General features: G+C 60.5%; 58 protein-coding genes and 1 tRNA gene (2 of these 59 only partly in view). 34 read left to right on the top strand and 25 right to left on the bottom strand.

The window, feature by feature from the left end:
- The 3 genes from secA to OPU96_RS07635 form a co-directional block, all read left to right on the top strand.
- On the top strand, positions 1-1732 hold the 3' portion of the coding sequence (gene secA, locus OPU96_RS07645; RefSeq protein WP_192299439.1) for a preprotein translocase subunit SecA. 1004 nt of this gene lie to the left of the window's left edge; the window shows 1732 of its 2736 coding nt (coding positions 1005-2736); its start codon lies off the left edge, out of view; its stop codon occupies positions 1730-1732.
- 124 nt (positions 1733-1856) lie between these two features.
- On the top strand, positions 1857-3074 hold the full coding sequence (argJ, locus tag OPU96_RS07640; RefSeq protein WP_192299438.1) for a bifunctional glutamate N-acetyltransferase/amino-acid acetyltransferase ArgJ: 1218 nt from the start codon (positions 1857-1859) through the stop codon (positions 3072-3074).
- A gap of 20 nt (positions 3075-3094) precedes the next feature.
- Positions 3095-4039 carry a Nudix family hydrolase gene (locus OPU96_RS07635; RefSeq protein WP_192299437.1) on the top strand — a complete coding sequence of 315 codons (945 nt, stop codon included), beginning with the start codon at positions 3095-3097 and terminating at the stop codon, positions 4037-4039.
- A 125-nt stretch (positions 4040-4164) separates the two neighbouring features.
- On the opposite strand, the gene OPU96_RS07630 is transcribed toward OPU96_RS07635, so the two are convergent.
- From OPU96_RS07630 to OPU96_RS07620, 3 genes are read right to left on the bottom strand one after another with little or no spacing between them, the layout of a single operon-like run.
- Entirely contained in the window at positions 4165-4743 is a 579-nt protein-coding gene (locus OPU96_RS07630; RefSeq protein WP_226456257.1) for a cob(I)yrinic acid a,c-diamide adenosyltransferase, read from the bottom strand.
- Positions 4744-4745: 2 nt separating this feature from the next.
- Complete coding sequence (locus OPU96_RS07625) at positions 4746-6782, bottom strand: sensor histidine kinase (RefSeq protein ID WP_192299435.1); 2037 nt, start codon at positions 6780-6782, stop codon at positions 4746-4748.
- Positions 6783-6828: 46 nt separating this feature from the next.
- Positions 6829-7746 (bottom strand): putative 2-dehydropantoate 2-reductase, encoded by a 918-nt coding sequence (locus tag OPU96_RS07620; protein WP_305391447.1) that lies wholly within the window; start codon positions 7744-7746, stop codon positions 6829-6831.
- 123 nt (positions 7747-7869) lie between these two features.
- Here OPU96_RS07620 and OPU96_RS07615 point away from each other — a divergent pair, with 123 nt between their 5' ends.
- Both OPU96_RS07615 and OPU96_RS07610 read left to right on the top strand, forming a co-directional pair.
- Positions 7870-8355, top strand: a complete 486-nt coding sequence (locus OPU96_RS07615; protein WP_003175814.1) for a YajQ family cyclic di-GMP-binding protein — start codon at positions 7870-7872, stop codon at positions 8353-8355.
- 136 nt (positions 8356-8491) lie between these two features.
- Positions 8492-9334, top strand: a complete 843-nt coding sequence (locus OPU96_RS07610; RefSeq protein WP_305391446.1) for a mechanosensitive ion channel family protein — start codon at positions 8492-8494, stop codon at positions 9332-9334.
- A gap of 192 nt (positions 9335-9526) precedes the next feature.
- On the opposite strand, the gene OPU96_RS07605 is transcribed toward OPU96_RS07610, so the two are convergent.
- Positions 9527-10816, bottom strand: a complete 1290-nt coding sequence (locus OPU96_RS07605; RefSeq protein ID WP_192299432.1) for an OprD family porin — start codon at positions 10814-10816, stop codon at positions 9527-9529.
- 732 nt (positions 10817-11548) lie between these two features.
- Between OPU96_RS07605 and OPU96_RS07600 the strand changes: the two genes are divergently transcribed.
- Together OPU96_RS07600 and OPU96_RS07595 are read left to right on the top strand one after the other, a co-directional pair.
- Positions 11549-11974 carry an HIT domain-containing protein gene (locus OPU96_RS07600; RefSeq protein ID WP_192299431.1) on the top strand — a complete coding sequence of 142 codons (426 nt, stop codon included), beginning with the start codon at positions 11549-11551 and terminating at the stop codon, positions 11972-11974.
- Positions 11975-11977: 3 nt separating this feature from the next.
- Positions 11978-12184: a SlyX family protein gene (locus OPU96_RS07595; protein ID WP_010208093.1), complete on the top strand. Its 207-nt coding sequence runs from the start codon at positions 11978-11980 to the stop codon at positions 12182-12184.
- Positions 12185-12255: 71 nt separating this feature from the next.
- Here OPU96_RS07595 and OPU96_RS07590 read toward each other — a convergent pair whose 3' ends face one another.
- Complete coding sequence (locus OPU96_RS07590) at positions 12256-12858, bottom strand: cold-shock protein (protein ID WP_191956007.1); 603 nt, start codon at positions 12856-12858, stop codon at positions 12256-12258.
- A gap of 428 nt (positions 12859-13286) precedes the next feature.
- On the opposite strand from OPU96_RS07590, the gene OPU96_RS07585 reads away from it, so the two are divergent.
- The 19 genes from OPU96_RS07585 (at position 13287) to OPU96_RS07495 (ending at position 28037) form a co-directional block, all read left to right on the top strand.
- Positions 13287-13760, top strand: coding sequence for a Dps family protein (locus OPU96_RS07585; protein ID WP_122720393.1), 474 nt, complete (start codon positions 13287-13289; stop codon positions 13758-13760).
- A gap of 181 nt (positions 13761-13941) precedes the next feature.
- Positions 13942-14283, top strand: a complete 342-nt coding sequence (locus OPU96_RS07580) for a ribbon-helix-helix domain-containing protein (RefSeq protein WP_305391445.1) — start codon at positions 13942-13944, stop codon at positions 14281-14283.
- A 171-nt stretch (positions 14284-14454) separates the two neighbouring features.
- On the top strand, positions 14455-14676 hold the full coding sequence (locus tag OPU96_RS07575) for an FmdB family zinc ribbon protein (RefSeq protein ID WP_010208103.1): 222 nt from the start codon (positions 14455-14457) through the stop codon (positions 14674-14676).
- Between the two features lie 107 nt (positions 14677-14783).
- Positions 14784-16559 (top strand): aspartate--tRNA ligase, encoded by a 1776-nt coding sequence (gene aspS, locus OPU96_RS07570; RefSeq protein ID WP_192299429.1) that lies wholly within the window; start codon positions 14784-14786, stop codon positions 16557-16559.
- Positions 16560-16695: 136 nt separating this feature from the next.
- Positions 16696-17442 carry a YebC/PmpR family DNA-binding transcriptional regulator gene (locus OPU96_RS07565; RefSeq protein WP_226456251.1) on the top strand — a complete coding sequence of 249 codons (747 nt, stop codon included), beginning with the start codon at positions 16696-16698 and terminating at the stop codon, positions 17440-17442.
- 156 nt (positions 17443-17598) lie between these two features.
- A complete protein-coding gene (gene ruvC, locus OPU96_RS07560; RefSeq protein WP_065908840.1) occupies positions 17599-18123 on the top strand; it encodes a crossover junction endodeoxyribonuclease RuvC in 525 nt (174 codons plus the stop codon).
- 68 nt (positions 18124-18191) lie between these two features.
- Positions 18192-18803 (top strand): Holliday junction branch migration protein RuvA, encoded by a 612-nt coding sequence (ruvA, locus tag OPU96_RS07555; RefSeq protein WP_003193868.1) that lies wholly within the window; start codon positions 18192-18194, stop codon positions 18801-18803.
- Entirely contained in the window at positions 18804-19862 is a 1059-nt protein-coding gene (gene ruvB, locus OPU96_RS07550; protein WP_015885611.1) for a Holliday junction branch migration DNA helicase RuvB, read from the top strand. It abuts the gene before it with no gap.
- A 138-nt stretch (positions 19863-20000) separates the two neighbouring features.
- Entirely contained in the window at positions 20001-20456 is a 456-nt protein-coding gene (gene ybgC / locus OPU96_RS07545) for a tol-pal system-associated acyl-CoA thioesterase (protein ID WP_015885610.1), read from the top strand.
- A 1-nt stretch (position 20457) separates the two neighbouring features.
- The gene (gene tolQ, locus OPU96_RS07540) at positions 20458-21153 is read left to right on the top strand and encodes a protein TolQ (RefSeq protein ID WP_010208111.1); all 696 of its coding nucleotides are present in this window, start codon (positions 20458-20460) and stop codon (positions 21151-21153) included.
- A gap of 23 nt (positions 21154-21176) precedes the next feature.
- Positions 21177-21629, top strand: a complete 453-nt coding sequence (tolR, locus tag OPU96_RS07535) for a protein TolR (protein ID WP_161549410.1) — start codon at positions 21177-21179, stop codon at positions 21627-21629.
- Positions 21629-22702 (top strand): cell envelope integrity protein TolA, encoded by a 1074-nt coding sequence (gene tolA, locus OPU96_RS07530; RefSeq protein WP_017738026.1) that lies wholly within the window; start codon positions 21629-21631, stop codon positions 22700-22702. The genes tolR and tolA overlap by 1 nt, the downstream gene beginning before the upstream one ends.
- Before the next feature lie 17 nt (positions 22703-22719).
- The gene (gene tolB, locus OPU96_RS07525) at positions 22720-24000 is read left to right on the top strand and encodes a Tol-Pal system beta propeller repeat protein TolB (RefSeq protein WP_192299426.1); all 1281 of its coding nucleotides are present in this window, start codon (positions 22720-22722) and stop codon (positions 23998-24000) included.
- 52 nt (positions 24001-24052) lie between these two features.
- Positions 24053-24553: a peptidoglycan-associated lipoprotein Pal gene (gene pal / locus OPU96_RS07520; protein WP_003209827.1), complete on the top strand. Its 501-nt coding sequence runs from the start codon at positions 24053-24055 to the stop codon at positions 24551-24553.
- 6 nt (positions 24554-24559) lie between these two features.
- Positions 24560-25393 (top strand): tol-pal system protein YbgF, encoded by an 834-nt coding sequence (ybgF, locus tag OPU96_RS07515; RefSeq protein ID WP_226456250.1) that lies wholly within the window; start codon positions 24560-24562, stop codon positions 25391-25393.
- Between the two features lie 164 nt (positions 25394-25557).
- Positions 25558-26205 carry a 7-carboxy-7-deazaguanine synthase QueE gene (gene queE / locus OPU96_RS07510; RefSeq protein WP_159955528.1) on the top strand — a complete coding sequence of 216 codons (648 nt, stop codon included), beginning with the start codon at positions 25558-25560 and terminating at the stop codon, positions 26203-26205.
- A 1-nt stretch (position 26206) separates the two neighbouring features.
- Positions 26207-26896, top strand: a complete 690-nt coding sequence (gene queC / locus OPU96_RS07505; RefSeq protein WP_192299424.1) for a 7-cyano-7-deazaguanine synthase QueC — start codon at positions 26207-26209, stop codon at positions 26894-26896.
- Positions 26897-26958: 62 nt separating this feature from the next.
- Positions 26959-27034: transfer RNA gene (locus OPU96_RS07500), tRNA-Lys, on the top strand.
- Positions 27035-27167: 133 nt separating this feature from the next.
- Positions 27168-28037 (top strand): phosphotransferase, encoded by an 870-nt coding sequence (locus OPU96_RS07495; protein WP_498558927.1) that lies wholly within the window; start codon positions 27168-27170, stop codon positions 28035-28037.
- A gap of 5 nt (positions 28038-28042) precedes the next feature.
- Here OPU96_RS07495 and OPU96_RS07490 read toward each other — a convergent pair whose 3' ends face one another.
- Entirely contained in the window at positions 28043-28606 is a 564-nt protein-coding gene (locus OPU96_RS07490; RefSeq protein WP_498558926.1) for a helix-turn-helix domain-containing protein, read from the bottom strand.
- A gap of 88 nt (positions 28607-28694) precedes the next feature.
- Here OPU96_RS07490 and OPU96_RS07485 point away from each other — a divergent pair, with 88 nt between their 5' ends.
- Together OPU96_RS07485 and nadA are read left to right on the top strand one after the other, a co-directional pair.
- The gene (locus tag OPU96_RS07485; RefSeq protein WP_498558925.1) at positions 28695-28859 is read left to right on the top strand and encodes a hypothetical protein; all 165 of its coding nucleotides are present in this window, start codon (positions 28695-28697) and stop codon (positions 28857-28859) included.
- A 260-nt stretch (positions 28860-29119) separates the two neighbouring features.
- The gene (gene nadA, locus OPU96_RS07480; protein WP_032890946.1) at positions 29120-30178 is read left to right on the top strand and encodes a quinolinate synthase NadA; all 1059 of its coding nucleotides are present in this window, start codon (positions 29120-29122) and stop codon (positions 30176-30178) included.
- 136 nt (positions 30179-30314) lie between these two features.
- Here the strand turns inward: nadA and OPU96_RS07475 are convergent, their stop codons facing one another.
- The 12 genes from OPU96_RS07475 to arcD (OPU96_RS07420) form a co-directional block, all read right to left on the bottom strand.
- Complete coding sequence (locus tag OPU96_RS07475; RefSeq protein WP_226456243.1) at positions 30315-30803, bottom strand: RDD family protein; 489 nt, start codon at positions 30801-30803, stop codon at positions 30315-30317.
- Positions 30804-30897: 94 nt separating this feature from the next.
- Positions 30898-31116 (bottom strand): cold-shock protein, encoded by a 219-nt coding sequence (locus tag OPU96_RS07470; protein ID WP_226456242.1) that lies wholly within the window; start codon positions 31114-31116, stop codon positions 30898-30900.
- A gap of 392 nt (positions 31117-31508) precedes the next feature.
- Positions 31509-32633, bottom strand: a complete 1125-nt coding sequence (gcvT, locus tag OPU96_RS07465; protein WP_192299419.1) for a glycine cleavage system aminomethyltransferase GcvT — start codon at positions 32631-32633, stop codon at positions 31509-31511.
- Positions 32634-32672: 39 nt separating this feature from the next.
- Positions 32673-34049 (bottom strand): L-serine ammonia-lyase, encoded by a 1377-nt coding sequence (locus OPU96_RS07460; RefSeq protein WP_498558924.1) that lies wholly within the window; start codon positions 34047-34049, stop codon positions 32673-32675.
- Between the two features lie 161 nt (positions 34050-34210).
- Positions 34211-37051, bottom strand: a complete 2841-nt coding sequence (gene gcvP, locus OPU96_RS07455; RefSeq protein WP_192299417.1) for an aminomethyl-transferring glycine dehydrogenase — start codon at positions 37049-37051, stop codon at positions 34211-34213.
- 10 nt (positions 37052-37061) lie between these two features.
- The gene (gene gcvH, locus OPU96_RS07450; protein WP_192299416.1) at positions 37062-37445 is read right to left on the bottom strand and encodes a glycine cleavage system protein GcvH; all 384 of its coding nucleotides are present in this window, start codon (positions 37443-37445) and stop codon (positions 37062-37064) included.
- Between the two features lie 333 nt (positions 37446-37778).
- The gene (gcsR, locus tag OPU96_RS07445) at positions 37779-39287 is read right to left on the bottom strand and encodes a transcriptional regulator GcsR (RefSeq protein WP_192299415.1); all 1509 of its coding nucleotides are present in this window, start codon (positions 39285-39287) and stop codon (positions 37779-37781) included.
- Positions 39288-39484: 197 nt separating this feature from the next.
- Positions 39485-39847: a DUF5064 family protein gene (locus OPU96_RS07440; protein WP_305391440.1), complete on the bottom strand. Its 363-nt coding sequence runs from the start codon at positions 39845-39847 to the stop codon at positions 39485-39487.
- 18 nt (positions 39848-39865) lie between these two features.
- Positions 39866-40795, bottom strand: coding sequence for a carbamate kinase (gene arcC / locus OPU96_RS07435; protein ID WP_498558923.1), 930 nt, complete (start codon positions 40793-40795; stop codon positions 39866-39868).
- Between the two features lie 90 nt (positions 40796-40885).
- Positions 40886-41896 carry an ornithine carbamoyltransferase gene (locus tag OPU96_RS07430; RefSeq protein WP_226456238.1) on the bottom strand — a complete coding sequence of 337 codons (1011 nt, stop codon included), beginning with the start codon at positions 41894-41896 and terminating at the stop codon, positions 40886-40888.
- A gap of 69 nt (positions 41897-41965) precedes the next feature.
- Positions 41966-43222 (bottom strand): arginine deiminase, encoded by a 1257-nt coding sequence (gene arcA, locus OPU96_RS07425; RefSeq protein WP_226456237.1) that lies wholly within the window; start codon positions 43220-43222, stop codon positions 41966-41968.
- A gap of 24 nt (positions 43223-43246) precedes the next feature.
- Positions 43247-44674, bottom strand: a complete 1428-nt coding sequence (gene arcD / locus OPU96_RS07420; RefSeq protein WP_192299410.1) for an arginine-ornithine antiporter — start codon at positions 44672-44674, stop codon at positions 43247-43249.
- A 447-nt stretch (positions 44675-45121) separates the two neighbouring features.
- On the opposite strand from arcD (OPU96_RS07420), the gene arcD (OPU96_RS07415) reads away from it, so the two are divergent.
- Positions 45122-46549 (top strand): arginine-ornithine antiporter, encoded by a 1428-nt coding sequence (arcD, locus tag OPU96_RS07415; RefSeq protein ID WP_192299409.1) that lies wholly within the window; start codon positions 45122-45124, stop codon positions 46547-46549.
- A gap of 105 nt (positions 46550-46654) precedes the next feature.
- Here the strand turns inward: arcD (OPU96_RS07415) and OPU96_RS07410 are convergent, their stop codons facing one another.
- The 7 genes from OPU96_RS07410 to OPU96_RS07380 all read right to left on the bottom strand — a co-directional run bounded on the left by OPU96_RS07410 (position 46655) and on the right by OPU96_RS07380 (position 52201).
- Positions 46655-48004, bottom strand: a complete 1350-nt coding sequence (locus OPU96_RS07410) for a CoA transferase (RefSeq protein WP_498558922.1) — start codon at positions 48002-48004, stop codon at positions 46655-46657.
- A gap of 40 nt (positions 48005-48044) precedes the next feature.
- Positions 48045-49388 carry a sensor histidine kinase gene (locus tag OPU96_RS07405; RefSeq protein ID WP_226456235.1) on the bottom strand — a complete coding sequence of 448 codons (1344 nt, stop codon included), beginning with the start codon at positions 49386-49388 and terminating at the stop codon, positions 48045-48047.
- 68 nt (positions 49389-49456) lie between these two features.
- Entirely contained in the window at positions 49457-49921 is a 465-nt protein-coding gene (locus tag OPU96_RS07400) for an LTXXQ domain protein (RefSeq protein ID WP_305391436.1), read from the bottom strand.
- A gap of 182 nt (positions 49922-50103) precedes the next feature.
- Complete coding sequence (locus tag OPU96_RS07395) at positions 50104-50781, bottom strand: response regulator transcription factor (RefSeq protein ID WP_226456234.1); 678 nt, start codon at positions 50779-50781, stop codon at positions 50104-50106.
- Between the two features lie 7 nt (positions 50782-50788).
- Positions 50789-51196 (bottom strand): SH3 domain-containing protein, encoded by a 408-nt coding sequence (locus tag OPU96_RS07390; protein WP_192299404.1) that lies wholly within the window; start codon positions 51194-51196, stop codon positions 50789-50791.
- 107 nt (positions 51197-51303) lie between these two features.
- Entirely contained in the window at positions 51304-51603 is a 300-nt protein-coding gene (locus tag OPU96_RS07385; protein ID WP_010208140.1) for a YciI family protein, read from the bottom strand.
- Position 51604: 1 nt separating this feature from the next.
- Positions 51605-52201 (bottom strand): septation protein A, encoded by a 597-nt coding sequence (locus tag OPU96_RS07380; protein ID WP_192299403.1) that lies wholly within the window; start codon positions 52199-52201, stop codon positions 51605-51607.
- Between the two features lie 87 nt (positions 52202-52288).
- Here OPU96_RS07380 and OPU96_RS07375 point away from each other — a divergent pair, with 87 nt between their 5' ends.
- From OPU96_RS07375 to rluB, 5 genes are all read left to right on the top strand, one after another.
- On the top strand, positions 52289-53152 hold the full coding sequence (locus tag OPU96_RS07375; protein WP_192299402.1) for a PHP domain-containing protein: 864 nt from the start codon (positions 52289-52291) through the stop codon (positions 53150-53152).
- 13 nt (positions 53153-53165) lie between these two features.
- Positions 53166-53795, top strand: a complete 630-nt coding sequence (locus tag OPU96_RS07370; protein WP_192299401.1) for an L-threonylcarbamoyladenylate synthase — start codon at positions 53166-53168, stop codon at positions 53793-53795.
- Positions 53796-54614, top strand: a complete 819-nt coding sequence (locus OPU96_RS07365) for a segregation and condensation protein A (protein WP_124524903.1) — start codon at positions 53796-53798, stop codon at positions 54612-54614.
- 12 nt (positions 54615-54626) lie between these two features.
- Positions 54627-55559, top strand: coding sequence for an SMC-Scp complex subunit ScpB (scpB, locus tag OPU96_RS07360; protein WP_498558921.1), 933 nt, complete (start codon positions 54627-54629; stop codon positions 55557-55559).
- Between the two features lie 320 nt (positions 55560-55879).
- Positions 55880-56201: the 5' portion of a 23S rRNA pseudouridine(2605) synthase RluB gene (rluB, locus tag OPU96_RS07355; protein ID WP_192299399.1), read on the top strand. The gene runs 890 nt beyond the window's last position; the window shows 322 of its 1212 coding nt (coding positions 1-322); the start codon lies at positions 55880-55882; its stop codon lies off the right edge, out of view.

Below are 56201 nucleotides of genomic sequence, written 5' to 3'. Positions count from 1 at the left end.
GGTCGACGAGCACACCGGCCGTACCATGCCGGGCCGCCGTCTGTCCGAAGGCCTGCACCAGGCCATCGAAGCGAAGGAACACCTCAACATCCAGGCTGAAAGCCAGACGTTGGCGTCCACCACCTTCCAGAACTACTTCCGTCTGTACAACAAACTGTCCGGCATGACCGGTACGGCCGACACCGAAGCGTTCGAATTCCACCAGATCTACGGTCTGTCGGTGGTGGTTATCCCGCCGAACAAGCCACTGGCGCGTAAGGACTACAACGACCTGGTGTTCCTGACCGCCGAAGAGAAGTACGCGGCGATCATCAACGACATCAAGGACGGCATGGCCAAGGGCCGTCCAATCCTGGTGGGTACCGCCACCATCGAGACTTCCGAGCATGTGTCCAACCTGCTCAACAAGGAAGGCATCGAGCACAAGGTCCTCAACGCCAAGTTCCACGAAAAAGAAGCCGAGATCATCGCCCAGGCCGGTCGCCCAGGCGCACTGACCATCGCCACCAACATGGCGGGTCGTGGTACCGACATCCTGTTGGGCGGCAACTGGGAAGTGGAAGTCGCGGCCCTGGACAACCCGAGCCCCGAGCAGATCGCCCAGATCAAGGCCGACTGGCAGAAGCGCCACCAGGCCGTGCTGGAATCCGGTGGCTTGCAGGTGATCGCTTCCGAGCGTCACGAATCGCGCCGTATCGACAACCAGCTGCGTGGCCGTGCCGGTCGCCAGGGTGACGCCGGCTCCAGCCGCTTCTACCTGTCCCTGGAAGACAGCCTGATGCGCATCTTCGCCTCGGACCGCGTGAAGAACTTCATGAAGGCCCTGGGCATGCAGTCCGGTGAAGCGATCGAGCACCGTATGGTGACCAACGCCATCGAGAAGGCGCAGCGCAAGGTTGAAGGGCGCAACTTCGACATTCGTAAGCAACTGCTCGAGTTCGATGACGTCAACAACGAACAGCGTAAAGTGATCTATCACATGCGTAACACGTTGCTGGCCGCCGACAACATTGGCGAGACCATCGCCGATTTCCGTCAGGACGTGCTCAACGCCACTGTCAGCGCGCACATTCCGCCACAGTCGCTGCCTGAGCAGTGGGATGTGGCCGGTCTGGAAGCAGCGTTGAAGAGCGATTTCGGCGTGGATCTGCCAGTTCAGCAATGGCTGGACGAAGACGACCACCTGTACGAAGAAACCCTGCGCGAAAAACTGATGGCCGAATTGCTGGCCGCGTACAACGAGAAAGAAGAGCAGGCGAGTGCCGAAGCACTGCGCACCTTCGAGAAGCAAATCGTACTGCGCGTGCTGGACGACCTGTGGAAAGACCACCTGTCGACCATGGACCACTTGCGTCACGGCATCCACCTGCGCGGCTACGCCCAGAAGAACCCGAAGCAGGAGTACAAGCGCGAGTCGTTCACGCTGTTCTCCGAACTGTTGGATTCGATCAAGCGCGATTCGATTCGCGTGCTGTCCCACGTTCAGGTGCGTCGCGAAGACCCGATCGAGGAAGAAGCTCGCCTGCGCCAGGAAGCCGAGGCACTGGCTGCGCGCATGCAGTTCCAGCACGACGAAGCGCCGGGCCTGGACGCCCCAGAGGTGTTGGGCGAAGAGGTCGATGTGGCCTTGGCTCAAACCCCGGTTCGCAACGACCAGAAACTGGGCCGCAACGAGCTGTGCTACTGCGGTTCGGGCAAGAAGTTCAAACACTGCCACGGCCAGATCGAATAAGATTTCGCCCTGACGCTGCAACACCTTGCGCCGCGACCGGCCTGTGCCGTCGCGGCGTTTTGCCATTAATTTCACCGTCGCTTACGACGGCACAGACATCACCTATTTTTTAAGGAGCGCATTCATGGCTGTTGGTCTTGGTCCTTTGCCCACTTTGCACCCGGTTGCCGGTTTTGAACTCGGTATCGCTTCGGCCGGCATCAAACGCCCAGGGCGCAAGGATGTGGTGGTGATGCGCTGTGCCGAAGGCTCGACCGTCGCCGGTGTGTTCACCCTCAACGCGTTCTGCGCTGCGCCGGTGATCCTGGCCAAGCAGCGTGTTGCCGGGACTATCCGTTACCTGCTGACCAACACTGGCAACGCCAACGCCGGCACCGGCGAGCCTGGCCTGGTAGCGGCTGCGCGTACCTGCGCCAAGCTGGCCCAACTGACTGGCGTGGACGCCAGCCAAGTGCTGCCGTACTCCACCGGCGTGATCGGCGAGCCGCTGCCCGTCGAGAAGATCGAAGGCGCACTGCAAGCCGCGCTGGACGACCTGTCTGTGGATAACTGGGCCGCCGCCGCCACCGGCATCATGACCACCGATACCCTGCCAAAAGGCGCCAGCCGCCAGTTCGTGCATGATGGCGTGACCGTCACCGTGACCGGCATCAGCAAGGGCGCGGGCATGATCCGTCCGAACATGGCCACCATGCTCGGCTACATCGCCACCGACGCCAAAGTCTCCCGCGACGTGTTGCATAGCCTGATCCTCGACGGCGCTAACAAGTCGTTCAACCGCATCACCATCGATGGCGACACCTCGACCAACGACTGCTGCATGCTGATCGCCACCGGCCAGGCCAACCTGCCGGAGATCACCGAGGCCAGCGGCCCGCTGTTCGCGGCGTTGAAGCAGGCGGTGTTCGAAGTGTGCATGGACGTGGCCCAGGCCATCGTGCGTGACGGCGAAGGCGCAACCAAGTTTGTCACCGTAGAAGTCAACGGCGGCGGCAATCACCAGGAATGCCTGGACGTGGGCTACACCGTGGCGCACTCGCCGCTGATCAAGACCGCACTGTTTGCTTCCGACCCGAACTGGGGCCGTATCCTTGCGGCCGTCGGTCGTGCCGGCGTGCCAGACCTGGACGTGAGCAAGATCGACGTGTTCCTCGGTGACGTCTGCATCGCCAGCCGTGGCGCGCGTGCCGAAACCTACACCGAAGCCCAGGGCTCGGCCGTGATGCAGCAGGAAGAAATCACCATCCGCATCGAGCTGGGTCGCGGCGATTGCAGCGAAACCATCTGGACCACTGACCTGTCCCACGAGTACGTGAAGATCAACGCGGAATACCGCACCTGATCGCAGAGAGGATGAACGCGGTGAAACGAGTGCATGTAGCAGCAGCGGTGATCCGCGGTGTCGATGGCAGGATTTTGCTGGCGCGCCGCGCAGACACTCAGCATCAGGGCGGCCTCTGGGAGTTTCCCGGTGGCAAGGTGGAGGCCGATGAGTCGGTCGCCACCGCGCTGTCCCGCGAATTGCAGGAAGAACTGGGTATCCAGGTCACCACGGCGCGGCCACTGATCCAGGTGCAGCATGACTACCCGGACAAGCAGGTGTTGCTGGATGTCTGGGAAGTCTCGGCCTTTACCGGCGAGCCCCATGGTGTGGAAGGGCAACCGCTGGAATGGGTGGCGCCCCGGGACCTGCCGAACTATGAGTTCCCGGCGGCCAATGCGCCGATTGTGGCTGCGGCGCGTTTGCCTGCCGAGTACCTGATCACTCCTGGTGAGCTGGAAACACCGACGCTGTTGCGTGGTCTTCAGAAAGCCATTGCCGGCGGCATCAAGCTGGTTCAACTGCGTGCGCCCAACGGCTACGACCCCAAGTATCGTGACCTGGCGGTGGATGCGGTTGGCCTGTGTGCCGGCAAGGCGCAATTGATGCTCAAGGGCCCGTTCGAATGGTTGGGGGATTTTCCTTCAGCCGGCTGGCACATGACCTCGGCGCAATTGCGTAAATACGCCAGCAAAGGTCGACCGCTGCCTAAAGATCGTTGGTTGGCGGCGTCGTGCCACAACGCTGAAGAGCTGGCGCTGGCCGAATTGATGGATGTGGATTTTGTCACGCTGTCGCCGGTGCAACCGACCCAGACTCATCCTGACGCGCAGCCGTTGGGTTGGGAGCAGGCCGCGCAGTTGATCAGCGGCTTCAGCAAGCCGGTGTTTCTGCTGGGTGGGGTTGGGCCGGCCGAGCGGGAAAAGGCTTGGGGCGCTGGGGCTCAGGGTGTGGCCGGGATCCGGGCATTCTGGCCTGAGGTTTGATGCTGTTCTGACTGGCCTCTTCGCGAGCAAGCCCGCTCCCACACTTGACCGAGTTCCGACATGAGAATGCGGTCGAATGTGGGAGCGGGCTTGCTCGCGAAGGCGTCAGATCCGGCACTGATTAATCAATGGGGTTTAGCGGCTGCCTGCCACAAAACCTCAGCAACACCCTGGCGTTTGGCAATAATCCGCGCCGCCACGAACAACAAATCCGACAACCGATTGATATACGCCAACCCCACGCCATCCAGTGGCTCAATCCCATTCAACTGCTGACACCGCCGCTCCGCACTACGCGCCAGGCTGCGGCACACGTGTGCCTGGGCGATCAACGCCGAGCCACCGGGCAGGATGAAGTTTTCCAGCGGCCCGACCTCCTCGTTCCAACGATCAATCGCCGCTTCCAATCGGTCCACTTCCGCCGCATTCAGCGCCTTGTACACCGGCATGGCCAGTTCACCGCCAAGGTCAAACAAGCGATGCTGGCACGGCGTAAGCACTTCGATCACATCTTTGAGTTGTGGGTGTTTGCCGCTCTGTTCTTCCAGATTGGCCAGCAATAGCCCCAGTTGACTATTGAGCGTATCCACCTCGCCAATCGCCTCCACGCGCGGGTGGTCCTTGGGCACGCGGCGGCCGTCACCGAGGCCGGTTTCGCCCTTGTCGCCGGTGCGGGTGTAGATCTTCGACAGGCGAAAGCCCATGGTCATTGCTCCAGTTGGGTGAGTTCGTAAGGCGGCAGTTGGCTGCCCGCCAGGGGTAGGCGCAAGGTGAAGCAAGTGCCTTGGCCGAGGGTCGATTGCACTTCCATCTGGCCCTTGTGGTTGTTGGTGATGATGAAGTACGACACCGATAGCCCAAGCCCGGTGCCCTGGCCGATTTCCTTGGTGGTGAAGAACGGCTCGAACGTGCGTTTGCGCACGTTTTCGCTCATGCCGATGCCGTTGTCTTCCACCTGGATCTCCGCCCACGGTGGGTTGAGGCGCGTGCGCAGGATGATGCGTCCGGGCTCGCGGTCGTCTTCACGCAGGTGAATGGCCTGGGCGGCGTTCTTGAGCAGGTTGAGCAACACTTGCTCAAGCTCGTTGGCGGTGCCGGGCACGGGGCCCAGTTGCGGGTCGAACTGGCGGACGATGGCCTGGCCCTTGAAGTCGAAGCCGATGGTCAGGTCGAAATCATTGCCAGCGATTTCCACGGCTTGATCGATCAGCGCGGGCAGGTCGCAGGGCGCCATCTGCCGGTTGCTGCGGCGACTGAAACTGAGCATGTGGGTCACGATTTTCGCTGCGCGCGCGCCGGCCTGCTGGATGCCGTCGAGTAGTTGCGGCACTTCACGGCTTTGCAGGTAGCGGTTCACCGTGTCCAACTCGACGCCGACCTGTTCGGCGTGTTCGAGGTTCTTGGGCAGGTCCGGTGACAAGCGGCGGCGGATGTTCTGCACGTTATGCAGGATCGCCCCCAGTGGGTTGTTGATCTCATGGGCCATGCCGGCGGCCAGCCCGCCGACCGAAAGCATTTTCTCCGACTGCACCATCATTTCTTCCAGGGACAGGCGCTGGGTGATGTCGTCGATGCGGATCACCACCCCGCGCCCGGCGCCGCCCATCAGCGGGTAGAAGGTCAGGGCGTAGTGTTTGGGCTCGTCGTCCTTGATCCAGGTAACGCGCTCGATGCGTTCCACGGTGTGCTGTTCCACTGTGGCCTTGATCTGCGGCAGGTATGGCTTGAGCGGCTGGAACGCAAGGAAGATCGGTTGGTTCAGCGCTTCATCCAGGCGTGTGCCGGAGAGCGCGCTGGCCTCCTGGTTCCACTGGGTGACGTAGAGCTGTTCGTCGAGGGCGATCAGGGCCGACGGCATGGAGTCGATGATGCTGTTGAGGTAGTTCTGGAAACCCGTGAGCTTTTTCTCGATCTTGCTGCGCACCTGTACTTCGAGTTCCAGCTTGCGGTTGGTGTGGCGGGTTTCTTCGGCCAGGCCCTGGGCTTGGGCGTAGGCTTCCTGGGAGTCGTCCCGCGCGCGCTTGAGCTGCTGCTCGCGTGCTTCGATGCGCGACAGCATGGTGTTGAAGGCTTCGGCCAGGCTGCCGATTTCATCGTGGTTGCCGCGCCCGGCACGCAAGGCGTAGTTCTCTTCGCGGGTAACCTGGCGCGACAGTTCTTCCAACTCATGGATCGGCCGGGTGATCAGGCGTTTGATCTGCCGGGCGATGACCAACCACAACAGCACACTGAAAATCAGGATGCCCAGGCTCGCGGTCAAGGTGCCGGTATAGAACGCTACCGGCAGCTCGCTGCTGGCGACCAGCAGCAAATGCCCGGATGGCTGGCCCGGACGGGGCAGGGTGATGACCTGGTTGCTGCGAAACTCGGTGGCGCGCCAGGCCTCGATATGCCGGTAGTTGTCCGGCAGGTGCAGGCGGTCGCCATGTTGCAATTGCGCCAGGCGGTTGCCTTCGCTGTCATACAGGGCGGCGGCGCGCAGCGGTGAGTAGCTGGTCAGCTCGTTGAGCAGGGCGTCGGCTTTGGCCGGGGATTCCAGGGCTTCGGCGGCCAGGGCCGGGTTGGAGACCAACCGACCGATGGCTTGGAGTGCCTGGGGGGCCATGCTCTCCTGGGAGATCCAGTAGGCGGCGCTGATAAACGTGAGGTTGGCCACCAGCAATACAGTGGTCAGCAGCACCAGCAGGGCGGCGAGCAGTTTCTGCCCGACCGGTAGATTTTCAAGACGCTGGCGCAGCGGCATCAGGGTTTTCCCAGGTAATAGACAGGCGGGCAGGGTAGCGCGTGGTTCAGTCGCGGGGCAATCCGCGTGCATGCAACTGCTCGACCAGGCGCATTTGCACTTGTTGCAGGTGCGGCAGATTCAATTGGTGACGGGCCGCCGCCTGGCAAGCATAGCCCAACAGGTAGCTGATTTCGGTGCGCCGGGCGTTGGCCACGTCTTGGTACATCGAGGAGTAATTGGCTGCAGTCGCCTGGATCACCCGTACCACTTCGCTGTGCAGGTCTTGTGCGGCGACGGGCTGGCCGCAGCATTCGAGCAACTCGCTCAATTCCGCGCAGAGGGTCGCGACCTCACAGGCGTGGGCCTGCAAGCCGCCGTTGCGGCATTGGTAAAGCACCGTCAGCGGATTTATCGCACAGTTGAGTGCGAGCTTGCGCCACAGGCGGGTGAGGATGTCGGTGCTCCATTCGTGAGGGATTCCTGCGGCCTGTAGGTCTTCCAGCCACAGCGGCGGGGTGGGATGCCTGGCGTCACCCAGCCAGGTGTAGCCGTGGCCGGCGAACACCACGCGCCAGTCGCCGTCGCGAAACGCGCCTTCGGTGCTGGAGGCATAGATGCAGCGGGCCTGGGGTAACTGGGTGGCAACGGCGTCCTGGCTGCCGAGGCCGTTCTGCAGCAGGATCAGTTCGGCGTCTGGCGCTAGCCGATGTTGCAGCTGTGCGACGGCGCTTTGCGCATCGTAGGCTTTGCACGCCACCAGCAGGCGACGGATTGGCTCTGGGCTGTCGGGCGTTTCGGCGATCACCGGGTAGGTGTGTGCCACATCATGCTCCACCAGGGTCAGACCAGGCGTCGCCTGATAGCTGGCCAGGCGTGCCGCATCGCGCAGGATCAACCGCACGGGCACGCCCGCACGGGCCAGCCGCGTGGCCCAGAGGGTGCCAAGGCTGCCGGCGCCGAGAATATGCCAGGTGGTCGACATCAGATTTTGCTCCGTAGGGTCGCCCGCAGTGAACGAGGCGAAAGAACCGCTATAATGCTCCGGCATTTTAGCTCGGGCGCGCTCCATCTCTACTGAGCCCGCCCCTTATATTGGAGAAATGACATGCCTTCGTTCGACGTGGTATCCGAACTGGACAAACACGAAGTCACCAACGCCGTCGAGAACGCCGTCAAGGAACTGGACCGTCGCTATGACTTGAAAGGCAAGGGCAGCTTCGAATTCAAGGAAAAGGAACTGACCGTCAACCTGACCGCTGAAGCCGATTTCCAGCTGGAAGCGATGATCGAGATCCTCAAGCTGTCGCTGGTCAAGCGCAAGATCGATGCGCAGTGCCTTGAAATCAAGGACGCCTACGCCTCCGGCAAGCTGATGAAACAGGAAGCCGTGCTCAAGGAAGGCATCGACAAGGAGCTGGCGAAGAAGATCGTCGCTCATATCAAGGATGCCAAGCTCAAGGTCCAGGCTGCCATCCAGGGCGAGCAGGTGCGTGTCACCGGCAAGAAGCGTGACGACCTGCAAGAGGCCATCGCGGCCCTGCGCGCCAAGACCTTCGACATGCCGCTGCAGTTCAATAACTTCCGCGACTGATGGCACATCGCGGAACCTGGGGGCGTTTTTGACGTCCCACGCCCCAGAATCCGTGCCTACACTTGAGCCCTACGGGGCTCATTTGCGTTTTTAGGCAGTCAATAAAGCCGCACATCCGCCACACAGGAGAAGCTACATGGATTTGAACGCTGAAATGGATCACTTGATCAAGACCTCGCAGTCGTGGGTCCCGATGATCATGGAATACGGCAGCCGGGTGCTGCTGGCCGTCCTCACCCTGGCCATCGGCTGGTGGCTGATCAACATGTTGACCCACCGTGTGGGGCGCCTGCTGGCCCTGCGCAATGCGGACCTGGCCCTGCAACATTTCATCACCAACCTGGCCAACATCGCGCTGAAAGTCATGCTGATGGTCAACGTGGCGTCGATGATCGGCGTGGCAACCACCTCGTTCGTCGCCGCGATTGGTGCCGCGACCCTGGCCATCGGTCTGGCATTGCAGGGCAGCCTGGCGAACTTCGCCGGCGGCGTGCTGATTCTGCTGTTCCGCCCGTTCCGCATTGGTGACTGGATTGAAGCCCAGGGTACTTCGGGTACGGTCGACAGCATCCAGATCTTCCACACCGTGCTGCGCACCGGCGACAACAAGACGGTGATCATCCCGAACGGCAGCCTGTCCAACGGCATCATCACCAACACCAACCGTCAGCCGACCCGCAAGGTAGTGTTTGATGTGGGTGTGGATTATGACGCCGACCTGCAGAAGGCCCGTGAGGTACTGCTGGAACTGGCGAAAGACCCGCGCGTGCTGGCAGACCCGGCCGCGGTGGCGGTGGTTTCGACCTTGGGCGACAGCTCTATCACTGTGTCCCTGCGTTGCTGGACCAAGACCGCGGACTATTGGGATGTGATGTTCATGTTCAATGAACTTGCCCGTGACCGTTTGAAAGCGGCGGGGATTGATATTCCGTTTCCACAACGGGTTATTCGTGTGATGCAGGAAACTGCAGCTAAATAATGCCAGGCCAATTGCGCCGAACTTGGCTGAAAGGTCAGGTTCGAAGCTGCGAGTTTAATCTCGTTAGTTAGCTTGCTAGTTATTTATTCGCTGAAACAATACTGCAATAAAAAAGCCGCTCCCTTGTTTGCAGGGGAGCGGCTTTTTATTTAAGGCCGAAGCCTTACGTCATCGTTGTAATCAAGCAATCAATTACAGGATGTTCAGCGGGTATTGCGCGATCAGACGCAGTTCGTCGAGCGAACCCGAGTAAACCTGATCAGACGAACGATAGGTCGCTTGACGTACGCGCAGGCTCAGGTCTTTGGCTGGACCGCTCTGGATCACGTACTTGGCTTCGATGTCGCGTTCCCACTCTTTACCGTTGCTGGTGCTGGCGATGTTGGCGCCGGTACCTTTCACGTAACGGGTCATGAAGCTCAGGCCAGGGATACCGAAGGTAGCCATGTTGAGGTCATAACGAGCCTGGTAGGACTTCTCGCCTTCGGCGTTGAAGTCGGAACGGGCGATGGAGTTGGCCAGGAAGATCGTGCCGCCGCCGTCTACGCCGTAGGCGTATTGGCCGTCGCCGGTGACTTTCTGGGCTGCCAGGGTGAAGGTGTGAGCGCCGAGGGTGTAAGCACCCTGCAAGCTGAACGCACGGTTGTCGAGCTTGCTGCCGTCCTTGTCGGAACGTACCAGGCCAGCACCTTCGCTCTTGGTGTCGTAGATGTTGAAGTCTACGGCTACGGATTGGTCATCGCTCAGGGCGTGGGTCCAGTTCACGTTGGCGTAGATCTTCTTCCAGTAATCTTCCACTTTCGAGTAGTAGAGGCTGGTAGTGAACTCTGGGGTCCAGGAGTAAACGCCGCCGACGAAGTTGGCATCACGCAGGCCACGCTTGGAGCCAGGCTCGGAGCTGCTGATACTGTCCTTGTAGGTCTGGTCCTGGGCAACGATCGAGGTGAAGTGACCGGCTTCCAGTTTCAGATCTTTGATGTCGGTGCTGGTGATGGAAACGCCTTGCGGCAGTTCCGGCAGCAAGCGGCTGTCATCGGAGGCGAATACTGGAGCGGTGGTGTATTGATCGCCGACCTTCAGGACCGTGTTGGAGATACGGAACTTAACGGCAGCGCCGCCTTTGGAATAGTCGTCTTCCGAACGGCCGTCGGAGCCTTGAGGGAACAGGCCGGTACCGGCGCGACCCTTGCCGCTGTCGAGTTTGACGCCCAGCAGGCCGATCACGTCTACACCGACACCGATGGTGCCTTGGGTGTAACCCGAGCTGAACAGGCCGTGGAAACCAAGACCGGTTTCTTCGATACGGCTTTGAGTCGCATCGTGGTTACGGCGGTCACGGCTGAAGTACAGGGCGCGGGTCAGAATGCTGGCCGTGCTGTCTTCGATAAAGCCCTTGGAGTCGTCCTGGGCGGACGCCATTGCGAACTGCGAGGTGCCTGCTGAAACAGCCAGGGCGATCATGCTCCACTTCATCACGCGCATCGTGATTTGCTCCTTTGGTTTTTAGGAAGAGTACTGCCGTCCCACCTGTATTTTTGTCTGGGCGGCTCTTTCTTTTTGTGTCGGCGCAAAGTTATATCACGCTGACAATACTTGGCGATACTTGCCTATCTTTCCTTTCAGCTTCTTTACGAGGCTGTCGCAAATTGCTAGATCCATGTCGCAAATTCACAGTCCTGAATGTAGCGGGACTGACAACTTCAATGCTGTTTCCAAGCTTTTTAAAAGTTTGGATTCTTCCTGGTTAAACATTGAAACGCTGCTGTTCTTATCGCGTAACACCTGCTTCCAGGCGGGTGTCGTTGTCGACGATGTGAGGTTGAATGCAACAAGCGTGCACAAACCGGTAACCGAATGTCATTTTTTCGTGAAAGCCGTTATCTCAATGTAAAAACCGCATAAGCACGGGGTTTTTACGCCGTTTGGTTTGGGCTTGACGCCGGGCCATTACACCTGAACGGGGCCGCGCAAAACTTGCTCCAGAGCAAAACGTTACCGGTTCACCCCGCGAGTGGGTAAACGGCGGATCGCTTTGAGGCACAAGTGGGTCATTTTGGTGCGTCCCGCTGAGGCCCGTCTTAGCGTAGTTGAAATATCCGCCTGCATCGAAAAGGTGCAGTTGTTTTTCTCGGGTTGCATCGCACCTTCTGCATGGCGGGCCATTCGAAGGTATGCTGGGCGCCTGAACTGACCTGCCAATACGGAGTGCCCGCGGTGTTCGCCTTAGACCAACGCCTGCAACAAGATACGCTGACCCTCGGGGATTTCCCCTTGTGCCGCCTGCTGCTGTCCAATGATTCGAATTACCCGTGGTTCATTCTTGTGCCGCGTATCAACGGTATCAGTGAAGTGTTTCAACTGGGTGTCGCCGATCAGCAGACGCTGTGGCAAGAGACCACAGCCCTGGCGCAACTTCTCAATGAAGGCCTGGCGGCGGACAAGATGAATATCGGCGCCCTTGGTAACGTGGTCAGTCAGCTGCACGTGCATGTGATCGTGCGCAAGCGCGATGACGCTGCCTGGCCTGCGCCGGTGTGGGGCAAACACCCCGCCGTGCCATATACCGCGGAGCAGGTTGCGGCCATTCGCGCCAGGTTGCGCACGCTGTTGCCTGCCGACTTCATCTTTACCCAGGGCTGAACCATGGATCTGCAAGACCGCGTCAACGACCTGGAAAGCCGCCTGGCCTTTCAGGACGATACTATCGAAACCCTCAATGACATCCTTGTCACCCAGCAACGGGCGGTCGAGCGTTTGCAATTGCAGATGACGGCACTGCTCAAGCGCCAGGAAGAAATGGGCGGCCAGTTCGAGACCTCCGAAGAAGAAGCGCCGCCGCCTCATTACTAAACAGGCGCGCAATAAAAAACCGCGATCCAGTCTGCACTGGATCGCGGTTTTTTTTGCTGCGAAGGCGTGGATCAGCGACGCGGCAGGGCCGCAATCACGTCTTCGGCTTGCAGGCCTTTGTCGCGGTTCATCACGGAGAACTCCACGCGCTGGCCTTCCACCAGGACACGATGGCCTTCGCCGCGAATGGCCCGGAAGTGGACGAAGATGTCGTCGCCCGAATCACGAGAAATAAAGCCGAAGCCCTTGGACGTGTTGAACCACTTGACCGTCCCGGTATCGCGGTTGGTCATGTCGTAGTTTTGCGAAGCGGCTGCAGGCGACGAACGGTAGAAACTGATTGCCAGGTGCAGAACGATGGCAACCACGGCAATTACCAGGCTGAGCAGGATGGCCGGGTGGCCACCGACTTCAGGCATGGGTGCCAGCAGGGTGAGGGTTTGTACGACAACGGTCAGTACCAGCAGTGCGCTGACCAGGTTTTGCAGTTGATGACGTGTGCCTTTGTTCCAGTAAGGGATCACCGGTGCCAGCGTCAGGTTAAGAAGGCCGAACAAGGCCAGGTACAGAGCGTCATATTGTTGCAGGTAGGGCAGGCTTTCAGGCTGCAGGCTCGGGATAAAGGACAGCAGCAAAGCTGCAACGCCCGTTAGCAGGTGGACGATTTTCAACATTTTGATTAACTCACGTTAAGACGGATCACAAGGAAGAGCTGACTGGCACGGTTCGCTTCTGAACAATGGGAGGCGTTGAGCACGTGCGCGGGTATCAGCCTATGTAACGTGCCGCAAACATTAACGGCAGCCACACGCCGCCTATTTAACAGCAAAGGCTGTGCCTACTCAAATCAAGCATTTGCGGGTGTTGCGGGAGACGCGGCGTTTATGCGGCAAACGCTTGTCCTAGACAGGTTTGGGTGTTTTGAGGGGTATTTCAAGAGTCTGCCTGAGCGCTGTAGCGCTTGCCCCACGCGGCCTGGCGAGCGGCAGAGGGGCGATTTGCCGCAGGTCACCGGGGTGTGTCGGGCTGCACAACACCGGGTCTCTTGCTAGAGTGGTCCTGCACCTGATCAATGAACGCTCGTCAATTGAAGGGGAAAAACATGGCAATCGATATTGGTATCAGTGAAGCAGACCGTAAATCCATCGTCGATGGGCTTTCGCGTCTGCTGTCCGATACCTACGTACTGTATCTGAAGACCCACAACTTCCACTGGAACGTCACGGGCCCCATGTTTCGTACGCTGCACTTGATGTTTGAGGAGCAGTACAACGAACTGGCGCTGGCGGTGGATTCCATTGCCGAACGTATCCGTGCCCTGGGTTTCCCGGCGCCGGGTGCCTATTCGATCTATGCTCGCCTGTCTTCCATCAAGGAGGAGGAAGGCGTGCCCAGCGCTGAAGAGATGATCAAGCAGCTGGTGGCGGGCCAGGAGGCGGTCACTCGTACCGCGCGTGGCATTTTTCCATTGCTCGACAAGGTCAGCGATGAGCCGACTGCCGACCTGCTGACCCAGCGCATGCAGGTCCACGAGAAGACCGCGTGGATGTTGCGTTCCCTGCTCGAAAACCAGTAGATACCTGCTTCGAGCGGCGCCACCCTGGCGCCGCTCGCTTGTTTCCCTGCGCTTCCTGGCGTTGTCCTACGACTATCAACTCCGCGTCTTCTGGCCGCTCCGCTCGTCCTGCTGTTTTATAGGCCCACTGTCCAACGGGAGTACCCCGTGGGCTGTTGTTTGGCAATGGAGTGTCAGGTGTATGTCACGCGGAGTGGGTAATGGAGTGATGGAGGCCTGTGGTTTCCATAAGATAAAGGTCGATCCCTTTGCAAAGGGGTTCGACATGGGGCTGTCCAAGCCCTTGTCCCGATCGGTCAGGCTCAATGGGTTTTCCACGTGCCTGCGGCTTGAGCAGATCTATTGGAATATCCTCACGGAAATTGCCAGGATCAATGCCTGTTCGGTCAGTGCGTTGCTGTCGTATGTCGATCGGGAAGTGCATTTGCGTTACGGGGGGGTGAAGAACTTCAGTGGTCTGGTCCGTGTGGTGTGTGTGGTTCACGCATTGAAGGGCCAGGTTGTGCCGCCGAACCCCGAGTAGCACGGCGGCCCCGAGGACGACCCGCTGCCCTGGCGGGCCGTGCTTAGGGCAGAAAGCCGGCTGCGCTGCCTTGATTTACCATATATAATCCCGCGCTTTGCTGCGCAGGCCGGGGCTGTTCTCCAAGGGCCAGGCGTGGCGCAGTAATGATCTGATCGCCGAGACATCGCCATGCCCATGTACGACTATCAATGTGCTTCCTGTGGTCATCAGTTGGAAGCCATTCAGAAGATCAGCGCAGCACCGTTGGTCGATTGCCCAGCCTGCCAGGCGCCGGAACTCAAGAAGATGTTGTCCATGCCGGGCTTTCGCCTGAGTGGCAGCGGCTGGTACGAGACCGATTTCAAGACCGGCTCGAAGAAGAATCTGGCGGGCGGCGACAAAGCAGACTGAGTTGAACTCTACGCGCAGGCTCCTGCATTATCCGTCCCCTGCTTTAATGTACGGTGACGAGGCAGGCCTCCACCGAATTTCGAATTACGAGAAGTGAAACCACTACCATGATGCGCAGCCACTATTGCGGCCAACTGAACGAGACCCTGGATGGTCAGGAAATCACCCTTTGCGGATGGGTTCACCGTCGCCGCGACCACGGCGGGGTGATCTTCCTCGATATCCGTGATCGTGATGGTCTGGCCCAGGTGGTGTTCGACCCGGACCGCGCCGAAAGCTTCGCCGCCGCCGACCGCGTGCGCAGCGAATACGTCGTGAAGATCACCGGCAAGGTTCGCCTGCGTCCGGCCGGTGCCGTGAACGCGAACATGGCCTCCGGTGCGATTGAAGTGCTGGGCTATGAACTGGAAGTGCTGAACGAGTCGGAAACCCCGCCGTTCCCACTCAACGAATACTCCGACGTGGGCGAAGAAACCCGCCTGCGCTACCGCTTCCTGGACCTGCGTCGTCCGGAAATGGCCGAGAAGCTGCGCCTGCGTTCGCGCATGACCACCAGCATCCGCCGTTTCCTCGACGAGAACGGCTTCCTGGACGTGGAAACGCCGATCCTGACCCGGGCCACCCCGGAAGGCGCGCGCGACTACCTGGTGCCGAGCCGTACCCATGCCGGTTCGTTCTTCGCCCTGCCGCAATCGCCACAGCTGTTCAAGCAACTGCTGATGGTCGCTGGCTTCGACCGTTACTACCAGATCGCCAAGTGCTTCCGCGACGAAGACCTGCGCGCCGATCGCCAGCCCGAATTCACCCAGATCGACATCGAGACCAGCTTCCTCGATGAAAACGAGATCATGGGCCTGACCGAAAAAATGATCCGCAACCTGTTCAAGGAAGTGCTGGATCTGGAGTTCGGCGATTTCCCGCACATGACCTTCGAAGAAGCCATGCGCCGCTACGGTTCCGACAAGCCAGACCTGCGCAACCCGCTGGAACTGGTAGACGTGGCCGACCAACTGAAGGAAGTCGACTTCAAGGTGTTCAGCGGCCCGGCCAATGACCCTAAATGCCGTATCGCCGCCCTGCGCGTACCTGGCGGCGCAAGCATGCCGCGCAAGCAGATCGACGACTACACCAAGTTTGTCGGCATCTACGGTGCCAAGGGCCTGGCTTACATCAAGGTCAACGAGCGTGCTAACGGTGTTGACGGTCTGCAATCGCCGATCGTGAAGAACATCCCGTTGGACAACCTGAACGCGATCCTCGATCGCGTTGGTGCAGTCGATGGCGACATCGTGTTCTTCGGCGCCGACAAGGCCAAGATCGTCAGCGAAGCCCTGGGCGCGCTGCGGATCAAGCTGGGTCACGACCTGAACCTGCTGACTTGCGAGTGGGCCCCGATGTGGGTCGTTGACTTCCCGATGTTCGAAGAGAACGACGACGGCAGCTTCAGCGCCTTGCACCACCCGTTCACCGCGCCGAAGTGCTCGCCGGCCGAGCTGGAAGCCAACCCGGCTGGCGCACTGTCCCGCGCCTACGACATGGTTCTGAACGGTACTGAGCTGGGTGGCGGTTCGATCCGTATCCACCGCAAGGAGATGCAGCAAGCGGTGTTCCGCCTGTTGGGCATCAACGAAGCGGAACAGGAAGAGAAGTTCGGCTTCCTGCTCGACGCCCTGAAATACGGTGCGCCGCCCCACGGTGGCCTGGCGTTCGGCCTGGACCGTCTGGTGATGCTGATGACCGGCGCCCAGTCGATCCGTGAAGTGATCGCCTTCCCGAAAACCCAGAGCGCTGCGGACGTCATGACCCAGGCTCCGGGTGTGGTGGATGCCAAGGCACTGCGCGAACTGCACATCCGCCTGCGTGAGACACCGAAGGCTGAGTAAGGCTGCGGCGTGAAAGCGCGTTGAGTTCTACGCAGTCTAAAAAAGGCGCATCTTCGGATGCGCCTTTGCGTTACAAGGGTTGCATCCTGCCTGGGGCAGGGTTGACAAGGTTTCTACAGAATTTCGGAGTTGTGTTATGGCTGGCCATTCCAAGTGGGCGAACATCAAGCACCGCAAAGAGCGTCAGGATGCCAAGAAAGGCAAGATTTTCACCAAGTGGATTCGCGAGCTGACTGTCGCTGCCCGCCAGGGCGGTGGTGACCCGGGCTCCAACCCGCGCCTGCGCCTCGCGCTGGACAAGGCCCTCGGCGCCAACATGAGCCGCGACATTATCGACCGCGCCGTGGCCCGTGGTGCCGGCGCTGCCGATACCGACGACATGGTCGAGCTGACCTACGAAGGCTACGGCCCGGGCGGCGTGGCGGTGATGGTCGAGTGCATGACCGACAACCGCAACCGCACTGCGGCGGCCGTGCGCCATGCGTTCAGCAAGTGCGGCGGCAACCTGGGCACCGATGGTTCAGTGGCTTACCTGTTCGAGCGTAAAGGGCAGATCACGTTCGCGCCGGGTACGGATGAAGACGCGCTGATGGAAGCGGCGATGGAAGCGGATGCCGACGACGTGGTCACCAACGACGATGGTTCTATCGACGTGTTCACCTCGTTTGCCAGTTTCTACGCCGTGCGTAACGCCCTGGAAACCGCCGGTTTCAAAGGTACCGACGCGGAAATCGTGATGCTGCCGACCACCAGCGCCGAACTGGACCTGGATGGCGCACAAAAAGTGCTGAAGCTGCTGGATATGCTCGAAGACCTGGATGATGTGCAGAACGTCTATTCCAACGCCGACATCCCGGAGGATGTGGCTGCACAGCTAGTCTGAGGTATGACGTCGATCAAAATGTGGGAGCGGGCTTGCCCGCGAATGCGGTGTACCAGTCGCTGAAAATGTTGACTGATCCACCGTCTTCGCGGGCAAGCCCGCTCCCACATTGGATCTCCTTTGTATCAAAATTGTTTTACCCAAACCGCAGGCGTTATGACTTTAATCCTAGGTATCGACCCCGGTTCGCGCATCACCGGTTTTGGCGTGGTGCAACAGACCCCGCGTGGCTGCATCTACGTCGCCTCGGGCTGTATCCGCACCGGGGCGGGCGAGCTGGCCGAGCGCCTGCAGATTGTTTATCGCGGCGTGCGTGAAGTGATCCAGACCTATGGTCCGGTGACCATGGGCATCGAAAAGGTGTTCATGGCCAAAAACGCCGATTCGGCGCTGAAGCTCGGCCAGGCCCGTGGCGCTGCCATCGTCGCAGGTGCCGAGGAGGGCATGGAGATCGCCGAATACACCGCGACCCAGGTCAAGCAGGCCGTGGTCGGCACCGGCGCGGCGAACAAGGAACAAGTGCAGATGATGGTCATGCACATGCTCAAGCTCACCGCGAAGCCACAAATCGACGCCTCCGACGCACTGGCCATCGCCATTTGCCACGCGCACACCCGTTCCAGCCTGTTGCCTCACGGCCTGGGTACTGCACGCAGTCGTGGCGGGCGGCTGCGTCTCTGATAGCATCAGCGCAATCGTTTTTCCCGGTCAGGCCTTTTATCTGACCTCAAGCTTTAAGGATTTGAACCGTGATTGGACGCTTGCGCGGCACCCTGGCTGAAAAACAGCCGCCGCACCTGATTCTGGATGTAAACGGGTTGGGGTATGAGCTGGAAGTGCCCATGACCACCCTGTATCGCCTGCCGTCGGTCGGCGAGCCGATTACGCTGCACACCCACCTGGTGGTGCGCGAAGATGCGCAATTGCTCTATGGTTTCATTGGCAAGCGCGACCGTGATTTCTTCCGCGAGCTGATTCGCCTCAATGGTGTCGGGCCGAAACTGGCGCTGGCGTTGATGTCGAGCCTGGAAGTGGATGAGCTGGTGCGCGCCGTCTCGGCCCAGGACACGTCGGCGCTGACCAAGGTGCCGGGGGTTGGCAAGAAGACCGCCGAGCGCTTGCTGGTCGAACTCAAGGACCGCTTCAAGGCCTGGGAAGTCGTGCCAAGCATGTTCGCCCTGGTGCCGAACCAGCCGGATATGCCGGCGGCCCAGGTCGCCAGCGCCGAGAGCGATGCTGTCAACGCGCTGATTTCCCTGGGCTACAAGCCCCAGGAAGCCAGCAAGGCCGTGTCGGCCATCAAGGACAAGAACCTGAGTGCCGAAGACATGATCCGCCGCGCCCTGAAGGGAATGATTTAAGTGATTGAAGCTGATCGTCTGATTGCGGCCACCGGTCCGCGTGACCGTGAAGAAGTCCAGGACCGCGCCATCCGCCCGTTGAGCCTGGCCGACTACATCGGCCAGCCCACCGTGCGCGAGCAGATGGAGCTGTTCATCCAGGCTGCGCGCGGGCGCAGTGAGTCCTTGGACCACACGCTGATCTTTGGCCCGCCGGGCCTGGGTAAAACCACGCTGGCCAACATCATTGCCCAGGAAATGGGCGTGTCGATCAAGTCCACGTCCGGCCCCGTGCTGGAGCGTCCGGGTGATCTGGCGGCGTTGTTGACCAATCTTGAGCCCCACGACGTGCTGTTTATCGACGAGATTCATCGGCTGTCACCCATCGTCGAGGAAGTGCTGTACCCGGCGATGGAGGATTTCCAGCTCGACATCATGATCGGCGAAGGCCCGGCGGCCCGCTCGATCAAGCTCGACCTGCCACCCTTCACCCTGGTCGGCGCCACCACTCGCGCGGGCATGCTGACCAACCCGTTGCGAGACCGTTTCGGCATTGTTCAACGTCTAGAGTTTTATAGCACTGCAGACCTGGCGACCATCGTCAGCCGTTCGGCGGGCATTCTCGGCTTGCCCCTGGACCCGGAAGGTGCGTTTGAAATCGCCCGTCGTGCCCGCGGTACGCCACGAATCGCCAACCGTCTGCTGCGTCGCGTGCGTGACTTCGCCGAAGTGCGGGCCAAGGGGCATATCACCAAGGCCGTCGCCGACCTGGCCTTGAACCTGCTGGATGTGGACGAGCACGGCTTCGATCACCAGGACCGACGTCTACTCTTGACCATGATCGAGAAGTTCGACGGCGGCCCAGTGGGTGTCGACAGCCTGGCGGCTGCCATCAGTGAAGAACGCCATACCATCGAGGATGTGCTGGAGCCTTACCTGATCCAGCAGGGCTATATCATGCGCACGCCGCGGGGGCGCGTGGTGACGCGCCACGCCTATCTGCACTTCGGGCTAAACATTCCGTCACGATTGGGTGAGATGCCCGTGGTAGACGAATTCCTTGATGCAGTGGACGATTAAAAAGGTCACGCCAGTCGATTTATCTGAGGTTTGTGCTGTCCTAGTGGCTGGTGTCGTCATTCAGTCGTTAGAAATGTTTCATAGAATGAAAAAACAGTTGCCCAGCCAATTGGCAACCTGAGGAGTAAGCACTAGAGTATGCGCGCGCAAAACGGGGATCAGTCGTTCGCACATCGCTGTCGCGTTTATTACGAGGACACCGATGCGGGCGGCATCGTGTATTACGTCAACTATCTCAAGTTCATGGAGCGGGCTCGCACCGAGCGGCTGCGGGAGCTGGGCTTTGCCCAATCCCAGCTGGCAGGGGAGGACCTGTTGTTTGTCGTGCATTCCAGCGAGGCGCGCTATCACGCGCCGGCGCGGCTCGACGACGAACTGCTGGTCAGCGCTGAAGTAATCGAATTGAACCGTGTCAGCCTGCGCTTCAAACAGCAGGTCAGGCGGGCAACGGATGCAACGCTGCTCTGTGAGGGGCAGTTCCTGGTGGCCTGTGTGCGCACCAATAGTTTGAAACCCCGGGCCATTCCCGAAGCTCTACGTGCGGCCTTTGCCGACGTAAGCGGCGCGGGTAAACAATCAAAGCAGGAGATTTAGCGTGGAACCTACCGTCGTCGACCATTCCTCCATGTGGAGCCTGGTCAGCAATGCCAGTGTCGTGGTTCAACTGGTGATGCTGACCCTGGTAGCCGCATCGGTTACCTCTTGGGTCATGATTTTTCAGCGCAGCAACCTGCTGCGTGCCGGTCGACGTGCCCTGGAGAGCTTTGAAGAGCGCTTCTGGTCGGGTATCGACCTGTCCAAGCTGTACCGCCAGGCGGGCAGCAACCCGGACCCGGATTCGGGCGTCGAGCAGATCTTCCGCGCCGGCTTCAAGGAATTCTCCCGTCTGCGCCAGCAGCCAGGCGTCGACCCGGAAGCGGTGATGGAAGGCGTGGCCCGTGCCATGCGCGTCGCCATCTCCCGCGAAGAAGAGAAACTGGAGCAGAGCCTGCCGTTCCTCGCCACCGTGGGTTCCGTGAGCCCGTACATCGGTCTGTTCGGTACCGTGTGGGGCATCATGAACTCCTTCCGTGGCCTGGCCCAGGCTCAGCAAGCGACCCTGGCCACCGTGGCCCCGGGTATCGCCGAAGCCTTGATCGCTACTGCGATCGGCCTGTTCGCTGCGATCCCGGCAGTCATCGCCTACAACCGTTTTGCCGCTCGCGGCGAAAACCTGATTGGCCGTTACTACACCTTCGCCGATGAATTCCAGGCGATCCTGCACCGTAAAGTGCACACCAGCGAAGAATAAGCAGGTACCTCCCGATGGCTTTAATCACTCGAGCTCGAACCAAGCGCAAGCCGGTCGCCGAGATGAACGTAGTGCCTTACATCGACGTGATGCTGGTGCTGCTGGTGATCTTCATGGTGACCGCGCCGATGCTCAACCAGGGTGTGAAGGTTGACCTGCCCAAGGTTTCCAGCGAAGCCTTGCCCCAGGACAACAACACCCAGGTGCTGACCATTTCGATCAAGTCCGACAAGACCTATTACTGGAACCTTGGCAGCGAAGTCGACACTCAGAAGCAACAGGACAAGGCCATGACCTTGCCGGCGATGACCGATGCGGTGACCAAGATCATTCGCGCCGGCAACGAAGGCGGCAAGCACACCCAGGTGTTCATCCGGGGTGACAAGGCAGTCGACTACGGTTCCGTCATGGGTGCCATGGGCGGGCTGCAGAAGGCCGGCGTCGGTAACGTTGGCTTGATTACCGAGGCGCCCTGATGCAGCAACAGCGAGAGCCGTCCGCCTCGGAAAGCTACTTCTGGCCTAGCGTCTGGGCAATTGCCCTGCACGTCCTGGTGTTTGGCATGCTGTTCGTCAGCTTTGCCATGACCCCGGACCTGCCGCCAGCCAAGCCGATCGTGCAGGCGACCCTGTATCAGCTGAAATCGAAAAGCCAGGCCACCACCCAGACCAATCAGAAGATTGCAGGTGAGGCCCAGAAGTCGGCTGCGCGCCAGACTGAAGTCGAACAGATGGAACAGAAGAAGGTCGAGCAGGAAGCGGTGAAGGCTGCTGCGGAACAAAAGAAAGAAGAGGCGGCTCAAAAGGCCGAGGAATCGAAAAAGGCTGACGAAGCGAAGAAGGCCGACGAGGCGAAAAAGGCTGATGAAGCCAAAAAAGCCGAGAAGGCTGCCGAAGCTAAAAAAGCCGAAGAGAAACAATTGGCTGATATAGCCAAGAAGAAATCTGAAGAAGAAGCCAAGAAAGCTGCCGAAGAAGAGGCCAAGAAAAAGGCCGCTGAAGAAGCCAAGAAGAAAATAGTCGAAGACGCGAAGAAGAAAGCCGCCGAAGACGCCAAGAAAAAAGCTGAAGCAGACGAGGCGAAGAAAAAAGTCGCCGACGACGCGAAGAAGAAAGCTGCCGCCGATGCCACCAAGAAAAAGGCCCAGGAAGCAGCACGTAAATCCGCCGAAGAGAAAAAGGCCCAGGCCCTGGCAGATTTGCTTTCCGACACGCCGCAGCGTCAGCAAGCCTTGGCCGATGAACGTGGTGACGAAGTCGCGGGCAGTTTCGACGACCTGATTCGGGCACGGGCAGCGGAAGGTTGGACACGTCCACCTTCGGCACGCAAAGGCATGACAGTAGTGCTGCAGATCGGCATGTTGCCGGACGGTACGGTGACTTCGGTCAGCGTGGCCAAGTCCAGTGGCGATGGTTCGTTCGACAGTTCGGCGGTTGCAGCGGTCAAGAACATTGGCCGGTTGACCGAGATGCAGGGAATGAAACCAAGCGACTTCGCTCCCTATCGTTCATTCAAGATGACATTCACACCTGAGGATCTAGCCTTGTGAGAAACCTTCTTCGAGGAATGCTTGTCGTTATTTGCTGTATGGCAGGGATAGCGGCGGCGGATGAAAAGAACATCCTGGTCACCAGCGGTAGCGATCGGGCCACCCCGATCGCGGTAGTACCGTTCGGCTGGCAGGGCGGCAGCGTGCTGCCGGACGACATGGCCCAGATCGTCAGCGACGACCTGCGCAACTCCGGCTACTACGCGCCGATTCCGAAAGGCAACATGATCAGCCAGCCGAACCAGGCCAGCGAAGTCGTGTTCCGTGACTGGAAAGCCGTGGGCGCGCAGTACCTGATGGTCGGTAATATCACGCCGGCCGGCGGTCGCCTGCAAATCACCTACACCTTGTTCAACGTGGCCACCGAGCAGCAGGTCCTGACCGGCAGCGTGTCGGGCACAGCCGAGCAAATCCGCGACATGGCCCACTACATCTCGGACCAGTCGTTTGAAAAGCTCACCGGCATCAAAGGTGCTTTCTCGACGCGTCTGCTTTATGTAACGGCTGAGCGTTTCTCGGTAGACAACACCCGCTACACCTTGCAGCGTTCGGACTACGACGGTGCTCGTGCAGTGACCTTGCTGCAGTCGCGTGAGCCCATCCTGTCGCCGCGTTTTGCGCCGGACGGCAAGCGTATTGCCTACGTGTCCTTTGAACAGAAGCGTCCGCGTATCTTCGTCCAGCACATCGATACTGGTCGTCGTGAGCAGATCACCAACTTCGAAGGCCTCAACGGTGCGCCAGCCTGGTCGCCGGATGGTTCGCGCCTGGCGTTCGTGCTGTCCAAGGACGGCAACCCGGACATCTACGTGATGAACATGGCTTCGCGTGCGATTACTCGCGTGACCAGCGGCCCGGGTATCAACACCGAACCGTTCTGGGGTAAGGATGGCTCGACCATCTTCTTCACCTCCGACCGTGGCGGCAAACCACAAATCTACAAGGCGAGTGTTGGTGGCGGTGGCGCGGAACGCGTGACTTTTATCGGCAACTACAACGCCAACCCTAAACTTTCGGCTGATGAAAAGACGTTGGTGATGATTCACCGTCAGGATGGTTTCACTAATTTCCGGGTTGCGGCCCAGGATTTGCAGCGCGGAACCGTAAAAATCCTCACAGATACCAACCTTGATGAGTCAGCCACTGTTGCGCCCAACGGCACCATGGTAATCTACGCCACCCGCCAGCAGGGCCGGGGAGTCTTGATGCTCGTGTCCATTAATGGACGCGTAAGGCTCCCACTTCCTACCGCTCAAGGCGAAGTCAGAGAACCATCCTGGTCCCCTTACCTGAACTGACGCGGCGCTACAAGATTTGCTTAACACACTGGGGTTCATTAGGAGTTTCACGATGGAAATGCTGAAGTTTGGTAAGTTTGCTGCTCTGGCTCTGGCTCTGTCCGTAGCCGTTGGTTGCTCGTCTAAAGGCGGCGACAATGCCGGTGAAGGCGCAGCTGTTGATCCAAACGCTGGTTACGGCGCTAACACTGGTGCAGTTGACGGCTCCCTGAGCGAAGAAGCTGCTCTGCGCGCTATCACCACTTTCTACTTCGAATACGACAGTTCGGACCTGAAACCAGAAGCCATGCGCGCTCTGGACGTTCACGCGAAGGACCTGAAAGCTAACGGCGCTCGCGTTGTTCTGGAAGGTAACACCGACGAACGTGGTACTCGTGAGTACAACATGGCACTGGGCGAGCGTCGTGCGAAAGCCGTTCAGCGCTACCTGGTACTGCAAGGTGTTGCTCCAGGCCAACTGGAACTGGTTTCCTACGGTAAAGAGCGTCCAGTTGCTACTGGCCACGACGAGCAGTCCTGGGCTCAAAACCGTCGCGTCGAACTGCGTAAGTAATTCGTCATGCGAACGTGCCGTCGTGCTCTGACTGTATTGGCTCTCAGCTTCGCACCGCTTGCGGTGTGGGCTGCGGTTCCTGTGGAAGATAGCAACTCTGGCTATAACAATAGCGGGAGCAGTTATCCGCCAGCAGGTTATGGCACGAACGGCGCCTATGCGGGGGGAGCGGCTACGTCCGCTCCCTCGGCACAGGGCGAACTGTTCAACCAGCTGCAACGTATGCAGGATCAATTGGCGCAGCAACAAGGCACCATTGAAATTCTGCAGAACGAAGTGCGCCAGCTGAAGCAAGAAGGCCTGGAACGTTACCAGGATCTTGATCGACGCATTGGAGCCGGTGTTACACCTGCCGCAACTCCTGATAATTCTTCCGCCGGTGGTGCACCTAGTGCTGCCATCGGTGGTGCAGCAGCGGGGGCGGCTGCCAGCCAAGCCCCTGCCGCGAGCAGCGAACCGGGTGATCCGGCGAAGGAAAAGCTGTATTACGATGCGGCCTTCGACCTGATCAAAGCCAAGGATTTCGATAAGGCCAGCCAGGCATTCAGCGCTTTCCTGCGCAAATACCCAAACAGCCAGTACGCGGGTAACGCCCAATACTGGTTGGGCGAGGTGAACCTGGCCAAGGGTGACTTGCAGGGCGCAGGCCAGGCATTTGCCAAGGTCAGCCAGCTCTATCCCAAGCATGCCAAGGTGCCGGATTCGCTGTACAAACTCGCTGACGTAGAACGCCGCCTGGGTCATACCGACAAGGTCAAAGGCATTCTGCAGCAAGTGGTTGCCCAGTATCCGGGGACTTCCGCTGCCCAGTTGGCCCAGCGGGATCTGCAACGCTTGTAGGCAAAGCAGCCCGTTCAGAAGAAACCCGCGCCTGGCGCGGGTTTTTTCGTTAGAATCCACGCCCTTTTATGAAACACGCTTCTTGGGGTCTACGCGTTGGCGGGGTCTCATGAAGTGCCTGACGGAGGCGGACAGCCTGTTTAGCTGTTACGCCCGTGGCGACTATGCAAGACACATTACGTATCACCGAAGTTTTTTACTCTTTGCAGGGTGAAACGCGCACCGCTGGCCTGCCCACAGTCTTTGTGCGCCTGACCGGTTGCCCGTTGCGCTGCCAATACTGCGACAGCGCCTACGCCTTCAGTGGTGGCACCGTGCGCACCCTCGACGACATCCTCGAACAGGTTGCCGGTTACCGGCCGCGCTACGTCTGCGTGACGGGGGGTGAGCCGTTGGCGCAACCCAATGCCATCCCTTTGCTCAAGCAGTTGTGCGATGCCGGTTACGAGGTGTCCCTGGAAACCAGCGGCGCCCTGGATATTTCCGCGGTCGACCCGCGGGTAAGCCGGGTAGTCGACCTCAAGACCCCGGACTCCAAGGAGTCGCACCGCAATCGCTACGAGAACATCGACTTGCTGACGGCCAACGATCAGGTCAAGTTCGTTATCTGTTCCCGTGATGATTACGATTGGGCGAACTCCAAGCTGATCCAGTATGGCCTGGACCGTCGCGCGGGCGAGGTGCTGTTCTCTCCAAGCCACCACGACCTGAACGCACGCGACCTCGCCGATTGGGTGGTGGCGGATAATCTACCGGTGCGCCTGCAATTGCAGTTGCACAAATACCTTTGGAACGACGAGCCAGGACGCTGACATGACTGAGCACACCAACGATCAAAAACGCGCCGTGATTCTCCTGTCCGGCGGCCTCGACTCCGCTACCGTGGTCGCGATGGCGCAGGCGCAAGGCTACAGCTGCTACACCATGAGCTTCGACTACGGCCAACGTCATCGCGCCGAACTGAACGCTGCCGCCCGCGTCGCCCGCGACATGGGCGTGGTCGAGCACAAGGTGATCGGCTTGAACCTCAATGGCATCGGCGGCTCGGCGCTCACTGACAGCAGCATCGACGTACCGGAAACACCCGGCGAAGGCATCCCGGTCACTTACGTACCGGCCCGCAACACCGTCTTCCTGTCCCTGGCCCTGGGCTGGGCTGAAGTGCTCAACGCCCGCGACATCTTCATCGGCGTCAACGCGGTGGACTACTCCGGTTACCCGGACTGCCGCCCAGAGTTCGTCGAGTCGTTCGAACGCATGGCCAACCTGGCGACCAAAGCCGGTGTAGAAGGGCAGGGCTTCCGCATCCTGGCGCCGCTGCAAAACCTCAGCAAAGCCGACATCGTCAAGGCTGGCGTAGGACTTGGCGTCGATTATTCGCTGACAGTTTCCTGCTACCAGGCAGACGATGACGGCCGTGCTTGTGGGAAATGCGACAGCTGTCGACTGCGTGCAGAAGGCTTCCAAGCAGCCGGAATTACTGACCCAACGCGTTATTTCTGATTTTTTAAAATAAGGTGTTGAATAATCCTTAGAAATCAGTATTATACGCGCCACCACACAGCGGGTCGTTAGCTCAGTTGGTAGAGCAGTTGGCTTTTAACCAATTGGTCGTAGGTTCGAATCCCACACGACCCACCATTTTTGGCGGTTTAGAAAATCCGGAAGGCCCACGCAAGTGAGGATTTCCGGGTTTTTTTTTACCCGCGATTTAGGTAAGCCTGCGTAGCTGGACGATTTAGCCAAAGCCGATAGCCCATGTGAGGAAGGCTCAATGCGTCACCTAAACCGCATGACCCGCGCATTCCAAACCAAGCCCCTCGGCGACTTAATCTTCTATTTCGACCCCCGCTATCAGCCTGAACTCTCCACGCTGGTCCAACGCTTCCTCGCCGCACCGGAACAACACACCACCCTCGACATACCCGAGGCCACGCGCGGGGTGTTCCTGCTGGAGGGTGAGCGACGGTGGGTGTTGAAGCACAACAAGCTTGAGCACTGGAAAAAACAGCTGCAGAACTACCTGGGGCTAAAACGTGCATTTGGCCTGCATGACCTGACCAACGAGTTCATCAACCTGTCCGTGGTGTCCACCAAGTCAGCCAGCGTGCCGCGCGTCGCCGGGTTCGGCTATAAAGCGCGCTTTCCGTTCCTGAAAGAGGAGTACCTGCTGGTGGGCTTTTTTGATGATCATTGCAGTGTGGATGATCGTCTTGTCGCGCAACCTGAACAGGCCGCTGCACTACTGCCACAGGTGTTTCGACTGTTTGCGCAGATGCTCGCCGAAGGGTTTGTGCACATGGACCCCCACCCCAAGAACATCTTGATCGCGCCGGACGGTCAGCTGCGCCTAATCGATTTTGAGTGCTGCGCGCATTCGGTTATCGATCATGACTTCAGCCTGGGTTTCTCCATGGGTTACTTCTATCACTTCTGGATCAAGCGCTTCGTCAGCCTCGAAGCCTATCGTGCGCTCTGTGAGCGTTACCTGGAGGACGAGCAGCCGAATCTGCAACGGTCCATCTTCGACCCCGTATTCGAACGCTTCCTTACCCGGAAAGTCTCGCGCACCACGCGCTACAGCATCCTGACCAACCCCAAGGCCCAGGCCGCCTTCAAACAGGCTCCCGCCACGCACCCTTGACGGGCTCAGCGCCGTTTGCCAAACACCGACTTGGGCGGTTTGCCAAAAAACCGCGTAAACGCTGCGCTGAAGTTATTCGGAAATTTGTACCCCACCTGATAAGCCGCCTGGGCCACCTGACAGCCACTTTCCAGCAAGGTGTAGGCCTTGCGCATGCGGATCTCGTTGAGCATGCGGTGCGCAGTGGAGTTGAAGCGGTAGTGCAAACCTTCCTTGAGTTTGAACTCGTTGAGCCCGACCGCCGCGCAGAGATAGGGGATGGTCAGCGGCTGGTCCATCTGCTCGATCATGATGTCGCGCGCGCGCTCGAGTTTCTCGATGTCGGTCGCGCTGAATTTCAGGCTTTGCGAGAGCGCGTCGGGGCTCAGCAGCTTGAGCTGTTCGCAGAGCAGGCTCAGGGTGTGAATGTGCATGTCCAGGGTGCCGGTCACGCCGTGGCTGAGGTAGCGGGTCAGGGCGCTGGCATGGCTGGCGCTGGCGGCCGAGGTCTTCTGGAATGCCAGTTGGCGCACATTGCCGTTGCCGAGGATCTGCTGGGTGCGCTGCTCGCCGATGTATTTGTTGAGCATGCTCTCGCCAATCAACAGGCGCAGTTGACCGGCAATCCGCAGCGGCCGCTCATTTGATCCTCAGTTTGATTGAAATAGGGAGACGTTCATGAAGGCAACGTTAGGCATTTGCTTGATTACCCTGGCGCAGCCGTTGATTGAGGACGTGACGTTTGTCATCGAGCACTTGCAGGCCGGTTTGCAACCGCTGCCGCGCACCGGCCCGGGCTTTTCCGGCTGGTACGGGCGCGCCTTGATGGGCGGCGGAGATTGATCCACGGGTGGTCTGAGGGCCGCGTCATGGGACAAAAAAAGGGAAGCTCCGCTGCTGGGGCTTCCCTTTTTTTGCCCGACAGACGCACGTGCAAACGCCAGATTGGGCTTTTGAATCGATTGGATATTCTGTAGCCTTGCGCGGCTTCTGTTTCAACCGTGCTTGATGAGCAAAAACACTTCGTCCGGCGGCGCCCGATGGGCTCCAGAGCCGGTGGTACACTCGACTTTCGCGCTACTGCGCCTGCAGGTCTTGCGAACATGACGCAAATTTCCGAACGCCTACTGGTTCAAGCCCACCTCGACGCCAAGCAGCCCAAGGCCCTCAGCGCCGATGAAGAGGCGAGCCTGCGTGCCGCCATTGCCGCCGAGCTCAAAGCCCAGGACGCGGTGCTGGTTGCCCACTTCTATTGCGACCCGGTGATTCAGGCCCTGGCCGAAGAAACCGGCGGCTGTGTCTCCGACTCCCTGGAAATGGCCCGCTTCGGCGCCGCCCACCCGGCCAAGACCGTACTGGTTGCCGGCGTGCGGTTCATGGGCGAGACCGCCAAGATCCTCACCCCCGAAAAGCGTATCCTCATGCCGACCCTGGAAGCCACGTGCTCCCTGGATCTGGGCTGCCCGGTGGACGAGTTTTCCGCGTTTTGCGACCAGCATCCCGAGCGCACGGTGGTGGTCTACGCCAACACCTCGGCGGCGGTCAAAGCCCGCGCCGATTGGGTGGTGACGTCCAGCTGCGCGCTGGAAATCGTCGAGAGCCTGATGGACAACGGCGAGACCATCATCTGGGGCCCGGACAAGCACCTGGGTACCTACATCCAGCGCCAGACCGGTGCCGACATGCTGCTGTGGGACGGTGCATGCATCGTTCATGAGGAGTTCAAGTCCAAGCAGTTGGAGGACATGAAGGCGCTGTACCCGGACGCCGCGATCCTGGTGCACCCGGAATCGCCGACGGCGGTGATCGAACTGGCCGACGCGGTGGGTTCCACCAGCCAACTGATCGCCGCTGCGCAGCGTTTGCCGAACAAGACGTTTATCGTGGCGACCGACCGCGGCATCTTCTACAAGATGCAGCAGCTGTGCCCGGACAAGGTCTTCGTCGAAGCGCCCACCGCCGGCAACGGCGCAGCATGCCGCAGTTGCGCGCATTGCCCGTGGATGGCGATGAACACGCTGGAGCGCACGTTGCAGTGCTTGCGTGAGGGCAGCAACGAGATCTTCGTTGAGCCGTCGGTGATTCCGCATGCGGTAAGGCCGCTCAAGCGCATGCTGGACTTTACCCAGGCGGCGCGCCTGAAACTGGCCGGCAACGCCTGACCTGAGGCGAACTCGGCCAAAAATGTGGGAGCGGGCTTGCTCGCGAAGGCGGAGTGTCAGTCGATATATTGATTGACTGATACACCGCCTTCGCGAGCAAGCCCGCTCCCACATTTGGATCTTCACTAGGCTGTGATTATTTCTTCTGTTTGGGGATCCGCACCAGTTGCGTATCCGAATAGATGTCATGCCAGCTGCGCTTTTGCTTATCAAACAGCGACCAGACAAACCCCAGCCCCACGCACAGCCACGACGCAATCGACACCACAAACCGCAGCAGCGCCTGCCACAGGCTGATCCGCGAGCCGTCGGCGTTCTGCACGCGCACGCCCCACACCTGCATGCCCAGGGTCTGCCCGGAATGGGTCCAGAACTTGGCGAAGAAGCCAAACAGCACAAAAAACAGAATCGTCGACAGCAACGGATCGCCGTCCAGCGCACCGGATTCGGTCAGGGTGCGCATCTTGGCTTCGCCGACAAACGCCATCCACACCAGCTTGTAGATAAACGCGGTGACGATCAGCAGCGCGGTGCACAACAGGAAGTCATAGAACATCGCTGCCAGACGACGGCCCAGGCCAACGGCGGGGAATTCGCCCTGGGGGCTCAGCAGGGATTTGGACATGGCAGGGCTCTCTGGAGAAAAAAGCCATAGTACGGAATAACGCCCATAAAAAAGCCCCTGATGTCATATCAGGGGCTTTTTGTCGCAGGAAGGATCAGCCTTCTGCTTGTACTTCGTCTGCTTGCAGGCCTTTTTGGCCCTGGACCGAGACGAAGGTCACTTTCTGGCCTTCTTTCAGGCTCTTGAAGCCGTTGCCCTGAATAGCGCGGAAATGCACGAACAGATCCGGGCCGCTTTCTGGAGTGATAAAACCAAACCCTTTTTCGTCGTTAAACCACTTGACGGTGCCGCTCTGACGTTTGCTCTCCGACATTTTCTTATTTCCTTGACGCTAAAAAATTAATGACAGCCTCTTTCGCATGAAAGAGTACTGGACTGGATTGCAGGAAAGTAAGACGTCGAACGGGTTGTAGCGCAACTACTTCAGCTACTGCCCAGGTCCAGGTTCAAAGCGACCCATGCAAACACAGTGGGCAAACTCTACGCCAACTAATAAGTAAAATACAAGCCCTGACAAAACCCCAGCGTTTGCTCGGTTTTATGACACTTTGGTGGCTGCGCGGGACTCGCCTTATTCGATAGAGTTGATCACTTGTTATAGGTTATTCCTTAATGTATTGACTATCGTCAATGCACTGTTTTATGGCGGTTGCGTTACAAATTAGTGCGCATTAACGCAACCGCGTTACTTATAGGAACAGTTACTCAGCCACGATAGTAACGCTGTGGGACGAATGGCGTTTTACTTACACGAAGTGGCACCTTTTTCCCACGTACCAACGCAGAGACTTCAGTGTCCAGCGCGATGAATGCGCTGTCCAGGTAACCCATGGCGAGCGGGCCGCCGAGGGTCGGACCGAAACCGCCGCTGCATACGCTGCCGATCACGGTGCCGTGTTCGTCGACGATTTCTGCGCCTTCACGTACCGGCGTGCGTTCTTGCGGCAGCAGGCCCACTCGCTTGCGGCTCACACCGGCTTGCTGTTGGGTGAAGATGCGGTCGGCACCCGGGAAGCCACCGGCACGCGCGCCGTCGGCCCGGCGGACCTTGGAGATCGCCCACAGCAGGCTGGCTTCGATCGGCGTGGTGTCGGCGTTCATGTCGTGGCCGTACAGGCACAGGCCGGCTTCCAGGCGCAGGGAGTCGCGGGCGCCCAGGCCGATGGGCTGGACTTCGGTCTCGGCCAGCAGGCTGCGGGCCAGGCTTTCGGCGCTGGCAGCGGGTACGGAGATTTCAAAACCGTCTTCACCGGTGTAGCCCGAACGGCTGACATAGCAGTCCACGCCCAGCAGGCGCAGGGAGGCGAACTGCATGAAGGTCATCTTGGTGACTTCCGGCGCCAGGCGCGCCAGCACCTTTACCGCCGCCGGGCCTTGCAGGGCGAGCAGGGCGCGTTCTTCGAACAGCGGTTCGATGCTGCATTGTTCGCCAATGTGTTTGCGCAGGTGCGCCAGGTCCTGGTCCTTGCAGGCCGCGTTGACCACCAGGAACAGTTCGTCGTTACCCAGGTTGGCCACCATCAGGTCGTCGAGGATGCCGCCCTGCTCGTTGGTGAACATCGCGTAGCGCTGCATGCCGACCGGCAGGTCGATGATGTCGACCGGTACCAGGGTTTCCAGGGCCTTGGCGGCATTCGCGCCGGTGAGGCGGATCTGGCCCATGTGGGACACGTCGAACAACCCGGCCTGCTCACGGGTGTGCAGGTGTTCCTTCATCACGCCCAGTGGGTATTGCACCGGCATGTCGTAGCCGGCAAAGGGCACCATGCGCGCGCCGAGTTCGATGTGCAGGGCATGCAGTGGGGTTTTCAACAGGGTTTCGGTGGACATGTTCAGCTCCTGAAAAACGTGCTGGCGCGCCTTGAGGCGTCAGCACTCGATAATGTTGACCGCCAAACCGCCACGGGCGGTTTCCTTGTATTTGCTTTTCATATCGGCGCCGGTCTGGCGCATGGTGCGGATGACCTTGTCGAGGGACACAAAGTGCTGCCCGTCGCCGCGCAAGGCCATGCGTACCGCATTGATGGCTTTCACCGAGCCCATCGCATTGCGCTCGATGCACGGCACCTGCACCAGCCCGCCAATCGGGTCGCAGGTCAGGCCGAGGTTGTGTTCCATGCCGATTTCGGCGGCGTTTTCCACCTGGGAAACCGTGCCGCCCAACACCTCACACAGGGCGCCGGCGGCCATTGAACAGGCCACGCCGACTTCGCCCTGGCAGCCGACTTCGGCGCCGGAAATCGAGGCGTTTTCCTTGTACAGAATGCCGATGGCGGCCGCGGTGAGCAGAAAGCGCACCACGCCGTCTTCGTTCGCGCCTGGGATAAAGCGCATGTAGTAATGCAGCACCGCCGGCACGATTCCGGCCGCACCGTTGGTGGGCGCCGTCACGACGCGTCCGCCATTGGCGTTTTCTTCGTTGACGGCCAGGGCGTAGAGGTTGACCCAGTCCAGTACCGACAGCGGATCACGCAGCGCCGATTCCGGGTTTTTGCACAGCTGGCGATGCAACCCCGCCGCGCGGCGCTTGACCTTCAAACCGCCGGGCAAGATGCCTTCGTTGCGACAGCCAGCAGCCACACAATCTTGCATCACCTGCCAGATCTTCAGCAGCCCGGCGCGGGTTTCGGCTTCGGGGCGCCAGGCACTTTCGTTGGTCAGCATGACCTGGCTGATGGACAGCCCGTAGGTGGTGCAATGCTGTAGCAAGTCCTTGCCGTGTTTGAACGGAAAGGTCAGCGGGGTGGCGTCTTCGACGATACGGTCGGCGCCGGCCGCGTCTTCATCCACCACAAAACCACCACCGACCGAGTAGTACTCGCGGCTGCGGATCTGGATATGGGCGGCGTCGAAGGCACGAAAAATCATGCCGTTGGGATGGTAGGCGAGGGGTTTGCGAATCATCGCCAGGTGTTCTTTCTCGTTGAACACGATGCTGTGTTCGCCGAGCAGATTGAGGCGGCCGTCGCTGCGCATCTGCGCCAGGCGCGTGGCCACGGTTTCGGTGTTGACGGTGTCCGGGTGTTCGCCTTCCAGGCCCAGCAACACGGCCTTGTCGCTGCCGTGGCCTTTGCCGGTGGCGCCCAGCGAGCCGTAGAGTTCCACCTTGACGCACGTGGTGGCGCTCAGCAGGTTGTCACGCTTGAGCCCCTCGACGAATCGAGCGGCGGCGCGCATCGGGCCGACGGTGTGGGAGCTGGAGGGGCCGATGCCAATCTTGAACAGGTCGAACACGCTTAAAGACATGGTTGTTCTCCGGTTTCTTATTATTTTCTGAAGGCCCACTCGGTTAAATGTGGGAGCGGGCTTGCTCGCGAAAGCGGTGGGTCAATCACAGTTGTATCAACTGATAGACCGCATTCGCGAGCAAGCCCGCTCCCACATTTTTGACCGAGTACAGCCTCAGGTTACGCGTAGCTCTCGATGGAAGGGCAGGCGCACACCAGATTGCGATCACCAAACACGTTGTCCACGCGCCCAACCGGCGGCCAGTACTTGCCTTCGATCAACGACGGCACCGGGTACACCGCTTGCTCGCGGGTGTACGGGTGCGTCCACTCACCGACCAGTTCAGCGGCGGTGTGCGGGGCGTTTTTCAGTGGGTTGTCGTCCTTGTCCAGGGTGCCGTTTTCCACTGCGCGGATTTCTTCGCGGATGGCGATCATGGCGTTGCAGAAGCGGTCCAGTTCTTCCTTGGATTCGCTCTCGGTCGGCTCGATCATCAAGGTGCCGGCCACCGGGAACGACATGGTTGGCGCATGGAAACCGAAGTCGATCAGGCGCTTGGCCACGTCATCCACGCTGATGCCGCTGCTGTCTTTCAATGGGCGCAGATCCAGGATGCATTCGTGGGCGACCAGGCCGTTGCTGCCGGTGTAGAGGACCGGGTAGTGCTCTTCCAGGCGACGGGAAATGTAGTTGGCATTCAGGATTGCCAGCTGCGAAGCGCGCTTGAGGCCCGCACCGCCCATCATGCTGATGTACATCCAGGTGATCGGCAAAATGCTCGCGCTGCCGAACGGCGCCGCGCACACCGCGCCTTCCTTGCGTTCCATGGCCGCGTGGCCCGGCAGGAACGGCGTGAGGTGCGCTTTGACGCCAATCGGGCCGACGCCCGGGCCGCCACCGCCGTGGGGAATGCAAAAGGTCTTGTGCAGGTTCAGGTGGGACACGTCGCCGCCGAACTTGCCCGGTGCGCACAGGCCGACCATGGCGTTCATGTTGGCGCCGTCGATGTACACCTGGCCGCCGTTGTCGTGGATGATCCCGCAGATTTCGCGGATACCTTCTTCGAACACGCCGTGGGTGGACGGGTAGGTGATCATCATTGCGGCGAGCTGATCGCGGTGCTCGATGGCCTTGGCGCGCAGGTCTTCGATGTCGACGTTGCCGCGCGCATCGCAGGCGGTCACCACCACACGCATGCCGGCCATGTTGGCGGTGGCCGGGTTGGTGCCGTGGGCCGACGACGGGATCAGGCAGATGTCGCGGCGCGCATCGCCACGGCTCTGGTGATAGGCGCGGATCGCCAGGAGGCCGGCGTACTCACCCTGGGAACCGGCGTTCGGTTGCAGGGAGATCGCGTCGTAACCTGTGGCCGCGCAGAGCATGGCTTCCAGGTCGGAGGTCAGCTCCAGGTAGCCGGCGCTCTGCTCGGCCGGGGCGAACGGGTGCAGGGCGCCGAACTCGGCCCAGGTCACCGGGATCATTTCGCTGGCGGCGTTGAGCTTCATGGTGCACGAGCCCAGCGGGATCATGGTGCGGTCCAGCGCCAGGTCCTTGTCGGCCAGTTTGCGCAGGTAGCGCATCAGCTCGGTTTCCGAGTGATAGCGGTTGAACACCGGGTGGCTGAGCACCGGCGACTGACGCAGCAGCGCGGCGGGCAGGGTGCTGTCGACGCTGGCGTTGAAGTCCGGCAGGGCCTTGCCGTCGGCGAAGATCGCCCACAGGGTTTCGATGTCGGCCTGGGTGGTGGTTTCATCCACGGAAACGCCAAGACGCTCAGCGTCTACCACGCGCAGGTTGATGCGCTGGGCGCGGGCCTTGTCATGCAGGGCCGCGGTGTGGGCGCCGGTGTTGAGGGTGAGGGTGTCGAAGAAGTTTTGCTGCTCGGCCTTGAAACCCAGGGTAGCCAGGCCGTTGGCCAGGATCGCGGCCAGCTGGTGCACACGCTGGGCAATCTGGGTCAGGCCTTTGGGGCCGTGGTACACGGCGTACATGCTGGCGATGTTGGCCAGCAGCACCTGGGCGGTGCAGATGTTCGATGTGGCTTTCTCGCGGCGGATATGTTGCTCGCGGGTCTGCATGGCCAGGCGCAGGGCCGGCTTGCCGAAACGGTCGACGGACACACCGACCAGGCGGCCGGGCATGTCGCGCTTGAACGCATCCTTGGTGGAGAAGTACGCCGCGTGCGGGCCACCAAAGCCCAGCGGCACGCCGAAGCGTTGTGCGCTGCCGATGGCCACGTCGGCACCGAACTCGCCCGGCGGGGCCAGCAGGGTCAGGGCCAGCAGGTCGGCGGCCACGGCCACCAGGGCGTTGGCGGCGTGGAAGCGCTCGGTCAGTGCGCGGTAGTCGAACACGTCACCATTGCTGGCCGGGTATTGCAGCAGGGCGCCGAAGAATGGGCTGACATCGGTCAGTTCGCGTTCGTCGCCCACCACCACGTCGATGCCCAGTGGCTCGGCACGGGTGCGCAGCACGTCGAGGGTTTGCGGGTGGCTGTGGATCGAGGCGAAGAAGGCGTTGCTGCCCTTGTTCTTGCTCAGGCGCTTGCAAAAGGTCATGGCTTCTGCAGCGGCGGTGGCTTCGTCCAGCAGGGAGGCGTTGGCGATCGGCAGGCCGGTAAGGTCGCTGATCAGGGTCTGGAAGTTCAGCAGCGCTTCCAGGCGGCCTTGGGAGATTTCCGGCTGGTACGGCGTGTAGGCGGTATACCAGGCCGGGTTTTCCAGGAGGTTGCGCAGGATCGGCGCCGGCGTGTGGCAGTTGTAGTAGCCCTGGCCGATGTAGGTCTTGAACAGTTGGTTCTTGCCGGCGATGGCCTTGATCTTCGCCAGGGCCGCGGCTTCGCTCAGGCCGTCTTCCAGGCCGAGTACGCTGGTGCCCTTGATGCTTTCCGGGATCACGCTGGCGCTCAGGGCTTCGAGGGAGTCGAAACCGAGGCTGGCGAGCATGTGTTGCTCGTCTTGCGCGCGCGGGCCGATGTGGCGGGCGATGAATTCGTTGGCGGTGCTGATGTTAACGGTCATTGCGCGCTCCTCAAGCTTCGGCGTTGGCTTTGATCAGGCGGTCGTACGCGTCCTGATCCAACAGTTTAGCTACCGCGTCGGCATCGGCCGGTTTAAAGCGGAAGAACCAGCCTTCGCCCAGCGGGTCTTCGTTGACCAGTTCCGGGCTGTCGCTCAGTTTGTCGTTCACTTCCAGCACTTCGCCGGTCAGGGGCATGTACACGCCGCTGGCGGCCTTGACCGATTCCACGGTGGACGCTTCGGCGCCTTGCTCGTAGGCCTGCAACTCCGGCAGTTGCACGAAAACCACGTCACCCAGCGCGTTTTGCGCAAAAGCCGTGATACCCACGGTGACGCTGCCGTCAGCTTCGGCGCGCAGCCATTCGTGATCTTCGGTGAAACGCAACTCGCTCATGGAAACTCCTCAGGGCCAGAATCGTCTGGTGGACGGGATTGGAATAATGAGGAGTTGCTTAGCAAGAACGCGGCCAAGGTTATTAAATCGTTATAAAACAAAGACTTAGTGAATTTGGTTATAGCGTTATGCATTCTGCCTGTAGCGATTTCGATACAGCTGGACCCGTTAAAAAAAGCCTATGTGGATCAAAGCCTTGCATGGCACGCAAAAAACAGGGTTGTAGCGAAATCGTTACGCTGTAGCGCTTTCAGTACACGGAATGTCGTTCCTGGACCAAAAATGGGCAGGCATTCCAAATGTGGGAGCATTCCACATTTGGATTTTGTGGGTTCAGGGCTTGTTGGGAATACCGTACTTGCGCAAGCGATGGGCAATCGCCGTATGGGAGGTCTGCAAACGGCTGGCCAGTTGGCGGGTCGAGGGGTAGCTGGTGTAGAGCGTTTCCAGCAGGTTGCGTTCGAAGTCTTCCATCGCCTGCTCCAGGCTGTCGACTTCGTTGTCATTCTGGCGGGCCACCGAGGTGCCGGCGATGTCGAGGTCGCCGATGTCCACCAGGCTGCTTTCGCAGATGGCGGCGGCGCGGAAGATCACGTTTTGCAACTGGCGCACATTGCCCGGCCAGCGGTTGCCCAGCAGCGCCGGATAGGTGCCGGGGGCCAGGCGGCAGACCGGGCGCTGGATCTGCGCGCAGGCCTGCTGCATGAAGTAGCGCGCCAGCAGCAGGATGTCCTGGCCCCGTTGGCGCAGCGGCGGCACTTCGACGTTGAGCACGTTGAGGCGGTAGAACAGGTCTTCGCGGAAGGTGCCTTCGCTGACCATCTTTTCCAGGTCGCGGTGGGTGGCGCTGAGGATGCGCACGTTGACCTTCACCTCACGGTCACCCCCCACGCGACGGAAACTACCGTCATTGAGAAAGCGCAGCAGCTTGGCCTGCAGATACGGCGACATCTCGCCGATTTCATCGAGAAACACCGTGCCCTGGTTGGCCAGCTCCATCAGCCCCGGCTTGCCACCGCGCTGGGCGCCGGTAAACGCGCCCGGTGCATAGCCGAACAACTCGCTCTCGGCGAGGTTTTCCGGCAACGCCGCGCAGTTAAGTGCCAGGAACGGTGCACTGTGCCGCGCACTGATGGCGTGGCAGGCCCGTGCCACCAGTTCCTTGCCCGTGCCGGTTTCGCCCTGGATCAACAGCGGCGCATCCAGCGCCGCCACCCGCTGTGCGCGGGCCTTGAGGGTGCGGATCACCGGGGACTCGCCGAGCAGCGCATCAAAGCCTTCGGCGTGGTCGTGGTGCAGTGCCGACAGTTGTTCGCCGATGCGGTTGGGTTGGTACAACGTCAGCAGGGCGCCGGCATCAGTGATCGGCGTGGCGTCCAGCAGCAGGGTCTGGCCGTTGACGCTGATTTCGCGCAAGGGCAAACGAAAGCCCTGCTCCAGCAAGGTCTCCAGCAGCTTGGGGTCGTTGAACAGTGCGCTGATGCTTTCCCCGGCCGGTTCGCGGCCGTACAGGGCGATCAGTGCCGGGTTGGCCAGCAGGATCGTGCCCGCGCTGTCCAGCGCCAGCACCGGGTCGGTCATGGCGGCCAGCAGGGCGTCGAGTTGCAGGTGGCGACGTTGGCCGGGAAGGATGTCGACCACGGTGACGGCTTGCACGCCATGCACGCTGAATAACGCATCACGCAGTTCTTCGAGCACATCGGCGCTGAGGGTCGGCGCGTCGATATAGACGTTGGGCGGCACCATCTCCACCGCATCCAGGTTGAGATTGCGCCCACCGAGCAGGGCCAGGACTTCCTGGGTGATGCCGACGCGGTCGATGAAGCTGACGTGGATACGCATGGGATGGATGGCAATTCTGCAGAGCGAGAGGTGGCAAGTATGCCTTGGAGCGAGGGTAGAGGTGAAATCTCACATGGGATGAAGATCCAAATGTGGGAGCGGGCTTGCTCGCGAATGCGGTGTATCAGTCACTGATGTGCTAACTGATCGACCGCATTCGCGAGCAAGCCCGCTCCCACAGGGGATTTACGCTGTGCTTACTCTAAGTGCTCAGGTTTGACCGGATCACCTGGCTTCACATCCAGTTGATGGCGCACATCCTCGAACATCAAGTCGTACTGCTTGTGCATCGAGCCGTTGAGCACCGCCACCTTTGGCATGCCGTACTTCTGCGCAATGTTCATCGCATGCCGGGCAAAGTCGAATGCCTGGTCCTTGGGCAGGAAAAACTCCTCTTTGATGTCCTTGCCCTGCACCGAGCCATGCAGCTTGAAGAGCATGCCCTTACCTTCCTTGGGGTCCTGGCTGACTTCATAGTCGATGCACAGGTTGTAGCTGTAGTCATTGGCATTGAGTGCATGACGTTCAACGTGCAAGTGACCCGGTTCAAAGGTGGCCATCGGCGTTTCTCCTCAACTTCACAGGTAGGTAATGCCAGTTTTTGCCGTGCTGATGCGTGTACCGGCGCTGCCCTGGACGATCGCTTCGATGTCCGAGAGTGAACCGATGACTGCGGTTTTGCCAGTCTTGCGGGCGAACTCGCAGGCCGCTTGCACCTTGGGCCCCATGGAGCCGGCGGCGAAGCCGAGTTTCTCGATTTCGTCGGGGTGGGCGTGGCCGATGGCTTTCTGGGTCGGCTTGCCGTAGTCGATAAAGGCCGCGTTGACGTCGGTGGCGATCACCAGCAGATCGGCGTCCAGTTGCGAGGCCAACAGCGACGAACACAGGTCTTTGTCGATCACCGCCTCAATGCCACGCAGTTTGCCGTCTTCGCCATACAGGGTCGGGATGCCGCCGCCGCCGGCGCAGATCACGATGGCGCTTTTTTCCAGCAGCCACTTGATCGGGCGGATTTCAAAGATGCGTTTGGGCCGCGGGCTGGCGACCACACGGCGGTACTTGTCGCCATCCGGCGCAATGGCCCAGCCTTTTTCGGCGGCGAGCTTCTGCGCTTCGGCCTTGGAATACACCGGGCCAATCGGTTTGGTCGGGTTCTGGAAGGCCGGGTCCTTGGCGTCGACTTCGACCTGGGTGAGCAGGGTGGCGAACGGCACCTCGAAGTCCAGCAGGTTGCCCAGTTCCTGTTCGATGATGTAGCCGATCATGCCTTCGGTCTCGGCACCCAGCACATCCAGCGGGTAAGGCGAAACCTGGGTGTAGGCCGCCGCCTGCAACGACAGCAGGCCGACTTGCGGACCATTGCCGTGGGCAATCACCAGTTCGTTGCCAGAATGGATCTTGGCGATCTGTTCGGTGGCGATCCGGATATTGGCGCGTTGGTTGTCCGCGGTCATGGGTTCACCACGGCGGAGCAGGGCGTTGCCGCCCAGTGCAACGACGATACGCATACAGAGTGTCCTTCTGAAATTCATCGTTGTGAACACGGTGCAAAAAATGTGGGAGCAAGCCCGCTCCCACAGTCGACCGCATTCCTTCAGTTACAGGTCGGCGAGGGTGGAGACCAGGATCGCCTTGATGGTGTGCATGCGGTTTTCCGCCTGCTCGAAGGCAATGCACGCCGGCGACTCGAACACGTCATCCGTCACTTCAATGCCATTGGCCAGGTGCGGATACTGCTCGGCAATCTGCTTGCCGATCTTGGTATCGCTGTTGTGGAATGCCGGCAGGCAGTGCATGAACTTGGTGCGTGGGTTGCCGGTGGCTTTCATCAACTGGGCGTTCACCTGGTACGGCAGCAGTTGCTCGATGCGTTCAGCCCAGGCTTCCACTGGCTCACCCATGGACACCCAGACGTCGGTGTGGATGAAGTCCACGCCTTTGACCGCAGCTTTCGGGTCGTCGGTGAGGGTGATGCGTGCGCCGCTTTCTTCCGCGTATTTTTTGCAGCGGCTGACCAGGTCATCGTGGGGCCACAGCGCTTTCGGTGCGCAGATGCGTACGTCCATGCCGAGTTTGGAGCCGACCAGCAGCAGCGAGTTGCCCATGTTGTTGCGTGCGTCACCCAGGTAGGCGTAGCTGATCTCGTGAATCGGCTTGTCGGCGTGTTCACGCATGGTCAGCACGTCGGCGATCATCTGGGTCGGGTGGTATTCGTCGGTCAGGCCGTTGAATACGGGCACCCCGGCGAACTTGGCCAGTTCCTCGACGATTTCCTGCTTGAAGCCACGGTATTCGATGGCGTCATACATGCGCCCGAGCACGCGGGCGGTGTCTTTCATGCTTTCTTTGTGGCCGATCTGCGACGAGCCCGGATCGATGTAGGTGACGTTGGCGCCCTGGTCATAGGCCGCCACTTCGAAGGCACATCGGGTGCGGGTCGAGGTTTTTTCGAAGATCAGCGCAATGTTGTTGCCCTTGAGGTGCTGCTGTTCGGTGCCGGTGTACTTGGCGCGCTTGAGGTCGCGGGACAGGTCCAGCAGGTAGCGCAGCTCGCGCGGGGTGTGGTGTTCCAGGCTGAGCAGGCTGCGGTTGTGGATGTTGAACGCCATGATGATTCTCCTTGGATTCGGTAATCGGCCCGGTCGGCGCGGGATATGCGCCGCCGGGTGGATGGTCGTTTAGTAGTCGATTGGGTCGCGGATGATCGGGCAGGTCATGCAGTGGCCGCCGCCACGGCCCCGGCCGAGTTCACCGGCGCTGATGGTGATGACTTCCACGCCGGCCTTGCGCAGCAGGGTGTTGGTGTAGGTGTTGCGGTCGTAGCCGATGACCACGCCGGGCTCCACGGCGACCACGTTGTTGCCGTCGTCCCACTGCTCGCGCTCGGCGGCGAAGGCGTTGCCGCCGGTTTCCACTACCCGCAGGGCCTTGAGGCCAAGGGCAGCGGCGACGGTGTCGAGGAAGTTGGTTTTTTCGCGTTGGATGTCGATACCGTGCGGCTTGCTTTCGTCAGGGCGCAGGGTGAAGGCGACGATCTGGTTGACCACTTCGGGGAAGATGGTCACGAGGTCGCGGTCGCAGAAGCTGAACACGGTGTCCAGGTGCATCGCGGCGCGGGATTTGGGCAGACCGGCAACGATCACCTTCTCCACCGCCTTGTTCTTGAACAGGTTGCGCGCCAGCTGGCCGATCGCCTGGTGGGACGAGCGCTCGCCCATGCCGATCAGCACCACCCCGTTGCCGATCGGCATCACGTCGCCGCCTTCCAGGGTGGACGCGCCGTGATCCTTGTCGGGGTCGCCGTACCAGATCTGGAAGTCGGCGTTGGTGAACTCGGGGTGGAATTTGTAGATGGCCGAGGCCAGCAGGGTTTCCTGACGTCGCGCCGGCCAGTACATCGGGTTCAGCGTCACGCCGCCATAGATCCAGCAAGTGGTGTCACGGGTGAACTGGGTGTTGGGCAGCGGCGGCAGGATGAAGCTGGCGTGGCCGAGGAAGTCGCGGAACATTTCGATGGTCTTGCCGCCGAACTCGCTCGGCAGGTCATCGGCCGAGACGCCTCCGATGAGGAACTCGGCGACCTTGCGTGGTTCCAGGCTGCGCAGCCACGAGCCGACTTCATTGACCAGGCCCAGGCCGACCGTATCGGCAGTGATCTTGCGTTCCAGGATCCAGTCCAGCGCTTCAGGGATGGCAACGATGTCGGTGAGCAGGTTGTGCATTTCCAGCACATCAATATCCCGCTCGCGCATCTTGGTCACGAAGTCGAAATGGTCGCGCTTGGCCTGGGCCACCCACAGCACATCATCGAACAGCAGTTCATCGCAGTTGTTGGGCGTCAGCCGCTGGTGGGCCAGGCCTGGGGAGCACACCATGACTTTGCGCAGTTTGCCGGCTTCGGAATGTACGCCGTACTTCACTTTTTCCGTGGTCATTACAGATCCTCCAGTTATCAACAATTACAAGGTCAGGAAACCGTCGTAGAGCCCATAGGCCGCCACCAGGGCGCCAATGACTACTGCGGCGAAGATCAGCTTCTCGACGTTGGTGAAAATCGGTTTGCCCAGTTCACGCTTGGCCTTGGCGAACAGGATTGCGCCGGGGGCGTAGAGCAGGGCGGAGAGCAGCAGGTATTTGGTACCGCCGGCGTAAAGCAGCCAGATCGCATAGATCAGGGCGACGGCGCCGATGAACAGGTCTTTCTGGCGCTCCTTCAGGGCGTTTTCGTAGGTCTCGCCGCGCACCGCCAGCAGCAGGGCGTAGGCCGCGGACCACAGGTACGGCACCAGGATCATCGAGGTAGCGAGGTAGATCAGCGACAAGTAGGTGCTGGCGGAGAACAGCGTGATCACCAGGAACACCTGCACCATCGCGTTGGTCAGCCACAGGGAGTTGACCGGCACGTGATTGGCGTTTTCCTTGCGCAGGAACTCCGGCATGGTGTGGTCCTTGGCGGCGGCGAACATGATCTCCGCACACAACAGCACCCACGACAGCAGCGCACCCAACAGCGAGATGATCAAGCCGACGCTGATCAGCACCGCGCCCCAGTGGCCCACCACGTGTTCCAGCACGGCGGCCATCGACGGGTTCTGCAGCTTGGCCAGTTCCGGTTGGGTCATGATCCCCAGGGACAGCACGTTCACCAGCATCAGGAACAGCAGCACGGTGATAAAGCCGATGACAGTGGCCTTACCCACGTCCGAGCGTTTCTCCGCACGGGACGAGAAGATGCTCGCGCCCTCGATACCGATGAACACCCACACGGTGACCAGCATCATGTTGCGCACCTGGTTCATCACGCTGCCCAGGCTCGGGTTTTTCACGCCCCAGATGTCGGCGGTGAAGATGTCCAGCTTGAACGCGAACAGTGCGATCAACACGAACAGCACCAGCGGCACGACCTTGGCGACGGTGGTCACCAGGTTGATGAACGCTGCTTCCTTGATCCCGCGCAGCACCAGGAAGTGCACGGCCCATAGCAGCACCGATGCGCCGATCACGGCTGCGGGGGTGTTGCCTTCGCCGAAGATCGGAAAGAAGTAACCGAGGGTGCTGAACAAGAGTACGAAGTACCCCACGTTGCCTAGCCAGGCACTGATCCAGTAGCCCCAGGCCGACGAGAAGCCCATGTAGTCGCCGAAACCGGCCTTGGCGTAGGCGTACACGCCGCCGTCGAGGTCGGGCTTGCGATTGGCAAGGGTTTGAAAGACGAACGCGAGGGTCAACATGCCAATGGCGGTAATGACCCAACCGATCAACACCGCGCCCACATCAGCACTGGCGGCCATGTTTTGCGGCAGTGAGAAGATCCCGCCACCAATCATCGAACCCACGACAAGTGCAACCAGTGCGCCAAGCCTAAGTTTTCCAGGAGTTTCAGACATTGCGTGACTCCAATGCAGGAGAAGAGAGACCACAGAATAAATCCGTGAGCTATTCAAACAGCTGACTCAGATCACTTCATTGGCACATTCCATTGTGAATTAATGACTTAGGATGGAATCCCATCGGCAATGAAAAGCTCCGAAAGGTGCTTTCCAGAGCGGCTCCTCCGTTATTGTTAATTAATAAGTCAGGGGGTTGGACGTTTGAAGCTAGACCGTTTTCACGGATGTGCAAAATTTTTGTACGATGTTTTACAAATCTTTCAGAATTGTAAAAGTTGATGGTGTATTTAAATTTCAAATAAGACTAAATGTGTCTTTTTTGACATGCCATTGCGTTATGAACAGCCGAGTTTTATTTGCTATCGCTATTAAGCGCTACACTCATTTGCGTCCGTAGTTGAGTGCACAGTTGTCAGCTGATTTTTGTTTTAGCTAGGAGTCTGCATGTCCCAACCGGCCCAGAAGCTTCGACTCAGTGCCCTTATCGCCCTGGTGGTGGGGTCAATGATCGGCGGCGGAATTTTTTCCCTGCCACAAAATATGGCCGCCCGTGCCGAGGTGGGTGCGGTGTTGATCGGCTGGGGAATTACCGCCATCGGTATGTTGACCCTGGCGTTTGTGTTCCAGACCCTGGCCAATCGCAAGCCTGAACTGGATTCAGGCGTGTATGCCTATGCCAAGGCGGGGTTTGGCGACTACATGGGGTTTTCGTCGGCCTGGGGCTACTGGATCAGCGCATGGATGGGCAACGTCGGTTACTTCGTGTTGCTGTTCAGCACCCTCGGTTACTTTTTTCCGGTGTTTGGCCAGGGCAATACGCCGGTGGCCATCGGCTGTGCGTCGCTGCTGCTGTGGGCCGTGCATTTCCTGGTGATGCGCGGGATCAAGGAAGCGGCGTTCATCAATCAGATCACCACCGTGGCGAAGATCGTACCGTTGGTGATGTTTATCGTGATCGCCGTGGTGGCGTTCGAGGCCGACATTTTCACCCGTGACGTCTGGGGCCTGGGCAATCCGAAACTCGGCACGGTGGTGGATCAGGTGCGCAACATGATGCTGGTCACCGTGTTTGTGTTCATCGGCATCGAAGGTGCCAGCGTGTACTCGGCGCGCGCCGAAAAACGCTCGGACGTGGGCCGCGCCACCTTGATCGGTTTTCTCGGTGTGCTGGCGCTGTTGGTGCTGGTGAATGTGTTGTCACTGGGGATCATGAGCCAGTCGCAGCTCTCGCAACTGCAAAACCCCTCCCTGGCGGGCGTGCTGGAACATATCGTCGGGCCGTGGGGGGCGATGGCGATCAGCATCGGCCTGGCCGTGTCGTTGCTCGGCGCATTGCTGTCGTGGGCGCTGCTGTGTGCCGAAATCCTCTATGCCACGGCCCATGACAAGACCATGCCGGCGTTTTTGAAGAAGGAAAACACCAATCAGGTGCCGGTCAACGCGCTGTGGCTGACCAACGTGATGATCCAACTCTTCCTGGTGATCACGCTGTTTTCCCATAGCACCTACACCACGTTGATCTATCTGGCTTCGTCGATGATCCTGGTGCCGTATTTGTGGTCGGCGGCGTATGCGGTGCTGTTGAGTGGGCGCGGGGAAACCTATGAAGGTGAACAGGGCCGACGCATGAAGGATCTGCTGGTGGGCTTGATCGCGCTGGGGTATGCGGTGTGGCTGCTCTATGCCGGCGGGTTGAAATACCTGCTGCTGTCGGCGCTGTTGTATGCGCCGGGGGTGATTCTGTTTGCCCTGGCCAAGCGCGAGCAGGGGCAGCCGTTGTTCACCCACATGGAGAAAGGCATTTTCAGCTGCGTGATTGCGGGGGCGGGGTTGGCGGCGTATGGGTTGTACAGCGGAGTGTTGAGTTTGTGAGGGGGTGACGGTACTGGCCTCTTCGCGGGCAAGCCCGCTCCCACATTTTGACCGCGCCGCCTATCCAATGTGGGAGCAGGCTTGCCTGCGAAGGCGAGCTTCAGGTCACCACTGCGCCCGATGTGAACCCAGTTCTCCCGCCGGCAAATCCCACTGCAACGGCGAGCCGCTGATACTCAGCGGCGCCAGCAACCGATGGGCCTGGCCCCACGCCGTCTGCTCCACCAGCAAACCCTGATCGCCCGGTGTTTCGGCACGCAACGCCGGTTGTTCGGGGACTTGTCCTGCTTCCATCAATAACCTCGCCGTGCGGGCCAGTGACAACCGCGCCGAGCCACCGCGTCGGGTCTTCAATCGTTCACTCAAGGCTTGGATGGCCGCGGCCGCCATCAAATACCCCGTGGCGTGATCCAGCGCCTGCACCGGCAGTGGCACCGGTTTGTCCGTGTGTTTCCAGGCCATGCCGGCGTCTGCGATGCCGCTGCTCATCTGTACCAGGCTGTCGAAGCCCCGGCGGTTGCGCCATGGGCCGCTCCAGCCGTAGGCGTTGAGGCTCACGTCGATCAGGCCGGGGGCGAGGGCCTGCCACTCGCTGGCGGTGTAGCCCAGGTGTTCAAGGGCATCGGCGCGGTAGCCGTGAAACAGGATGTCGGCGTCCTTGAGCAAGGCTTCGAAAACCTGTCGGCCTTGCGCGGTTTTCAGGTCCAGGCGGGCACAGCGTTTGCCCAAGGTCATCTCCGGGACGACGCCGGGTTCGTTCCAGGTGGGCGCGTCGATGCGCAACACATCGGCACCCAGGCCGGCAAGAAAACGACTGGCCACGGGACCGGCCAGCACGCGGGTCAGGTCCAGCACCCTGATGCCCGCCAGCGGGCGCGCCACCGAACCGAGCCAGGGCTGGTCGGTGGTGGCGTCGAAGGTCTGGCGCTGCACCAGCGCTTCGGCGTTGACGGCCAGCCCCTGGGGATGTGCCTGCCAGGCCTGCCAAGTGCGCATCTGCGCGGCGCACCCGCCCTCATCGACAATCGCCTGCTCCAATTCTGCCGCGTTCCACGCGGCGACTTTGGCGGCCATCGCCTTGCGCTCGGCAACCTGGCCCAGCACGCGTTCGGCGGCGGCACGGTGATGGGGGGCGTTGGTGTGCAAGCGTATCCAGCCATCGGCGCTGGGGTAGTCGCCGGCCACCGGGTCCCACAGCGGCGGCACTTGCCAGCCCAGCGGGCGGAGCGAGGACGCGAACCAGAAGGAGGCGAGGCGTCGGTCCACACTGACGTTGGGCAGGCGCCCGGTCTGTTGCTGGATCAACTGGGCCACGGCCTGGCCAGCGGCGCCGAGGCTGGCGGCCGCCAGTTCGGTGACGGCGAAGGTCGAGGGCAGGGCGCCGGCCTCGGTCAAGGTCAGTGGGGTGTGCGGCAGATCGAGTGCGGCTTGGATGGGTGTCAGCAAATCAGTCATCAAAGGCCCTCCGTAAGAGAAGGGCCACTATAAGAGATGATCAGGCCGGTGTGACAACTCCGGGTTCCAACGGCAGGTCGATGCTGGCGATAAAACCGCCGTCAGGGTGGTTGGCGAGGGTCAGGCTGCCACCATGGCGCTCGGCGGCGCGGCGCGCAATCGCCAGGCCCAGGCCATGGCCCTGGGCGGTCTGGCCGGGGGCGCGGTAGAACGGTTCGCCCAACTGGCTGAGGTGTTCGGCATCGACGCCGGGACCGTGGTCGCGCACGCTGATCAGGATGCGTTCGCCCAGGCGTTGCGCAGCCAGCTCGATGGGCTGTCCCTGCGGATTGAAGCGCTGGGCATTGCGCAGCAGGTTGTCTACGGCGCGTTCGATCATGGTCGGCCAGCCTTTGAGCTGCAGGTCGGGCGCTGCACTTAGTTGCACGAGCTGATCCGGCGCGCCGAGTTGGGCGTCCTTTTGCAGGGTCTTGAGCAATGCACTGAGGTCGATGTCTTCGGCGCTGGCGTTGTCGGCATCGACGCGCGCCAGCACCAGGATTTCGCTGATCAAGGCTTCGAGGCGATCACATTCGCGGGTCAGGCGTGGCCAGAGCTTTTCTCGTTCTTCGGGGCTGGCGCGCTCGGCCAGGGCCAGGGCGATACGCAGACGGGCCAGGGGCGAGCGCAGTTCGTGGGATACGTCGCGCAGCAATTGGCGCTGACTGCCGATCAGGCTTTGCAGGCGCGCGCCCATGCGGTTGAAGTCGGTGGCGAGTACGCCGAACTCATCGCGGCGGTTGGCCAGTTGCGCCAGGCTGTTCTGCTGGTAGGTGGCTTGGCCGAGGTCGTGCACCGCACCGCGCAGGCGGCTGAGGGGGCGGGTGATGGACAGCGTCACCAGCAGGCTGAACAGCGTCAGTACCACCAGCGCAATCGCCAGCGCGCTGAGCGGCCACAGCAGGCTGTTGCGGTGCCAGGCATCCAGTTCCGGGTGGGGAATGCGGTAGATCAGCAGGTAGGTGTCGCCGGTTTTTTCGCTGGTGTATTCGGCCGTCAGGCGGCGCCAGGGCAGGTGGCCGTCCTGGCTGTCGTTCTGGCGGGCCTCGAAGGCGGCGGCGCGGCGCGGGAAGGTGCCGCGTACCACCGGGTCGCCGCTTTCGTTCAGCACTTGCACGTCGATGTGGTACTGGCGCTTGCGCTGTTGCAGCAAGTCCTGGGCGGCGTCTTCGCCTTGGGATTCGTAGAGCTCGGTCCACTCTTGCGCCAGGTTGTTGAGGCCAGGGTGGCGGCTGAGAATCCAGGCATCTTGATTGAGCATATGCCCAAGCAGGATCGACAACCCGGCAACCAGGGCGATGGCCAGCCAGAAACTGGCCAGGATCCGCCAGAACAATGAACGCACAGGAAACCCTCAAACAGGAAAAGCCCAGTGGCGGTGGCCACTGGGCTGGGAGCGTTAACGCGTGGGCATTATTGCGCTTTTTGCGGCTGTTGCGCTTTCCAGGCCTGGAATTCCTTCCACTCGGCACGACGCTCGGCTTGTTTCTTGACGATCTCGTCGAACTTCTTCTGCTGCTCAGGCTTGAGTACCGCGCGGATGTCCGCCTGGGTTTTCTGCTTGCTGGCGGCAATTTCGTCCTGCATGGCTTTCTGGTCAGCGGCTGGCAGTTTGTCCAGGTACTTCTTGGTCAGGTCTTTGCGAGCGTGCCATTGGTCGCCCATCAACTTGCCGATCTGCTGGCGCTGTTCCTTGCTCAGGTCCAGTTGGCTGAAGGGGCCGCCTTTGCCACGCGGACCGTGTTCACCGCCGTGGCCCGGGCCGCCCATCATGTGGCCTTCCGGACCGCCCATCGGGCCTGGGCCTTCAGGCATTGCTGCCATGGCGACGGTTGGCAGGGCTGCGGCGAACATCAAAGCGATAAGGGTCTTGCGCATGGTGATTCTCCTGTCTCTATTCCGGTGAGTCCGGATGTGAGTAGATTACGGAGATCAAGGTCAGCGGCGGTCAGGGGAGCGTAAAGCTTGGGTAAAGAGGGTTTTGGTCGGGCCTGACAAAAACTTGCGCGTCAGAACACCGCGTGTGGGAGCGGGCCTGCTCCCACAGGGACAGCGATGGCTTAAAGGCTGTAGTAATAGCCGCGGCTACGCAGCGCCATGATCCGTGGCCGGCCATCGGGGTGCGGGCCGATCTTCTTGCGCAGGTTGCTGACGTGCATGTCCAGGCTGCGATCGTAAAGGGTCAGCTTGCGGCCCAGGGCAATCTGCGCCAGTTCCTGTTTATCCAGGGGCTCGCCGGGCTGACGCAGCAAGGCTTCGAGCAGGCGGCTTTCGGAGACGGTGAGGGTGAATTCCTGTTCGTCGATGCTGACCACACCGCGCACCGGGCTGAAGCACAGGTCGCCCAGTTCCATCTGCGTGGAGACCGCGGCCGGGTGGCTGCGGCGCAGCACGGCGCGCAGGCGGGCGGTGAGCTCGCGGGGGTCGCAGGGCTTGGCCAGATAATCGTCGGCGCCGAGTTCCAGGCCAAGGATGCGGTCCAGCGGTTCGCCACGGGCCGACAGCATCAGCACTGGCAGCTCGGGGTGGTCGGTGCGCAATTGCTTGAGCAGCTCCAGGCCACTGCCGTCGGGCAGCATTACGTCGAGCACCACGGCGGCGGGCGCACTGTCGGCCAGGGCTTTGCGCGCACTCAGGCCGTCATGGCAGGCGCGCACCTGGAAACCTTCCTGGCTCAACCAACTGCTCAGCAGCTCACAGAGCTCCTGGTCATCATCTATCAGTAACAGCTCGCTCATGACTCACTCAATTTAGCCATTGTCGACGGCGACGGTGCCCACCACTGGCGAAGATCCCGCACAGCAAGGCGATCAATGCGACGGCCCCGCCGGTGACAAACCACTGTTGTTGCTCGGTCAGCCAGCGCGTCAAGGCGCCGCCCTGTGTCTCTTTGAGTTGCTGGGCCAGGCGTTGGTTCTCTTGGCGAAGACGACTCAATTGCGCGCTTTCGCGGGCGGCGTCCGCGTTTTGCAGTTGCTTGCTTAGTTCATCGCGCTGGCGTTCGCTTTCTTTCAAGCGTTGCTGCAACTCGGTGATCTGGCTGCCGGCACTCAACGACAGAGGCGTCGAATTGCCGGTGTTAGGGGTTTCTTCAGCGTGGGCCGTAGCCCCGATCGTTAACACTACCAACAGACACAACTGACGTAAGCGCATCGGAACTCCTGATTCCACACGAATATTCAGAACGTTGTCGGCAGGTTACCGAGAATAATGAGCCATTGGGAGTGTGCCGAACGCAATAGGTTCGGCACGGACCCCGGTCAAGGCAGGACTTGCTTGAACGGCTTGATCACCACGTCGGCATAAACGCCGGCCGCGACATACGGATCAGCCTTGGCCCAGGCTTGGGCATCGGCGAGGGAGGCGAACTCGGCAACGATCAGGCTGCCGGTGAAACCGGCTTCGCCCGGGTCGTTGCTGTCTACCGCCGGATGCGGGCCGGCCAGTACGATGCGGCCTTCGGCTTGCAGCTGCTTGAGGCGCTCGACGTGGGCCGGGCGGACGCTCAGGCGTTTTTCCAGCGAGTTGGCAACGTCGGTGGCAATGATGGCGTAGAGCATGTCAGTCCTCGGTTTTTGGCGTGGTGGGGGCGGCGTCATGCAGGTGGCGCGACAGGTAGATGCCCTGGCCGACCAGGAACAGCACGGTCATGCCCAGGCTGCCGAAGACCTTGAAGTCGACCCAGTAGTCCTGGAATGTAAACGCGACGAACAGGTTGGCGGCGCCGCAGAAGATGAAGAACACGATCCAGGCGATGTTCAGGCGTGTCCACACCGGCTCCGGCAGGGTCAGCGCGTGGCCCATGATCCGCTTGATCAGCAGGCGGTCACCGATGAAGTGGCTGCCGATAAACACCAGGGCGAACAGCCAGTTGACCACCGGCGCTTTCCATTTGAGGAAGGTTTCGCTGTGGAAGGCCAGGGTCAGGCCGCCGAATACCAGGCAGGCGACCAGGGTCAGCCATTGGCTTTTTTCCAGCTTGCGCTGGGAGATGAAGATGGCGCCGTAGACGACGATAGAGCTGATGATCAGTACGGCGGTGGCGCTGTAGATGCCTCCGAACGAGAGCTGGTGACCGGCGATATCGATGACCCTGGGGTCGAGTTTGGTAACGATGAAAAACAGCAACAGCGGGATGAAGTCGATGAATTGTTTCACAGTAAGAGCCAGAAGCTGGATGTGGCGGCATAATAACAAACATCCTTGGTAGCGAAAGCGCCAGCTGACTTGAGGTTACACACTCCCGTGAATGTTGATTTGCACTGCCACAGCACGGCCTCCGACGGCGCCCTGGCGCCCGCGGTACTGGTTGCGCGTGCGTTTGAAAAAGGCGTGCGAGTCCTGGCGTTGACCGACCACGACACCCTCGAGGGCCTCGATGAAGCCCGCACGGCGGCGCAGGCGCTGGGCATGCAACTGGTCAACGGCGTGGAATTGTCCTGCACCTGGGGCGGCGCCACCATTCACGTGCTTGGCTACGGTTTCGATCAAACAGCCGCGCCGCTGGTGGCCGCCATTGCGGCGTTGCATGATGGCCGCTGGCTACGCTCCGAAGAAATCAGTCGCAAACTCGGCCTCAAAGGCATGCCCAACGCCCTCGACGGCGCCCGTGCCATCCAGCAGGAGCTGGGGGACAGTGGCAACGCCCCGGCCCGGCCGCATTTCGCCGACTGGATGGTGCGCGAAGGGTTTGTCAAAGACCGCGCCGAAGCTTTCCGCAAATGGTTGGGCGCCGGCAAGCTGGGCGACGTCAAACAACACTGGCCGACCCTGGAAGACACGGTCGAGACCCTGCGCGCCTCCGGCGCCTGGGTCAGCCTGGCGCATCCATGGCATTACGATTTCACCCGCAGCAAGCGCCGCAAGCTGATCAGCGACTATATTGGAGCAGGCGGCCACGCAATCGAAGTGGTCAACGGGCACCAGCCCGCCGAACAGGTGGGCAGCCTGGCGATCCTTGCCCGCGAATTTGGTCTGCTGGTCAGCGCCGGCAGTGACTTTCATGGCCCAGGTGGTTGGTCCGAAATCGGCGAGTATCGCCAGGTACCTGATGACCTGCCGCTCTTGTCGGGGCGATTCAAGCATGACCCCATTACTGCCACCGTCTGAACAGGTAGAACACGTGAGTCAATTCTTCCAGATTCATCCGGAAAACCCCCAGGCGCGCCTGATCAAACAGGCCGTGGAGATCATTCGCGCCGGCGGCGTGGTGATCTATCCGACGGACTCGTCCTACGCCATCGGTTGCCAGATCGGCGACAAGGGCGCGGTCGAACGTGTACGCCGCCTGCGCCAGCTGGATGACAAACACAACTTCGCGCTGATCTGCAGCGACTTGTCCCAACTCGGGCTGTTCGCCAAGGTCGACACCGGCACGTTCCGCCTGCTCAAGGCCCACACGCCGGGGCCCTACACCTTCATTCTCAACGCCACCCGCGAAGTGCCGCGCCTGTTGCTGCACCCGAAGAAACGCACCATCGGCCTGCGCGTGCCCGAGCACCCCATCGCCCTGGCGCTGCTGGCCGAGCTGGGTGAGCCGTTGATGAGCGTGTCGCTGATCATGCCCGGTGAAACCGAGCCGCTGGAAGACCCGTACGAAATGCGCCAACTCCTGGAAAAACAGGTCGACCTGATCATCGACGGTGGCTTCGGCGGCAACAAAGCCTCCACCGTGATCAACCTGGCCGATGGCGAGCCGGAAGTGATCCGCGTCGGTTGCGGCGATCCGGCGCCGTTCATGGTCGAGGCCTGAATGTCCGCTGTGGAAACCGTTGATCCCCAGGCCGGCGCCCAGCAGGAACTGCCATTCGCCATGGTCTATGGCCAGGCGGTCATGGAAATGCCCCTGGACCTGTACATCCCGCCGGACGCCCTGGAAGTCTTCCTGGAAGCCTTCGAGGGCCCGCTGGACCTGCTGCTGTACTTGATTCGCAAGCAGAACATCAACATCCTCGACATCCCGGTGGCGGAAATCACCCGCCAGTACATGGGCTATGTCGAGCTGATGCAGTCGGTGCGCCTGGAGCTGGCCGCCGAGTACCTGGTGATGGCCGCGATGCTCGCCGAGATCAAGTCGCGCATGCTGCTGCCACGTTCGGAGACAGTGGAAGCCGAAGAAGACGACCCGCGTGCCGAACTGATCCGTCGCCTGCAAGAGTACGAGCGTTTCAAGGCTGCTGCCGAAGGTATCGACGGTCTGAGCCGCGTCGGTCGTGACGTGGTGGTGCCCAAGCTGGATGCGCCCGAGGCCCGCGCCCGAAAGCTGTTGCCGGATGTAAGCCTGGAAGAATTGTTGATGTCCATGGCCGAGGTGCTGCGCCGTGGCGATATGTTCGAGAGTCATCAGGTCAGCCGCGAGGCGCTGTCCACCCGCGAACGCATGAGTGATGTGCTCGAGCGCCTCAAGGGCGGCGGGTTTGTGCCGTTCGTCGAGCTGTTCACTAAAGAAGAAGGGCGTTTGGGGGTAGTGGTGACCTTCATGGCGGTCCTTGAATTGGTCAAGGAATCCTTGGTCGAGCTGGTCCAGAATGAGCCTTTTGCGGCTATCCACGTGCGGGCGCGAGCCGAATAAAGAGCTGAATCGATGAATCTGACTGAACCCCGCGAACTGGCCCCGCTCCTGGAGGCTTTTCTACTGGCCTCGGGTAAGCCCCAATCGTTGGAGCGCCTGTTCGAACTGTTTGAAGAAGCCGAGCGCCCTGAGCCGCCGGTGTTCAAGAAGGCGCTGGAGATTCTGCGCAAATCCTGCGATGGCCGAGCCTTTGAATTGCGCGAAGTTGCGTCAGGCTATCGCTTGCAGATCCGTGAGAAGTTTTCCCCGTGGGTCGGCCGATTGTGGGAAGAGCGCCCGCAGCGTTATTCGCGGGCGATGCTGGAGACCATGGCGCTGATCGCCTATCGCCAACCGATCACCCGGGGCGAGATCGAGGACGTACGGGGCGTGGCGGTCAACAGCCATATCGTCAAGACCCTGCTGGAGCGCGAGTGGATTCGCATCGTCGGCTACCGCGACGTGCCCGGCAAACCGGCGATGTTTGCCACCACCAAGGTGTTTCTCGACCACTTCAACCTGAAAAACCTCGATGACTTGCCGCCGTTGGCCGAACTGCGCGAGATGGAGCCGGACCCGGTGCTGGACTTCGACGACGCACCTGTGCCCGCCAGCCTGCAAGAGCTGGCCGATGCCAGCGCCGAGCCGGAAGAGCCGAAGGACGAAACCAGCTTCCACACCTTGTTGCTGGAATTGGACGACATGGAGCAGGGCATCAAGACTGACTTTGATGATTTGTTGCGTGATGGTGCCGTTGAGCCTGAGGCCGCAGAGATTGCTGAACCTGAACCTGAACCTGAACCCGAACCCGAACCCGAGGAAGACATCCTCGGCGTTGCCCAAGCCCGCGAAAAACTCCTGGCCGCCGTCGCCGCCCTCGAACAGCCGGCCTTGAGCGACGAAGAAGCCGAAGCCCGTGCATTGGCCGAAGCCATCGAAGCTGAGCGACGCGAATTCGAAGACTGACCCAATCCCGCAAACACTGCTGAACCCCCTGTGGGAGCGGGCTTGCTCGCGAAAGCGGTCTATCAGTTGACTTATGTGGTAACTGACACACCGCATTCGCGAGCAAGTCGAATCGTCGCACCGCCGCTCCCACATGTTGACCTGTTGTGGGCCACTGGTCGGCGCAAGGCCAGCGACTTTGCCTTTATCAACTAGTCTCTGATGCGCAACGCGCAGCATACGCGTATGATTCGCGACCCTTCGCCGACCTCTTCGGCCTAGACCCCGCTTTCAACACTCTTCAGGCCACGCCTGAATCGACCCACCGGGAGGTGCTTAAGATGAACGACAAAGACCAGAACGACAGCCAGGAAATCGGCCCAGCAGGCGAAAAACTGCAAAAGGTGCTGGCGCGTATCGGCGTGGGCTCGCGCCGCGACGTCGAAGCCTGGATCACCCAGAAGCGCATCAAGGTCAACGGCGTCGAGGCTACCCTCGGCCAGCGCGTCGACCTGCACGATGCAATCACCATTGATGGCAAGGTCATCAAGCGTGAAGAGGCCGCCGAATCGGTGCGCCGCGTGATCATGTACAACAAGCCCGATGGCGAGATCTGCACCCGTGACGACCCGGAAGGCCGTCCGACCGTGTTCGACAAGATGC

Source organism: Pseudomonas sp. RP-B7, assembly GCF_059803535.1.
Note: the sequence above shows the minus strand (reverse complement) of the source record. Positions and strands in the feature narration are given on the sequence as shown.

Bases quoted from the DNA above. Each gene is read 5' to 3' on its own strand.
- argJ (WP_192299438.1), top strand. From the start codon at position 1,857: ATGGCTGTTGGTCTTGGTCCTTTGCCCACTTTGCACCCGGTTGCCGGT.
- OPU96_RS07630 (WP_226456257.1), bottom strand. From the start codon at position 4,743: ATGGGCTTTCGCCTGTCGAAGATCTACACCCGCACCGGCGACAAGGGC.
- OPU96_RS07625 (WP_192299435.1), bottom strand. From the start codon at position 6,782: ATGCCGCTGCGCCAGCGTCTTGAAAATCTACCGGTCGGGCAGAAACTG.
- OPU96_RS07620 (WP_305391447.1), bottom strand. From the start codon at position 7,746: ATGTCGACCACCTGGCATATTCTCGGCGCCGGCAGCCTTGGCACCCTC.
- OPU96_RS07615 (WP_003175814.1), top strand. From the start codon at position 7,870: ATGCCTTCGTTCGACGTGGTATCCGAACTGGACAAACACGAAGTCACC.
- OPU96_RS07610 (WP_305391446.1), top strand. From the start codon at position 8,492: ATGGATTTGAACGCTGAAATGGATCACTTGATCAAGACCTCGCAGTCG.
- OPU96_RS07605 (WP_192299432.1), bottom strand. From the start codon at position 10,816: ATGCGCGTGATGAAGTGGAGCATGATCGCCCTGGCTGTTTCAGCAGGC.
- OPU96_RS07595 (WP_010208093.1), top strand. From the start codon at position 11,978: ATGGATCTGCAAGACCGCGTCAACGACCTGGAAAGCCGCCTGGCCTTT.
- OPU96_RS07590 (WP_191956007.1), bottom strand. From the start codon at position 12,858: ATGTTGAAAATCGTCCACCTGCTAACGGGCGTTGCAGCTTTGCTGCTG.
- OPU96_RS07585 (WP_122720393.1), top strand. From the start codon at position 13,287: ATGGCAATCGATATTGGTATCAGTGAAGCAGACCGTAAATCCATCGTC.
- OPU96_RS07580 (WP_305391445.1), top strand. From the start codon at position 13,942: ATGTCACGCGGAGTGGGTAATGGAGTGATGGAGGCCTGTGGTTTCCAT.
- OPU96_RS07575 (WP_010208103.1), top strand. From the start codon at position 14,455: ATGCCCATGTACGACTATCAATGTGCTTCCTGTGGTCATCAGTTGGAA.
- aspS (WP_192299429.1), top strand. From the start codon at position 14,784: ATGATGCGCAGCCACTATTGCGGCCAACTGAACGAGACCCTGGATGGT.
- OPU96_RS07565 (WP_226456251.1), top strand. From the start codon at position 16,696: ATGGCTGGCCATTCCAAGTGGGCGAACATCAAGCACCGCAAAGAGCGT.
- ruvC (WP_065908840.1), top strand. From the start codon at position 17,599: ATGACTTTAATCCTAGGTATCGACCCCGGTTCGCGCATCACCGGTTTT.
- ybgC (WP_015885610.1), top strand. From the start codon at position 20,001: ATGCGCGCGCAAAACGGGGATCAGTCGTTCGCACATCGCTGTCGCGTT.
- tolA (WP_017738026.1), top strand. From the start codon at position 21,629: ATGCAGCAACAGCGAGAGCCGTCCGCCTCGGAAAGCTACTTCTGGCCT.
- tolB (WP_192299426.1), top strand. From the start codon at position 22,720: ATGCTTGTCGTTATTTGCTGTATGGCAGGGATAGCGGCGGCGGATGAA.
- pal (WP_003209827.1), top strand. From the start codon at position 24,053: ATGGAAATGCTGAAGTTTGGTAAGTTTGCTGCTCTGGCTCTGGCTCTG.
- ybgF (WP_226456250.1), top strand. From the start codon at position 24,560: ATGCGAACGTGCCGTCGTGCTCTGACTGTATTGGCTCTCAGCTTCGCA.
- queE (WP_159955528.1), top strand. From the start codon at position 25,558: ATGCAAGACACATTACGTATCACCGAAGTTTTTTACTCTTTGCAGGGT.
- queC (WP_192299424.1), top strand. From the start codon at position 26,207: ATGACTGAGCACACCAACGATCAAAAACGCGCCGTGATTCTCCTGTCC.
- OPU96_RS07495 (WP_498558927.1), top strand. From the start codon at position 27,168: ATGCGTCACCTAAACCGCATGACCCGCGCATTCCAAACCAAGCCCCTC.
- OPU96_RS07490 (WP_498558926.1), bottom strand. From the start codon at position 28,606: ATGCTCAACAAATACATCGGCGAGCAGCGCACCCAGCAGATCCTCGGC.
- OPU96_RS07485 (WP_498558925.1), top strand. From the start codon at position 28,695: ATGAAGGCAACGTTAGGCATTTGCTTGATTACCCTGGCGCAGCCGTTG.
- nadA (WP_032890946.1), top strand. From the start codon at position 29,120: ATGACGCAAATTTCCGAACGCCTACTGGTTCAAGCCCACCTCGACGCC.
- OPU96_RS07475 (WP_226456243.1), bottom strand. From the start codon at position 30,803: ATGTCCAAATCCCTGCTGAGCCCCCAGGGCGAATTCCCCGCCGTTGGC.
- OPU96_RS07470 (WP_226456242.1), bottom strand. From the start codon at position 31,116: ATGTCGGAGAGCAAACGTCAGAGCGGCACCGTCAAGTGGTTTAACGAC.
- gcvT (WP_192299419.1), bottom strand. From the start codon at position 32,633: ATGTCCACCGAAACCCTGTTGAAAACCCCACTGCATGCCCTGCACATC.
- OPU96_RS07460 (WP_498558924.1), bottom strand. From the start codon at position 34,049: ATGTCTTTAAGCGTGTTCGACCTGTTCAAGATTGGCATCGGCCCCTCC.
- gcvP (WP_192299417.1), bottom strand. From the start codon at position 37,051: ATGACCGTTAACATCAGCACCGCCAACGAATTCATCGCCCGCCACATC.
- gcvH (WP_192299416.1), bottom strand. From the start codon at position 37,445: ATGAGCGAGTTGCGTTTCACCGAAGATCACGAATGGCTGCGCGCCGAA.
- gcsR (WP_192299415.1), bottom strand. From the start codon at position 39,287: ATGCGTATCCACGTCAGCTTCATCGACCGCGTCGGCATCACCCAGGAA.
- OPU96_RS07440 (WP_305391440.1), bottom strand. From the start codon at position 39,847: ATGGCCACCTTTGAACCGGGTCACTTGCACGTTGAACGTCATGCACTC.
- arcC (WP_498558923.1), bottom strand. From the start codon at position 40,795: ATGCGTATCGTCGTTGCACTGGGCGGCAACGCCCTGCTCCGCCGTGGT.
- OPU96_RS07430 (WP_226456238.1), bottom strand. From the start codon at position 41,896: ATGGCGTTCAACATCCACAACCGCAGCCTGCTCAGCCTGGAACACCAC.
- arcA (WP_226456237.1), bottom strand. From the start codon at position 43,222: ATGACCACGGAAAAAGTGAAGTACGGCGTACATTCCGAAGCCGGCAAA.
- arcD (WP_192299410.1), bottom strand. From the start codon at position 44,674: ATGTCTGAAACTCCTGGAAAACTTAGGCTTGGCGCACTGGTTGCACTT.
- arcD (WP_192299409.1), top strand. From the start codon at position 45,122: ATGTCCCAACCGGCCCAGAAGCTTCGACTCAGTGCCCTTATCGCCCTG.
- OPU96_RS07410 (WP_498558922.1), bottom strand. From the start codon at position 48,004: ATGACTGATTTGCTGACACCCATCCAAGCCGCACTCGATCTGCCGCAC.
- OPU96_RS07400 (WP_305391436.1), bottom strand. From the start codon at position 49,921: ATGCGCAAGACCCTTATCGCTTTGATGTTCGCCGCAGCCCTGCCAACC.
- OPU96_RS07395 (WP_226456234.1), bottom strand. From the start codon at position 50,781: ATGAGCGAGCTGTTACTGATAGATGATGACCAGGAGCTCTGTGAGCTG.
- OPU96_RS07390 (WP_192299404.1), bottom strand. From the start codon at position 51,196: ATGCGCTTACGTCAGTTGTGTCTGTTGGTAGTGTTAACGATCGGGGCT.
- OPU96_RS07385 (WP_010208140.1), bottom strand. From the start codon at position 51,603: ATGCTCTACGCCATCATTGCCACCGACGTTGCCAACTCGCTGGAAAAA.
- OPU96_RS07365 (WP_124524903.1), top strand. From the start codon at position 53,796: ATGTCCGCTGTGGAAACCGTTGATCCCCAGGCCGGCGCCCAGCAGGAA.
- scpB (WP_498558921.1), top strand. From the start codon at position 54,627: ATGAATCTGACTGAACCCCGCGAACTGGCCCCGCTCCTGGAGGCTTTT.